This is a genomic window from Microbacterium sp. GXF7504 (assembly GCF_054798235.1).
Genome location: NZ_JBSJZI010000003.1, coordinates 625,183 through 670,894, shown reverse-complemented (window position 1 = coordinate 670,894; position 45,712 = coordinate 625,183). Strand labels below are relative to the sequence as shown.

The 45,712-nt window shown below is 73.7% G+C and carries 39 protein-coding genes and 1 tRNA gene (1 of these 40 cut by a window edge); 21 read left to right on the top strand and 19 right to left on the bottom strand.

The features are described 5' to 3' along the window. Positions 1–381: 381 nt before the first annotated feature. Positions 382–1,677 (bottom strand): CDP-glycerol glycerophosphotransferase family protein, encoded by a 1,296-nt coding sequence (locus ACWAUO_RS10555; protein WP_460775240.1) that lies wholly within the window; start codon positions 1,675–1,677, stop codon positions 382–384. Between the two features lie 40 nt (positions 1,678–1,717). On the opposite strand from ACWAUO_RS10555, the gene ACWAUO_RS10550 reads away from it, so the two are divergent. After that, positions 1,718–2,812 carry a glycosyltransferase family 2 protein gene (locus ACWAUO_RS10550; RefSeq protein WP_460775239.1) on the top strand — a complete coding sequence of 365 codons (1,095 nt, stop codon included), beginning with the start codon at positions 1,718–1,720 and terminating at the stop codon, positions 2,810–2,812. 3 nt (positions 2,813–2,815) lie between these two features. Here ACWAUO_RS10550 and ACWAUO_RS10545 read toward each other — a convergent pair whose 3' ends face one another. Genes ACWAUO_RS10545 through ACWAUO_RS10535 form a run of 3 tightly spaced genes read right to left on the bottom strand, consistent with a single transcriptional unit; the run spans position 2,816 to position 7,102 of the window. Then, entirely contained in the window at positions 2,816–4,264 is a 1,449-nt protein-coding gene (locus ACWAUO_RS10545) for a CDP-glycerol glycerophosphotransferase family protein (RefSeq protein ID WP_460775238.1), read from the bottom strand. Continuing rightward, positions 4,261–5,523: a CDP-glycerol glycerophosphotransferase family protein gene (locus ACWAUO_RS10540; protein ID WP_460775236.1), complete on the bottom strand. Its 1,263-nt coding sequence runs from the start codon at positions 5,521–5,523 to the stop codon at positions 4,261–4,263. The genes ACWAUO_RS10545 and ACWAUO_RS10540 overlap by 4 nt, the downstream gene beginning before the upstream one ends. Before the next feature lie 43 nt (positions 5,524–5,566). Continuing rightward, the gene (locus ACWAUO_RS10535; protein WP_460775235.1) at positions 5,567–7,102 is read right to left on the bottom strand and encodes a S1C family serine protease; all 1,536 of its coding nucleotides are present in this window, start codon (positions 7,100–7,102) and stop codon (positions 5,567–5,569) included. A 97-nt stretch (positions 7,103–7,199) separates the two neighbouring features. On the opposite strand from ACWAUO_RS10535, the gene ACWAUO_RS10530 reads away from it, so the two are divergent. After that, on the top strand, positions 7,200–8,405 hold the full coding sequence (locus tag ACWAUO_RS10530) for an aminotransferase class I/II-fold pyridoxal phosphate-dependent enzyme (protein WP_460775233.1): 1,206 nt from the start codon (positions 7,200–7,202) through the stop codon (positions 8,403–8,405). Position 8,406: 1 nt separating this feature from the next. On the opposite strand, the gene ACWAUO_RS10525 is transcribed toward ACWAUO_RS10530, so the two are convergent. Then, positions 8,407–9,210: a carbon-nitrogen hydrolase family protein gene (locus tag ACWAUO_RS10525; protein ID WP_460775232.1), complete on the bottom strand. Its 804-nt coding sequence runs from the start codon at positions 9,208–9,210 to the stop codon at positions 8,407–8,409. 88 nt (positions 9,211–9,298) lie between these two features. Here ACWAUO_RS10525 and ACWAUO_RS10520 point away from each other — a divergent pair. Then, positions 9,299–9,372 (top strand) — tRNA-Met (locus ACWAUO_RS10520). A 74-nt stretch (positions 9,373–9,446) separates the two neighbouring features. On the opposite strand, the gene ACWAUO_RS10515 is transcribed toward ACWAUO_RS10520, so the two are convergent. Continuing rightward, on the bottom strand, positions 9,447–9,911 hold the full coding sequence (locus ACWAUO_RS10515; RefSeq protein ID WP_460775230.1) for a MarR family winged helix-turn-helix transcriptional regulator: 465 nt from the start codon (positions 9,909–9,911) through the stop codon (positions 9,447–9,449). Positions 9,912–10,001: 90 nt separating this feature from the next. Between ACWAUO_RS10515 and idi the strand changes: the two genes are divergently transcribed. The 7 genes from idi to ACWAUO_RS10480 are packed head-to-tail and all read left to right on the top strand — an operon-like array spanning position 10,002 to position 15,503. After that, the gene (gene idi / locus ACWAUO_RS10510) at positions 10,002–10,550 is read left to right on the top strand and encodes an isopentenyl-diphosphate Delta-isomerase (RefSeq protein ID WP_460775229.1); all 549 of its coding nucleotides are present in this window, start codon (positions 10,002–10,004) and stop codon (positions 10,548–10,550) included. After that, positions 10,547–11,605 (top strand): polyprenyl synthetase family protein, encoded by a 1,059-nt coding sequence (locus ACWAUO_RS10505; RefSeq protein WP_460775227.1) that lies wholly within the window; start codon positions 10,547–10,549, stop codon positions 11,603–11,605. Before idi ends, ACWAUO_RS10505 begins: the two co-directional genes overlap by 4 nt. Continuing rightward, a complete protein-coding gene (locus ACWAUO_RS10500) occupies positions 11,602–12,468 on the top strand; it encodes a phytoene/squalene synthase family protein (protein ID WP_460775226.1) in 867 nt (288 codons plus the stop codon). Before ACWAUO_RS10505 ends, ACWAUO_RS10500 begins: the two co-directional genes overlap by 4 nt. After that, the gene (crtI, locus tag ACWAUO_RS10495; protein ID WP_460775224.1) at positions 12,465–14,015 is read left to right on the top strand and encodes a phytoene desaturase family protein; all 1,551 of its coding nucleotides are present in this window, start codon (positions 12,465–12,467) and stop codon (positions 14,013–14,015) included. Before ACWAUO_RS10500 ends, crtI begins: the two co-directional genes overlap by 4 nt. Further along, the gene (locus ACWAUO_RS10490) at positions 14,015–14,335 is read left to right on the top strand and encodes a lycopene cyclase domain-containing protein (protein ID WP_460775272.1); all 321 of its coding nucleotides are present in this window, start codon (positions 14,015–14,017) and stop codon (positions 14,333–14,335) included. The genes crtI and ACWAUO_RS10490 overlap by 1 nt, the downstream gene beginning before the upstream one ends. Continuing rightward, positions 14,332–14,637, top strand: a complete 306-nt coding sequence (locus tag ACWAUO_RS10485) for a lycopene cyclase domain-containing protein (protein WP_460775223.1) — start codon at positions 14,332–14,334, stop codon at positions 14,635–14,637. The genes ACWAUO_RS10490 and ACWAUO_RS10485 overlap by 4 nt, the downstream gene beginning before the upstream one ends. After that, the gene (locus ACWAUO_RS10480; protein WP_460775222.1) at positions 14,634–15,503 is read left to right on the top strand and encodes a prenyltransferase; all 870 of its coding nucleotides are present in this window, start codon (positions 14,634–14,636) and stop codon (positions 15,501–15,503) included. Before ACWAUO_RS10485 ends, ACWAUO_RS10480 begins: the two co-directional genes overlap by 4 nt. A 79-nt stretch (positions 15,504–15,582) precedes the next feature. Here ACWAUO_RS10480 and ACWAUO_RS10475 read toward each other — a convergent pair whose 3' ends face one another. After that, positions 15,583–18,501, bottom strand: a complete 2,919-nt coding sequence (locus ACWAUO_RS10475; protein ID WP_460775220.1) for a UPF0182 family membrane protein — start codon at positions 18,499–18,501, stop codon at positions 15,583–15,585. Positions 18,502–18,554: 53 nt separating this feature from the next. Continuing rightward, positions 18,555–19,670 carry a YlbL family protein gene (locus ACWAUO_RS10470; protein WP_460775219.1) on the bottom strand — a complete coding sequence of 372 codons (1,116 nt, stop codon included), beginning with the start codon at positions 19,668–19,670 and terminating at the stop codon, positions 18,555–18,557. 123 nt (positions 19,671–19,793) lie between these two features. Between ACWAUO_RS10470 and ACWAUO_RS10465 the strand changes: the two genes are divergently transcribed. Continuing rightward, on the top strand, positions 19,794–21,173 hold the full coding sequence (locus ACWAUO_RS10465) for a zinc-dependent metalloprotease (protein WP_460775218.1): 1,380 nt from the start codon (positions 19,794–19,796) through the stop codon (positions 21,171–21,173). Positions 21,174–21,915: 742 nt separating this feature from the next. Here the strand turns inward: ACWAUO_RS10465 and ACWAUO_RS10460 are convergent. Together ACWAUO_RS10460 and nudC are read right to left on the bottom strand one after the other, a co-directional pair. After that, positions 21,916–23,670, bottom strand: coding sequence for an ATP-dependent helicase (locus ACWAUO_RS10460; RefSeq protein WP_460775216.1), 1,755 nt, complete (start codon positions 23,668–23,670; stop codon positions 21,916–21,918). Beyond that, complete coding sequence (gene nudC / locus ACWAUO_RS10455) at positions 23,667–24,563, bottom strand: NAD(+) diphosphatase (protein ID WP_460775214.1); 897 nt, start codon at positions 24,561–24,563, stop codon at positions 23,667–23,669. The genes ACWAUO_RS10460 and nudC overlap by 4 nt, the downstream gene beginning before the upstream one ends. A 63-nt stretch (positions 24,564–24,626) precedes the next feature. On the opposite strand from nudC, the gene ACWAUO_RS10450 reads away from it, so the two are divergent. Next, positions 24,627–25,946 (top strand): phosphotransferase, encoded by a 1,320-nt coding sequence (locus ACWAUO_RS10450; protein ID WP_460775213.1) that lies wholly within the window; start codon positions 24,627–24,629, stop codon positions 25,944–25,946. Here ACWAUO_RS10450 and ACWAUO_RS10445 read toward each other — a convergent pair. After that, complete coding sequence (locus ACWAUO_RS10445) at positions 25,933–29,196, bottom strand: UvrD-helicase domain-containing protein (protein ID WP_460775212.1); 3,264 nt, start codon at positions 29,194–29,196, stop codon at positions 25,933–25,935. The genes ACWAUO_RS10450 and ACWAUO_RS10445 overlap by 14 nt on opposite strands. Continuing rightward, positions 29,193–32,249, bottom strand: a complete 3,057-nt coding sequence (locus tag ACWAUO_RS10440; RefSeq protein ID WP_460775210.1) for a PD-(D/E)XK nuclease family protein — start codon at positions 32,247–32,249, stop codon at positions 29,193–29,195. The genes ACWAUO_RS10445 and ACWAUO_RS10440 overlap by 4 nt, the downstream gene beginning before the upstream one ends. A gap of 139 nt (positions 32,250–32,388) precedes the next feature. Between ACWAUO_RS10440 and ACWAUO_RS10435 the strand changes: the two genes are divergently transcribed. Next, positions 32,389–32,613, top strand: coding sequence for a DUF3107 domain-containing protein (locus ACWAUO_RS10435; protein WP_460775209.1), 225 nt, complete (start codon positions 32,389–32,391; stop codon positions 32,611–32,613). A 7-nt stretch (positions 32,614–32,620) separates the two neighbouring features. Further along, positions 32,621–32,911: a GlsB/YeaQ/YmgE family stress response membrane protein gene (locus tag ACWAUO_RS10430; RefSeq protein ID WP_460775207.1), complete on the top strand. Its 291-nt coding sequence runs from the start codon at positions 32,621–32,623 to the stop codon at positions 32,909–32,911. Between the two features lie 52 nt (positions 32,912–32,963). On the opposite strand, the gene ACWAUO_RS10425 is transcribed toward ACWAUO_RS10430, so the two are convergent. Then, positions 32,964–33,683 carry a ferritin-like fold-containing protein gene (locus tag ACWAUO_RS10425; RefSeq protein ID WP_460775206.1) on the bottom strand — a complete coding sequence of 240 codons (720 nt, stop codon included), beginning with the start codon at positions 33,681–33,683 and terminating at the stop codon, positions 32,964–32,966. Between the two features lie 136 nt (positions 33,684–33,819). Between ACWAUO_RS10425 and ACWAUO_RS10420 the strand changes: the two genes are divergently transcribed. Then, positions 33,820–35,274: a DEAD/DEAH box helicase gene (locus tag ACWAUO_RS10420; RefSeq protein ID WP_460775205.1), complete on the top strand. Its 1,455-nt coding sequence runs from the start codon at positions 33,820–33,822 to the stop codon at positions 35,272–35,274. A 27-nt stretch (positions 35,275–35,301) separates the two neighbouring features. Here the strand turns inward: ACWAUO_RS10420 and ACWAUO_RS10415 are convergent, their stop codons facing one another. Beyond that, a complete protein-coding gene (locus ACWAUO_RS10415) occupies positions 35,302–36,165 on the bottom strand; it encodes a PHP domain-containing protein (RefSeq protein WP_460775203.1) in 864 nt (287 codons plus the stop codon). A 63-nt stretch (positions 36,166–36,228) separates the two neighbouring features. On the opposite strand from ACWAUO_RS10415, the gene ACWAUO_RS10410 reads away from it, so the two are divergent. Then, entirely contained in the window at positions 36,229–37,248 is a 1,020-nt protein-coding gene (locus tag ACWAUO_RS10410) for an endonuclease/exonuclease/phosphatase family protein (protein ID WP_460775202.1), read from the top strand. A gap of 47 nt (positions 37,249–37,295) precedes the next feature. Next, the gene (locus ACWAUO_RS10405; RefSeq protein ID WP_460775270.1) at positions 37,296–38,711 is read left to right on the top strand and encodes an aminopeptidase P family protein; all 1,416 of its coding nucleotides are present in this window, start codon (positions 37,296–37,298) and stop codon (positions 38,709–38,711) included. 30 nt (positions 38,712–38,741) lie between these two features. Here the strand turns inward: ACWAUO_RS10405 and ACWAUO_RS10400 are convergent, their stop codons facing one another. After that, positions 38,742–39,431 carry a YflT domain-containing protein gene (locus ACWAUO_RS10400; RefSeq protein WP_460775201.1) on the bottom strand — a complete coding sequence of 230 codons (690 nt, stop codon included), beginning with the start codon at positions 39,429–39,431 and terminating at the stop codon, positions 38,742–38,744. A gap of 65 nt (positions 39,432–39,496) precedes the next feature. On the opposite strand from ACWAUO_RS10400, the gene ACWAUO_RS10395 reads away from it, so the two are divergent. Genes ACWAUO_RS10395 through ACWAUO_RS10385 form a run of 3 tightly spaced genes read left to right on the top strand, consistent with a single transcriptional unit; the run spans position 39,497 to position 42,508 of the window. Continuing rightward, positions 39,497–40,765, top strand: a complete 1,269-nt coding sequence (locus ACWAUO_RS10395) for a magnesium transporter MgtE N-terminal domain-containing protein (RefSeq protein ID WP_460775199.1) — start codon at positions 39,497–39,499, stop codon at positions 40,763–40,765. Continuing rightward, positions 40,765–41,370, top strand: coding sequence for a DUF1003 domain-containing protein (locus ACWAUO_RS10390; RefSeq protein ID WP_460775198.1), 606 nt, complete (start codon positions 40,765–40,767; stop codon positions 41,368–41,370). Before ACWAUO_RS10395 ends, ACWAUO_RS10390 begins: the two co-directional genes overlap by 1 nt. Further along, positions 41,360–42,508 carry an Mrp/NBP35 family ATP-binding protein gene (locus ACWAUO_RS10385; RefSeq protein WP_460775196.1) on the top strand — a complete coding sequence of 383 codons (1,149 nt, stop codon included), beginning with the start codon at positions 41,360–41,362 and terminating at the stop codon, positions 42,506–42,508. Before ACWAUO_RS10390 ends, ACWAUO_RS10385 begins: the two co-directional genes overlap by 11 nt. Before the next feature lie 9 nt (positions 42,509–42,517). On the opposite strand, the gene ACWAUO_RS10380 is transcribed toward ACWAUO_RS10385, so the two are convergent. Continuing rightward, the gene (locus ACWAUO_RS10380) at positions 42,518–42,907 is read right to left on the bottom strand and encodes a Sec-independent protein translocase family protein (RefSeq protein ID WP_460775195.1); all 390 of its coding nucleotides are present in this window, start codon (positions 42,905–42,907) and stop codon (positions 42,518–42,520) included. A 72-nt stretch (positions 42,908–42,979) separates the two neighbouring features. Between ACWAUO_RS10380 and ACWAUO_RS10375 the strand changes: the two genes are divergently transcribed. Next, positions 42,980–43,621, top strand: a complete 642-nt coding sequence (locus ACWAUO_RS10375; RefSeq protein WP_460775194.1) for an O-methyltransferase — start codon at positions 42,980–42,982, stop codon at positions 43,619–43,621. Positions 43,622–43,684: 63 nt separating this feature from the next. Here the strand turns inward: ACWAUO_RS10375 and ACWAUO_RS10370 are convergent, their stop codons facing one another. The 3 genes from ACWAUO_RS10370 to dapE all read right to left on the bottom strand — a co-directional run. Further along, complete coding sequence (locus ACWAUO_RS10370; RefSeq protein ID WP_124293549.1) at positions 43,685–43,855, bottom strand: DUF3117 domain-containing protein; 171 nt, start codon at positions 43,853–43,855, stop codon at positions 43,685–43,687. 81 nt (positions 43,856–43,936) lie between these two features. Beyond that, on the bottom strand, positions 43,937–45,169 hold the full coding sequence (locus tag ACWAUO_RS10365; RefSeq protein ID WP_460775192.1) for a hypothetical protein: 1,233 nt from the start codon (positions 45,167–45,169) through the stop codon (positions 43,937–43,939). Beyond that, positions 45,154–45,712: the 3' portion of a succinyl-diaminopimelate desuccinylase gene (gene dapE / locus ACWAUO_RS10360; RefSeq protein WP_460775190.1), read on the bottom strand. The gene runs 515 nt beyond the window's last position; only the last 559 of its 1,074 coding nucleotides appear in the window; its start codon lies beyond the right edge, outside the window — the gene reads right to left on this strand; it ends in the stop codon at positions 45,154–45,156. The genes ACWAUO_RS10365 and dapE overlap by 16 nt, the downstream gene beginning before the upstream one ends.

The window sequence follows — 45,712 nt, the reverse complement described above, 5'->3', positions numbered from 1 at the left end:
TGGCATTTGACAAGTGCACGCTGTTGAGTTCTCAAGGATCGGACGCTCCCGCCTTCACGCCTCACGACGCTCCCTGCAGGGCAACTTCACAATCATACCCGTTCTGTTCAGTCTGTCAAGTCGGCGCTTCGCTCCGATCGAACCGGAGCAGTGGTCCCAGACATGACTGATTGAACAGTCGGGGTTCCCCATCCTACCCCGCCTCCGACCCGCTCGCAATGAGCGGATCAGCGGGATGATGAGGATCGTCCGCCGCGTGAGGTGGCTGCCTTCCGGCGCTCTTCCCTGTGGGGCGAACAAGAGAAGAATCTACGTGGGATCCGGGAGGTCGGCAAATCGGCGTCCACCGCCGGGCGTGTCGGGACTCCCCCGTCGCAGCTGTCAGTCGTCGCCGTCCACGCCGTCAACCGTGTCCACGTCGCGCTCCGCCTGCTCCTGTTCGAGTCCGCCGGCGCCGCTCCGCCGCTCCCACTCGTCCCACCGGCGCATGAGTTCCTCGACGGCGGCGTGGAAGCGCGCGGTCGGTGCGCCCGGTGCCGTGTCTCCGAAGTAGCGCTCCACCCAGTACTGCAGGCGGGCGACCGCATCCTCGTCGTCGCGCAGCCGGTCGACGAACGCCGCGATCCCGCGCGCGTCCTCCGCATCCAGCCACTCGCAGGCGGAGAGGTAGCCGCTCGTGTCCACCGCGGCACGCTCGTCCACCGGGCGGGTGATGAGCAGCGGCTTGTCCGCAGCGAGCCGGTCGTAGACCATCGCCGAGATGTCCACCACGGCGACATCCGCCGCGGCGAGCTGCCAGCCGAGCTCGGGGCCGTCGTCGTACACGTGCTGCGCGGCGGGGTCGGCGGCGTTCGCGGCCTCGATCGCGGCGATGATGCGCTTGTTCGCGTCGCCGTACGCGTCCTTGACCACGCCGCTGCGCGGATGCGGGCGGTAGATCACGCGGTGCCGGCCGGTCTGCAGCAGTGCGGACACGAGTGCCTCACCGTGCGTGATGACCGACCCGTAATGCGCGGAGGGGCGGTCGCCCTCCCAGGTGGGGGCGTACAGCACGACGGTCCGGTCGTCGGGTGTGTACGGAAGCGTGCCGGAGTAGTGGTCCGCCTGCGGCCGGCCGATCGCGAACGTGCGACGCTCGACGTCGTAGTCCCACAGCACCCGCCCGAGCCGCTCCTTCGCGGCGTCGCCGGCGATGAACGCGTAGTCGTAGGCCTTGAACTGGTTCGTGGTCATGTACATCTTGTCGGACTCGCCGTGGTTGATGAACACGTGCCACCGGCGCCCGTACCGGAACATCTGGAAGTTGCGGGTGTTCTGGTTCACGTACAGGACGATGCGGATGTCCTGCGCGGCGACGACCCGCTCAAGGTCCCGGACCGTCGGCACGAACGCCACACGGAGGTCGGTCTCCTCGAGGAGTGCGCGCGCACCGCTGCCGACACGGCTGAGGATGAGCACCGGCCAGATGCGGTCCAACTCCTCGAGCGGCTTGTACCACTGGCGCATCTGGTACATGTTCACGGCGCCGTCGGCGAAGTAGACCGCGATCCGGTACTTCCGCTCCGGCATCGGCGGCAGCGCCTTGAGCCGCTGACGCACCTCCGCCACCGCCGCCCGGTTGTCGAGCACCTTGGCGGCGAACGCCCGTGCCTTCCGCAGATCCTTCGCGACTCGCATCGTTCCAGCCTAACCGCGGGCCCCGTGGCATGATCGTCGGATGCAGGTGAACCGGGACGGCCGTCGGGACGCGCCGGTACCGGCGCCGGATGCCGGCGTCTCGTTCGTGATGCCGGTGCTCAACGAGGTGCGGTACCTCGAGCGCGCCGTGCGGACGGTCCTCGAACAGGATGTCCCGGGCCCGATGGAACTCGTGCTCGCGCTCGGCCCCTCGTCCGACGGCACGAACGACCTCGCACGGCGGCTCGCGGCCGAGGATCCGCGGATCGTGCTGGTCGACAACCCGGCGGCGGACATCCCCGCCGGACTCAATCTCGCCATCCGACGCAGCACCCTCCCGACGATCGTGCGCGTCGACGCGCACTCCGAACTCGCCCCCGGATACACCGTGCGGGCCCTTGAGACGCTGGCGCGGGTGCGCGCGGCGAACGTCGGCGGCGTCATGCACGCCGACGGCCGGTCGCCGTTCCAGCGCGCCGTGGCCCGGGCGTACAACTCCCCCATCGGTCTCGGCGGCGGCGCGTACCACGGTGGCACGAAGGAGGGTCCGGCGGAGTCGGCGTACCTCGGCGTCATCCGCCGGGCGGTGCTCGAGGAGGTCGGGTTCTTCGACGAGACGATCCGCCGCGGTGAGGACTGGGAGCTGAACCTGCGGATCCGCCAGGCCGGCTACCGGGTCTGGTTCGACCCGGCGTTGTCGGTGACGTACTGGCCGCGCGAGAGCTGGCCGCGACTCGCGCTCCAGTTCCGGGCGACCGGCGCCTGGCGCGGGGAGCTCGTGCGCCGGTACGGCCGGCGCAACTCGCTGCGCTTCTTCGCACCGCCCCTGCTCGTGCTGGCGGTGGTCGCCGCAGCGGTGGTCGCCCTGCTCCAGGCGCTGCGCGTCCTCAGCGGCCTCACCGCGCTCATCGCCTCCGTCGTCTACTTGCCCGTCGCCGCCTACGCGCTGCTGGTCGCGGCGGTCGCCGCCGGCCGCGGCGGCGGGATGGGTTGGCGCGACAAACTCTGGACCCTCGCGGTGCTGCCGACCATGCACCTGTCGTGGGGCACCGGGTTCTTCGTCGGGCTCGTCACCCGTGCGAAGCACACCGTCGACACCTCGCGGCTCGGCGATCGGAACACGCCGCTGCCCTGACGCTCAGCGGCTGACGAAGCCCTGATCGAGGATGCGGGCGACCACCCGCTCGGCGGCACGGCCGTCGTCGCGCGCGTTGAACGTCGCCCGCCACGTCGCATACCGCTCGGCGTACTCGGGCGCCGGCGCCTCGGCGAGCGCCTCGACGAGCTCGGCCTGCGTGCGGACGAGCGGCCCGGGCGCGCGCTCGGCGAGGTCGAAGTAGAAGCCGCGGAGCTCCCCGCGGAAGTGTTCGAGGTCGGGGACCAGGAAGACGATCGGCTTGCCCGTGACGGTGTAGTCGAACATCACGGACGAGTAGTCGGTCACGAGCGCGTCGGCCGCGAGCAGCAGCGTGGTGGTGTCGCCGAAGCCGGTGACGTCGACGACGCGCGCCCCCTCCGCATCCCGCCCGGGGAGCAGGGTCCGGGAGTGCCCGCGCACCAGCACCACCGAACCGGTCGCCTCGGCGAGCGCCTGCGGATCGATGAAGTCGACCATGTGGTCGCGGTCGTCGCGCCAGGTGGGCGCGTACAGGATCACCCGCTCGTCCGGACCCAGTCCGAGCGCCGCCCGCGCCTCGGCCGGGTCCCCTGTGACGAGGGCGTCGTTGCGCGGGTAGCCCTCCACCCACACCGGACGCGTGAGGAAGGCGTAGGCCTTCGACAGGATGCGGGCGGCGTACGGGTTCTGCGCGAGCAGGACGTTCCACCGTCGGGACTCGCGCAGCACCGCCAGCATCCGTCGCGGGTCGAACCCGGGCCGGTGCAGCGCCAGCCGTTTCAGCGGTGTGCCGTGCCAGGTCTGCAGCACGATCTGGCCGGGGTGGCGGACGAACCGGCGACGCAGCCAGTCGTTCACGACGAGCAGCCTCGCCCTGGCACGGGCGCGCCACCAGGCGGGCGTGCCCTCCACGACCGGGATCGCGCCCTCCGGCACCGCGACGGAGAGGTCGACGACGCTCCAGTAGCGGGTCACGGCAGGCGCGGTGCGGGCGAGTTCGCGGTCGATCGCGAGCGGGTTGCAGCCGACGGTGCGCCCGTAGAAGCTCTCGAAGAACACCGCGTTCTCGAGCTCGCCTGCGCGGCTGGCGTAGCGGCGCTCCAGCGCGTCCTGTCCCTCGGCGGAGTCGTAGACGGGGTCGACGGGCGGGTCCACCCGCACGACCGTGCCGTCGAGGGTCGCGCGCACGGTCTCGAGGAGCGTCGGCTCGACGCGCAGGTCGGCGAGTTGCTCGGCGGAGGGACCGCCGTCGACGGCGAGCGCGTAGTCGCCGGTCGGCAGCGGCAGCACGGGACCGTTCCACCGGGATGCGGCGAGCGGCACGGTGAGCGTCCAGGTGCCGTCGGCGAGCTCGACGACGCCGACGGTGCGTGCACGGGCACCGGTCAGCACGGCGCCGGCGGGCGGCTCGGTGTCCCCCGAGAGGACGAGCGCGGCCTCGGGCGCGCCGACGAAGCCGGCTGTGATCATGGACGTCCCCCTGGATCGGTGGTGCGCCGACGGAGCGCGGCCACGATGGCACCGTACACGCGTTCGGTGTTCCGGCCGTCGCGGAACGCGTGCATCCGCCGACTCAGCGCCTCCGCACGGCGCACGCGCCCCTCGCGCACGACCGGATCCGTGAGCGTGGCGCCGATCTGCGCGATCGCCTCGGACCAGTCGGTCGCCCACGCGGGACCGGCGACGTCCTCGTATCGGCCGTAGAACCCCCGGGTGCGGGCGTACGGCTCGGCGTCGGGGGCGAGGAACACGGTCGGGACCGGCACGAGCGCGGCGTCGAACGCGAGCGAGGAGTAGTCGGTGACGAGCACGTCGAGCGCGGGGAGCGCCGGGGTGATGTCGGGCACGAGCGAACCGGGGATGCCGCGGACCCGCGCGGTCCGCCGCGGCGGGCGGTACTCCCCCGCACCGAGCGGGTGCGACCGGACGAGCAGCACGGCGTCGGTCCGCTTGAGCGTGTCGACGATCGCCTCCCATTGCGCGGCGTCGGGGACCGCGGGGTCGGGCGCACCGTCTCGCCAGGTGGGGGCGTACAGCACGAGGCGGGCGTCGCCGAGCTCACCGACGGCGTCCTCGACGACCGCACGGGCGCGTCCGCGCCGTTCCTCGGCAGTGCCGCGGGAGAGCACGTCGGTGCGGGGTTCCCCGGTGACCGGCACCCGGTCGGCGCGGAGCGAGAAGGCGGACTCCAGCCGTCCGCGGACGAGGTGCGACGCCGCGGGGATCAGCGAGATCCGCCGGGTCGCGCCGCGGTACATGACCGTCAGCAACCGGCGTACCAGGCGCGAGGAGGGCAGGATGCCGCTGCGCACCGTCTCGGGCGAGTCGATGCCGATCCGCTTGAGCGGGATGCCGTGCCACAGCTGCACCACGAACGCGCCGCGGACGGCGTAGCGGTTGACGTCGCCGAACCCGTGCGTGACCACCACGACGCGCGCGCGGGCCGTCGCCCACAGCGCGCGGACGGACGACTTCGGGAGCGTCCGGATGCCGCGCGCCCTGGCGGCCGCATCCTGTGCGGGACCGTCGACGAGCCACACCGGGTCCTCACCGTGCGCCCGTGCGGTCTCCCACAGGGCGAGCGCGCCGTCCGCGATCCCGGCGGCGGACCCGATGACCCACCGGTCGCGCGTGCGCGGGACGACGAGCGTCAGCAGTGCCCCGGCGGCGTACAGCGGGATCGCGGCGAGCTTGCGCGCGTTGCCCGCGCCGAACGAGAAGGACGCCACCCCGCGAGCCTATCGCGGCGGTGGCGTCCTCCCCGGAGGCGGGTCAGAGCGTGCCGAGGGTGACCTCGACGGTCTGCGTCTTCCCGTTGCGCACGTAGGTGAGCTCGACCGTCTGGCCGCCGGCGGCGGCCCGCACCTGCGCGGTGAGGTCGATCGACCCGGTGACCGGGGCCCCGTTGAACTCGGTGACGATGTCACCGGCGCGCAGGCCCGCGGCCTCGGCCGCACCGCCCGAGGTCAGCTCCGAGATGTAGGCGCCGGTGATGGTGGCGTCCTCGACCGCGGTCGACGGCTGCACCGTCGCCCCGAGCAGGCCGTGCGTGGCGGCGCCGTCGGCGATGAGTTCCTCCGCGACGCGTTCGGCGACCGAGGACGGGATCGCGAAGCCGACGCCGATGTTGCCGCCGGTCGACGAGGTGGACCCCGCGTTGGCGATCGCGACATTGATACCGACGAGTTCGCCGGCGCCGTTCACCAGCGCACCACCCGAATTGCCGGGGTTGATGGCCGCATCCGTCTGGATGACCGCGATCTTGATCGTCTCCGACGCGGACTGCTGCGGCGTGCGGCCCTGACCGAAGTCGAAGAAGAACGGACCCTCCTCGCCCTGCCCGCCGTCCTCCGGTGCCTCCTCCTCGTCGCCGGAGTCGGGCGCGGCGGACGAGGCGATCTGGATGGACCGGTGCAGCGCACTCACGATGCCCTCGGTCACGGTGTTCGAGAGGCCGAGGGGCGCGCCGACCGCGATGGTCTGGTCGCCCACGTTGAGGGAGTTCGAGTCGCCCCACTCCGCCACGGGCAGGTCGGACGCCCCGACCAGCTTGATGACGGCGAGGTCGTACATCGGGTCGGTGCCGACGACGGTGGCGTCGAAGATGCGGCCGTCCGAGGTGGTGACCTGCAGGTCCGGGTCCGCGACCGTGCCGTCGAGGGTCACGACGTGGGTGTTGGTGAGCACATAGCCGTCCTCACTGAGGATGACACCCGACCCGGAGCCGCCGCTGCCGTTGCCGGAGGCGGCGATCGTGACGACCGTGGGCACCACCTTCGCGGCGACCGCGGTGGTCTGGGTGACCGAGTCCGTGTCGTTCACGGTGACCGCGGTGCCGCCGGTGGCGGTCGTGGTCTGCTCGTCGCCCCAGAGCACCTCGCCGGCGTAGGCACCCCCCAACCCGGCGGCACCGCCGACGACCGCCGCGGCGACGAGGAGGCCGACCAAGCGGCCGGCACCGGAGCGTCGCGCGGGCGTGGCGGGTGCCGGGGCGACCGGCGCGGGACCGATAGGCTGCGTGGGACCCGTGGCCGCGAAGTGCGGATGCTGGGCGGCCGGGCCGAACGCGTGCCCGGAGGGGGCGCCCGGGTACACCGGACGGGCCGCGGTCTGCGGCAGCGGGGGCCGCGGCGGGATGACACCCGCCTGGAAGGCGGGGCCCACGGGCTGCTGCGGTGCCTGCGGCTGCGGTGCGGCCGCGCCTGCAGTGGTCGGGGCGGACGCGGGCTCCTGGGACGCCGGCGTCACGGGGGTGTCGGACGAGGAGGATGCGGGCTGCTCGGGGACGGTGCCCTCGGTGTCGGTCATGGTTGCTCCTTCTGACAAGCACCCTCACTCTGACGGCCGGGTCTGTGCGTTGCCTATGGCGGGATTGGGACGTCCCTATGCGAGTAACCTGTGTCCGATGCGAGACATTCCCGGCGCCTGGCGGCGCACCGCGGCGGGCGCGGGACTGCTGGGGACGGACGGCGCGCCGGCCCCGACCATCTTCGCCGAGATGAGTGCGCTGGCCGCATCCACCGGCGCTGTGAACCTCGGGCAGGGGTTCCCGGACGAGGACGGTCCTGCGCAGGTGCTGGAGGTCGCGCGCCGCGCGATCGCGGACGGCGTGAACCAGTACCCGCCCGGCCGCGGGCAGGCGGACCTGCTGCAGGCGATCGCCGAGCACCAGGAGCGGCACTACGGGCTGCGGCCGGATCCGGGTCGCGACGTGCTCGTGACGGCCGGTGCCACCGAGGCGCTCGCCGCGGCGATCCTCGCCCTCACCGGCGACCCGGACGACGAGGTCGTCGTCTTCGAGCCCCACTACGACGCGTACGCGGCGCTCGTGGCGCTCGCGGGGGCGCGCCTGGTCGGCGTGCCGCTGCGGTGGCCCGACTTCCAGCCGGATCTCGACGAGCTGCGCGCCGCGGTGACCGATCGCACGCGGGTCATCCTGGTGAACGACCCGCACAACCCGACCGGCGCGGTGTTCTCGGCGGAGGTGCGTGCCGAGATCGTGCGGCTGGCGCACGAGCACGACGCGATCGTGGTGACCGACGAGGTCTACGAGCACCTGGTGTTCGACGGCGTCCGGCATGTGCCGATCGCCACGGAACCGGGCGCATGGGAGCGGACGCTGACGATCTCCTCCGCGGGGAAGACGTTCTCGCTCACCGGATGGAAGATCGGCTGGATCTCCGGCCCGGCCGCGCTCGTCGACGCCGTGATGACGGTGAAGCAGTTCCTCACCTACGTGAACGGCGCGCCGTTCCAGCCGGCGGTCGCGACGGCGCTGCGCCTCCCGGACGCCTTCTTCACCGGGATCGCCGACACCCTGGCCCGTAAGCGCGACCTCCTCGTCGCAGGACTCGAGGCGGCCGGGATGACCGTCTCGGTCCCCAAGGGCACCTATTTCACCGTGGCGGATGCGGCTCCGCTCGGGGCGACGGACGCGGACGCCTTCTGCCGCGAGCTGCCCCGACGCGCCGGGGTCGTCGGCATCCCCCTCACGGCGTTCGTCGGACCGGACCGTCGCGACCGGTACGCGAGCCTGGTGCGCTTCGCCGCCTGCAAGCGCGTCGAGGTGCTCGAGGACGCCGCGCGGCGCTTGTCCGCCCTCCGCGACTGAGTCAGGCGGGGGTGACCCGGTACCGGCGCAGGCGCAGCGCCGGGTTCAGCCGCCGCACGTGCGCGACCGCCCCGGGGTCCACCGGCGCGACCGCCACGTCGGTGCCGGTGCCGAGACCGGCCAGCACCACACCCTGCGGGTCGATGATCGACGACCGGCCGACGCCGAGGGGCGCCGGGTGGTCCGCGGCGGCGACGAAGACGGTGTTCTCGATCGCCCGTGCCCGCAGGAGGGTCGTCCACTGATCCTCCTTCAGCGGCCCCCGCACCCACTCCGCGGGCACGAGGAGGAGGTCGGCACCGGCGTCGACGAGCACGCGCGCGGACTCCGGGAACCGCAGGTCGTAGCAGGTCATGATCCCGCAGGTCACACCGCCCACCTCGAACACCTGTGCCGGGTCGAGGGGGCCGGGCGCCACCCAGTCCGACTCGCGGCTGCCGAACGCGTCGTACAGGTGCTGCTTGCGGTACACCGCCACGATCCCGTCGCCGTCCACCGCGACGACCGTGTTGTGCACCCGCTCGCCGTCGGCCGCACGCTCGAGCACACCGGCGACGAGGTGCACGCCCAGCCGTGCCGCGAGCGCCCGCAGCGCCCGGGTGAACGGACCGTCGAGTTCCTCGGCGCCGTCCCGGATGCGGTCGTCGAACGGGTCGATGAAGAAGCTGGCGTACTCCGGGAACACCACGAGCGTCGCACCGCGCGACACCGCGCGCTCGGCGAGCTCCACGACGGTCTCCCGGTTGGCGGCGTGATCCGCGGAGGGTGAGAACTGGGCGACGGCGACGACGGGACCGGTGGACATGTCCCCATCCTCGCGGCGGCGCGCCACGCCCGGCAACCCGGCCCCGATTCGCCCTCTCCCCCGGCGCGTGCTAACGTAGAAGACGTGCCGCGGGGTGGAGCAGTTCGGTAGCTCGCTGGGCTCATAACCCAGAGGTCGCAGGTTCAAATCCTGTCCCCGCAACGAAACGAAGAGGCGTCCCGAAAGGGACGCCTCTTCTGCATTCCCGGCCGTGCCCCGCCGGCCGACGCGGATGATCAGTCGGCCGGGTCGATCGCCGCGGCGAGCTTCAGCAGGAACCCGCTGATGACTTCGAGCTGCTCCGGCGGGTACTCCGCCGCGACCGTGCTCATCGCCTCGAGGCTCTCGCGGAAGTGCACGAAGAAGCTGCGCTTGGAATGGTCGGTGAGCGCGACCACCCGCGCCCGCCGGTCGGTGGGGTGCGGCAGGCGGACGACGTGCCCGGCGTCGGCGAGCCGGTCGATGAGCTTCGTGGTGGAGGCGGTCGAGATGCGCAGGTGCTTCGCGAGGTCGTGCGGGCTGACCGCCTCCCCGCGCTGCTCCCGCATGATCAGCATCCTCAGCGCCGCGAGGTCGGTCATGTTCATGGACATGTCGTCCTTCATGCCGCCGTACATGCGGTCCATCGCGTCGCTGACGGCACGGATCGCCGTGAGCACACCCGTGACCTGCGGGCTGCGCATGGGAGGCTGTGCACTCACCTCGTTCACCGACCCACCCCCTGGACGCGGTTCCGTTCTTCGACCATTATGTTGCTAGCTTAGCTAGTAATAAGCCCGAATGGAGAATGTGTGAACGAGATCGAAGAAGTGGTCCTCCTCGACGAGGAGGGTCGCGAGATCGGCACCGCCCCCAAGAGCAGCGTGCACGGGACCGACACGGCGTTGCACCTGGCGTTCTCCTGCCACGTGCTCGACCGGGAGGGACGCGTGCTCGTCACCCGCCGCGCGCTGGACAAGTCCACCTGGCCGGGCGTGTGGACGAACTCGTTCTGCGGCCACCCGCGCCCGGCCGAGCCCGTCGTGGCCGCCGTGCGCCGACGCGCCGAGTTCGAACTGGGCATCACGGTGAGCGAACTCACCCTCGCGCTGCCGCTCTTCCGCTACCGCGCGGTCGACGCGAGCGGCATCGTGGAGCACGAACTGTGCCCGGTGTACCTCGCCCGCACCGACGACGTGCCGCGCCCCAACCCCCTCGAGGTCTCCGAATTCGAGTGGGTCGAACCGGCGGCGCTGGCCGCGGCCCTCGAGGCCACCCCGTGGGCGTTCAGCCCGTGGCTCGTGCTGCAGGCCCGCCAGCTCGCCCTCTTCGGTGCACGCGAGGAACGGCTGGCGTCATGAACGAACTCGTCGACACCCCGGTGCACGACGCGATCGACGCGCGCATCGCCGCGGCGCTCGACCGCGTGACCGCCCGCGCGTCGGTCTCCGGCCCCACCGCCACCGCCCTGGCCGAGGCCGCCGGCCGTGCGGCCGTCGGCGGCAAGCGGTTCCGTCCGGCGCTCGTCGCCGCCGCCTACCGTGCCTGGGGTGGGACCCCGGGCGGGGAGGCCGCCATGTACGACGTCGCGGCCGCGTTCGAACTCCTCCACGCCTCGTTCGTCGTCCACGACGACGTGCTCGACCACGACCTCGTCCGCCGCGGCGTGCCGAACGTCGCCGGCGAGTTCACGGCGCGGGGCGCCGACGCGGGCCTCGGCCCGGACGCCGCCGAAGAGCTCGGCACGGCGGCCGCGATCCTCGCGGGCGACCTGCTCCTCCACGAGGCGGAGCGCACCGCCGCCCTCGCAGACGTCTCCCCCGACGTCCGCCGCAAGCTCCTCGAGGTCTTCGACGAGGCCGTCCTCGTCTCGGCGTTCGGCGAACTCGCCGACGTCGAGCACACCCTCGCCGCGGACATGCCGCATCCGGACCGGCTCATGCAGGCCGCCCACGACAAGACCGCCGAGTACTCGTTCGCCGCCCCGCTCGCCGCCGGGGCGCTCCTGGCCGGCGCCGACGAGGCACAGGTGGAGACCGTCCGCGGGTGCGGGCGCAGTCTCGGCCTCGCCTTCCAGCTCGTCGACGACCTCATCGGCGCGTTCGGCACGCGCGCCCAGGCCGGTCGCGACGCCGGCGTCGACCTCCGGGAGGCCAAGCGCACCCCGCTCATCGCCATCGCCCGCCAGACCCCGGACTGGGCGCGCATCGAGGGCACCCTCGCGATCGCGCACACCGGCCCCATCGCGGTGCGCGCCGCCCAGCGGGCCCTGGACCGCGCCGGTGCGCGGGCGCGGCTGGTGGGCGTCATCATGCAGACCCTCGCCGAGGCGCGCGCCTCCGCCGACGGGCTGCCCGATCCGGCCCGCGCCCTCGTGCACGCCGTGGCCGACCGCGTCGAGAGCAGGATCCCGTGAGCGCCCCGGCGACCGGTCTGCGCCTCTACGACGAGGCCGCCTGCCGCACCGCCTGCGCCATCATCGGCGCCTACTCGACGTCGTTCTCGCTCGCGACCAGGCTCCTCGGTCCGCGGGTGCGGAACCACGTGCGCCACGTCTACGCGCTCGTGCGCATCGCGGACGAGATCGTCGACGGCCCCGCCGATGAGGCGGGTGTCGACCTCGACGAGCGGCACCGGGTCCTCGACGCCCTGGAGCAGGAGACGGAGGATGCGGTCGCGCGCGGCTTCAGCGCGAACCTCGTCGTGCACGCGTACGCCCGGACGGCCCGCGAATGCGGCATCGGCGACGAGCTCACCGGCCCGTTCTTCGAGTCCATGCGCACCGACCTGACGACCGCGCGGCACGACGCCGCATCCCACGCGGCCTACGTGTACGGCTCGGCGGAGGTCGTGGGACTCATGTGCCTGGCCGTGTTCGTCAACGCCGGCACCGGAGCACCCGTCCGCCCCTCCGCCCACCTCGTGGAGGGCGCACGGAGCCTCGGCCGGGCCTTCCAGGACGTGAACTTCCTCCGCGACCTCGACGACGACAGCACCCGCCTCGGCCGCGACTACCTCGCGATCACCGGCGCCGCCGACCGCGCGAGCGTCCTCGACCGCATCGACGGCGACCTCGCCCGGGCGGCCGCCGTGGTCCCCGAGCTGCCCTCGGACTGCCGCCGCGCCGTCACCGCCGCGCACGACCTGTTCGCGACGCTCGCGAGGCGGCTGCGCGCGAGCGGGCCGGACACCGGCCGGGTCAGCGTGCCGGCGTCGCAGAAGGCGCGCCTCGCCGCCCGGGCCTGGCTCGGCGCCGCACCCCTCGGGACCGGCGCGTGAGCGCCGCGATCGTCATCGGGGGCGGGATCGCAGGGCTTGCCACGGCGGCGCTCCTCGCCCGCGACGGACACGAGGTCACCCTGCTCGAGGCGAAGGACACCCTGGGCGGCCGTGCCGGCAGCTGGGAACAGGACGGCTTCCGCTTCGACACCGGTCCCAGCTGGTACCTCATGCCCGAGGTGTTCGACCACTTCTTCCGGCTGCTGGGCACCAGCGCGCAGCGCGAGCTCGACCTCGTCGACCTCACCCCCGCATACCGGGTCTACGCCGAACCGGACGGCTCGGGCCGCGCTCCCCTCGACGTCGTGTCCGGCCGCGAACATGCGAAGGCCCTGTTCGAGGCGGTGGAGCCCGGCGCCGGCGCGCGGCTGGACGCCTACCTCGACTCCGCGGCGGACGCCTACGACCTCGCGGTGAGCCGGTTCCTGTACGACACGTACGAGACCGGCCGGAACCTCACCTCGCGGTCGCTGCTGCGACGGCTGCGGCACCTCACGCGCCTGCTCACCACCTCCCTCGACCGGTTCGTGGCGAAACGGTTCCGCGACCCGGTGCTCCGGCAGGTGCTCGGCTATCCCGCCGTGTTCCTCGGCGGGCGTCCCTCGGGGGTCCCGGCGCTCTACCACCTCATGAGCCACCTCGACCTCGACGACGGCGTGCGGTACCCGCAAGGCGGGTTCACCGCCCTCATCGCCGCGGTCGAGCGGGTCGCACGCGCGCAGGGGGTCCGCATCGAGACCGGGGCCGAGGTCGTCGGGATCGACCTCGAGCACCGCCGCGCCGCCGGCGTGCGCACGACGGACGGGCGCACCTTCCGGGCACCCGTCGTGGTCTCCACCGCCGACCTGCACCACACCGAGACGCGCCTCCTGCCGCCGGAGGCCCGCAGCTACCCGGAGAGGTGGTGGCGATCGCGCACGCCCAGCCCCGGGGCGCTGCTGCTCCTGCTCGGCGTCGAGGGCGAGCTGCCCCAGCTCGCCCACCACACGCTCGTGTTCACGAAGGACTGGAAGGCCAACTTCGACGCCGTCTTCGGCGACGACCCCCACATCCCCTCGCCCGCGTCCGCGTACGTCTGCCGGCCGAGCGCCACCGACCCCGCTGTGGCGCCCGCCGGGCATGAGAACCTGTTCGTGCTCGTCCCCGTGCCCGCGGACCCGCACTCCGGGCGGGGCGGGGTGGGCGGCGCCGGCGATGCGCGGATCGAGGCGGCCGCTGACCGGGTGATCGCGCAGCTCGCCGACTGGTGCGGCATCCCGGACCTCGCCGACCGGATCGTCGTGCGCCGCACGATCGCCCCGGAGGACTTCGCGGTCGACCTGCACTCCTGGATGGGCAACTCGCTCGGGCTCGCGCACACGCTCGGCCAGAGCGCGGTCTTCCGGCCCAAGAACGTGTCGCCGAAGGTCCCCGGCCTGTACTACGCCGGTACGACCGTGCTCCCCGGGATCGGGCTGCCGATGTGCCTCATCTCCGCCGAGCTCGTGGTGAAGCGGTTGCGCGGCGACACGAGCGCCGGCCCCCTGCCGGAGCCCGTGGTCCCGTGATCCCGGGCGTGTATCTCGCGGCGATCCTCGTCTCGGCGGCGGGGATCGCCGCGCTCGACGCCCGGTTCCGGCTGGTGTTCGCGCCGGCACCGTGGCGCTCGGCCGCCGCGATCGTCGTCGGTACCGTGTTCTTCGTGGTCTGGGACCTGGTGGGCATCGCGACCGGTGTCTTCGTGAAGGGCGACAGCCCGCTGCTGCTCGGCGTCGACCTCGCCCCGCACCTGCCGCTCGAGGAACCGTTCTTCCTCGCCTTCCTGTGCTACCTCGCGCTCGTGGTGCACGCGGCCGCGCTCCGCATCCGTCGACGGGGGCGCGCATGACCTACACGCTCATCGTGCTGCCGTTCCTCGTCGTGACCGCGGCGGTCACCGCGCTGTCCGCGATCCGTCCCGGATTCGCACGACGGATGCGGGCGAGCGTCGTCGCGGCGATCGCGCTCCTCGCGCTCACCGCCGTCTTCGACAACGTGATGATCGCCCTCGACCTGTTCGACTACCCCGCCGAGCATCTGAGCGGCCTGCGGATCGGGCTCGCCCCGATCGAGGACTTCTCGTACCCGCTGTGCGCGGCGTTCGGCGTGCCCGCCGTGGCGTCGCTGCTGACCAGGAGGACCCGACCGTGACCGGCACCGTCAGAACCCTGCTCCTGTCCTCCCGGCCGGTGAGCTGGGTGAACACCGCGTACCCCTTCGCGGCCGCGTACCTGCTCGCCGCGTGGCAGGTGGACGCGACGTTCATCGTGGGCACGCTGTTCTTCCTCGTGCCGTACAACCTCGCCATGTACGGCGTCAACGACGTGTTCGACTACGAGTCCGATCTCCGGAACCCCCGCAAGGGCGGGGCGCACGGCGCGGTGCTGGACCGGCGCCTGCACCGGGTGACGCTGTGGGCGGCGGCGCTGTCGTGCCTGCCGTTCGTCGTGTACCTCGTGATCGTCGGGGACCCGCTGTCGTGGCTCGTGCTCGCGCTCAGCCTGTTCTTCGTGGTCTTCTACTCGGCCCCGCCGCTACGGCTGAAGGAGGTGCCGTTCGCGGACTCGGTGACCAGCAGCATCCACTTCGTCTCCCCCGCCGTGTACGCCCTCGTGCTCGCGGGCGCCGAGTTCACCCCGGGTACCGTCGCGCTGCTCGTCGCGTTCGCCTGCTGGGGCGTCGCCTCGCACGCCTTCGGCGCGGTGCAGGACGTCCCCGCCGACCGGGACGCCGGGATCAGCTCGATCGCGACCGCGTGCGGCGCCCGGTTCACGGCGCGCTTCGCCCTCGCGGTCTACCTGCTGGCGGGGGTCGCCGTGCTCTTCACCGCGTGGCCCGGACCGCTCGCGGCCGTCCTCGCGGTGCCGTACCTCGCGATGGTGTGGCCGTACCGGTCGGTGACCGACGAGACCGCGCACACCGCCACCGCGGGCTGGCGCCGGTTCCTCTGGCTCAACCAGCTCACCGGCTTCGGCGTCACCCTGCTCCTCATCTGGTGGGCGCTGTCGGCACGCTGAGCCCGGCCCGGAACGCGGAACGGCGGCGGCCCCACAGGGGGTCCGCCGCCGTTCCGTTTCTGGCCTGGTCAGCGCCGGGTCACTCGGCGTCCTCCAGCTCGAGCAGGCGGTTGATCGCGTCCTCGAGGCGCTGGTCCGCCTCGCCGTACGCGGCCCAGTCGCCGCCCTGCAGGGCGCTCTGGCGGTCCAGCAGCGCCTGCCGGGCCTCCTCCAGCGCCGCCTCGTACTCGTCGGTCGGGACGACCGTGCCGCCACCGGTGCCGTCTGCGCCGTCCGTGCCGTCACCGGTCTCGGTGCCGGGCTCGACCGGCGTGACGTCCTCGTCGCCCGTGGTGGCACCCGAGTCGCCGCCGAACAGGGCGTCGAGCGCCTCGTTCAGCGTGTTCTCGAACGCGACCTTGTTGCCGAAGGCGACGAGCACCTTCTGCAGCTGCGGCAGCTGGGTGCCGCTCGAGGCCTGGACGAACACCGGCTGCACGTACAGGAAGCCGCCGCCGACCGGGAGGGTCAGCAGGTTGCCGTTCAGCACGTCCGACTGTCCCTGCTTCAGGATGTTGATCTGCGCCGAGATCTGCGGGTCGGAGTTGAACGTGTTCTGCACCTGGCCGGGACCGGGGATGGTTTCGTCCGACGCGATCTCCAGCAGGCGCAGCTTGCCGAAGTCGGCGCTGCGCTTGCCCGCCTCCCAGCCGGCGTCGGAGTCGACCGCGAGGTAGCCCATGAGCACGTTCCGCGAGGTGGCGCCGGTGGCCGAGCGCGGGATGAAGCTGGTGAACATGGAATAGGTCGGCGCATCCTGGCCGGGCATCTGCATGGTCAGGTAGTACGGCGGCTGGTTGACCGTCTGGTCGGTCGACTGCGGATCGGCCGGGGTCGCCCACACGTTGTCCTGCTGGAAGAACGACTGCGCGTCGTCCACGTGGTAGACGCCGAGCATGGCGCGCTGCACCTTGAACAGGTCGGTCGGGTACCGCACGTGACTCATCAGGTCGCCGGACATCTCCGACACCGGCTTCAGGGTCGTCGGGAACACCTTCTGCCATGCCTGCAGCAGCGGGTCCTCGTCGTCCCAGGCGTAGAGCGTCACGCTGCCGTCGTACGCGTCGACGGTCGCCTTCACCGAGTTGCGGATGTAGTTGATGTTGTCGAGTGCGATCTGCGGGTTCTCGTTGTTCGCGTCCTCGATCGCGCGCGACATGCTCGTCGCGGTGGAGTACGGGTACGCGTCGGAGGTGGTGTAGCCGTCGATGATCCAGACGATCCGGCCGTCGACGACGCTCGGGTACGGGTCGGAATCGAGCGTGAGGTACGGCGCGGCCTTCTGCACGCGCTGCGCCGGGTCGCGGTCGTACAGGATCTGCGAGTCCTCGTTCAGGTAGTCGGAGAAGAGGATCTGCTCGGACTGGAACTTCAGCGCGTAGATGAGGCGGTTGAAGAGGTTGCCGACGCTCGGGCCGCCGTCGCCGGAGAAGGTCGTCTTCGTCTCGCTCGCGCCCTCAGGTCCCGACGGGTAGTCGAGCTCGATCGGGTCCTCGTCCTCGGGTGCGCCGACGATCGAGTACACCGGCGAGTTCTCGCCGAAGTAGATGCGCGGCTCGAAGTCGCTCTCCGAGAGGAACCCGGATGCGGGGATGCCGCTCTCGATGAAGACCGGGTCGCCGTCGGCGGTGCGCTCGTTGCCCTTCGCGACGACGAGGCCGTACCCGTGCGTGTACACGAGGGTCGAGTTCTGCCAGGAGGCGTCGGCGCCGAGTGCCGTGGTGTCCAGGTCGCGGACCGACACGACGGTGTCCTGCGTCTGCCCGTCGATCTCGTAGCGGTCGACGTCCAGCGGGTCGGAGAACTGGTAGTAGGACCGGTACTGCTGCAGCTGGCGGATCGTCGGGGTGATGATCGCCGGGTCCATGATGCGGATCGACGCGGTGGTCTCGGCATCCGAACGCAGCTGCCCGGCCTCCGCGGCCGTGGTGGCGTCGTAGTCGGTGGTCTCCATGTCGGCGATGCCGAACGCGTCCTTGGTCGCGTCGAGGTTCCGCTGGTAGTACTCGGCCTCGTACGCGAGCTGGTTCGGCTTCACCTGCACGGTGTTGACGATCCACGGGTAGACGACGCCCACCACGATCGAGGTGACCACGAGCAGCGCGGTCGCGATGAGCGGGTAGCGCCAGCGCCCGATGACGGCGGTGACAAAGAACAGCACGGCCACCAGCGCCGCGACGATCGCGAGGATCATCAGGCCCGGGATGGTGGCGTTGACCCCCGTGTACGCGGGACCGGTGATGCGCTCCCCCGGCTCGGTGAGCGTGCGGTAGGTGTCCAGCCACAGGCTCGCGGCCTGCAGCAGCAGGTAGACGCCCGCGGTGATCGCGAGCTGGATGCGGGCGGGCTTGGAGATCCGGAGCTCGCGCTGCCCGATCTGCACCGACCCGTACAGGTACGACACGAGCGCGGTGACCAGCAGGCACACCAGCACGACGGCGGAGGCGAACCCGAGCACGCCGGAGTAGAACGGCAGGCCGAAGAGGTAGAACCCGGTGTCGAGGCCGAACTGCGGGTCGACGGTCTCGGTCTGCACGCCGTTCAGCCAGAGGGCGGTCGTCTCCCACTGCGCGGAGGCGGCGAAGCCGGCGAAGAAGCCGAAGAACACCGGGATGCCCCACATCGCCAGGCGCCGCAGCGGCTCGACGACCTCCTGGTAGCGGTCGAGCTGCGAGCTGAGCCGCACGTACACCGGTCGCAGCCGGTAGGCCAGCTGGATCACGGCCCACACCGGCACCGCCATGGCGACGAACCCGACGACGAACATCACCGCACGGGCGACCCACTGGGTCAGCAGCACCCCCGAGTAGCCGAGCTGGTCGTACCACAGCCATTCGGCGTACAGGTTGGCGAAGACGAAGAACGCCACGACCAGCGCGGCGATCACCGCGAGCGAGATCGCGATGACCCTTCGTGATCGTGGCGGGGCTGCGGGCGTCGGCGCTGCGGTCGAAGTCACCCGTCCATCCTATGAGCGGCGGCTGTGGGTCGGCCGCGAAGTCGCCCGATTGCTCAGCCGACGGTGCAGGTGGGCAGCGCGTCGAGGTCGCCGCCGGCGGCGACCGTCTCGACCGCCGTGAGCGCGTCGTCGAGGTCGGCGACCGCGAACACCCGCAGACCGTCCGGCACGTGCCCGACGACCTCGTCGCAGTTGTCCTGCGGCGCGAGGAACCAGTCGGCGCCCGCGTCCACCGCGCCCCACAGCTTCTGCCGGATGCCGCCGATCGCCCCGACCGTGCCGTCGACCGAGATCGTGCCGGTGCCGGCGAAGGTCTCCCCGCCGGTGAGCTCGCCCGGGGTGAGCAGGTCGATGATCCCGAGCGTGAACATCATGCCCGCCGAGGGACCGCCGACGTTGCGCAGCGCGAACTCGACCTCGTAGGGCAGTTCGAACTCGTCGCTCGCGGTGATGCCGAGGAGCCAGGCGCCGCCGTCGCCCGGCACGGGCTCGACCTCCACCTGGAGCTCCTCGTCGCCGCGGAGGACGCCGAGCGTGACCGGGTCGCCGTCCTTCGCCGTCACCGCGGCGCGGAGCGCGGTGACACCGCCGACCTGCTCACCGTCGACCGAGACGATCACGTCCTCCGGCTCCAGCACGCCGTCCGCGGGACCGTCGGCCACCACGTCGACGACCGCGACGGCCGGGTGCACGTCGTAGCCGAGATGGGCGAACGCGGCGGCCTGCGCCTCGATCTGCGAGTCGGTCATCTGGACGGCGTTCTGCTGCTCGCGCTGCTCGTTCGTCTGCCCGGCGGGGAACACCGTCTCCAGCGGCACCACCGCGCGGGTGCGGTCGAACCAGGCGCCGACGACCTCGAGCCAGGAGACGGCACGGGTGGGCGACCCGACGACCTGCACCGTCAGCAGGTCGAGCGATCCCGCGGTCGGGTAGGTCTCCGCATCCGGGATCGACAGCAGCGGCTCGGGCCCGTCCTCGCCGGTGTCGACCGCGCCGATCGTGTCGTACACCGGGCCGGGCTGCTGGATCACGAAGCCCGTCGGCAGGAACGAGATGCCCAGGAGCGCCACGAGCGCGACCACGAGCGCCCACATCCCCACCCGGGTGCCGCGTCGCATGGGGCGGCGCGGCGCGGGCGCGACGGGCGCGGTGTCGTCGAACAGGGTCAACTCGCTCCTCCAGGTGCGGTCGTTCGCGGCCGGCGTACGGCGAATCCCGTCCGTCCCGGTGGTGCGATGCTCCGGGGCATTAGCGTAGGACGGGACGCTATCCCCTCGCTGAAAGGCGCCGCCGTGACCGACGATGAGGACCGCTCCCCGGAAGAGGAGTTCCAGGAGATGCTGCGCCGCCTGCTGGGCGGGCAGATCGACCCGTCCCAGCTGGAGCAGCTGTCGGCCATGGGCATCGACCCGTCCCAGGTGGCCCAGGCCATGCAGCAGATGCAGGCCGCGTTCGCCTCTGGCGCCGAGGGCATCTCGTGGGATGCGACGAAGCGCCAGGCGCTGCACATCGCGAACCAGGCCGACCGCGGCGTGACCGACTCCCAGCGGGCCGACCTCGACCAGGCGTTCACCCTGGCGACCCTGTGGCTGAGCGAGGCGACCGCGATCTCGGACCTCGTCGCGCCGCCGCGCGCCATCACCCGCGGCGCCTGGGTCGAGGCGACCCTGCCGGTGTGGCAGGAGCTCGCCGAACCGGTCGCGACGAGCATCGCCGACGCGCTCACCGCGACGCTCGCCGAGCAGGTGCCGGAGGAGATGCAGTCGATGGTCGCGGGCGCCGGACGCATGCTGCGGGGCGTGGGCGGGTCGCTCTTCGCCGCCCAGCTCGGCCAGGTCGTCGGGCGGCTCTCACTCGAGGTGGTCTCCGGTGGCGACGTGGGCATCCCGCTCATGCCCGCCGGCGAGGCCGTCATCCTGCCGCAGAACTTCGCCGACTTCGGGCAGGGGCTGGAGATCCCCGAGGACCAGCTCGCCCTGTCGGTGGCGGCGCGCGAGCTCGCCCACGCCCGCCTGTTCCGGCATGCGCGGTGGCTGCGTCTGGACGTCATCGCCCAGGTGACCGAGTTCGCCCGCGGCATCCACGTCGACACCCGCGCACTGGAGGACCTGGCGGCGGACTTCGACCCGTCGCAGCCGGAGGAGCTCCGCCGGATGCTGGAGAGCGGGGCGCTGCTGCCGGAGCGCTCCGAGCAGCAGACCGCCGCCCTCACCCGCCTCGAGACGGTCCTCGCCCTCATCGAGGGCTGGGTCGACGTCGTCACGGCCGACGCCACCTCGCGGCTGCCCAGCGCGGGCCGCGTCGCCGAGGTCGTGCGTCGTCGCCGTGCCGTCGGGGGCCCCGCCGAGAAGGCGCTCGGCACCCTCGTCGGACTCGAGCTGCGTCCGCGACGGATGCGGGAGGCGGCCGCCATGTGGCGGGCGGTCACCGACACCGTCGGGATCGCCGCGCGCGACGCCCTGTGGGACTACCCCGACCTCATGCCCACCTCGGCCGACATCGACGACCCGTCCGGTCTCATCGCCCGGCTGGAGGCCCGCGCCCGCGGTGAGCAGCCGGTGCAGGACGAGATGGACGAGGCGCTCGCGCGGCTGCTCGCGGAGGAGACCGGCGAGCCCGGCGAGGCGGACGACGAGGACGGCACCGGACCGGCCGGCGACAGCGGGCGCTGACCCGGCGCACCACCGTTCCTCCCCAGGCCCACGCGCATCCGTCGCCCCTGTGGACGGCCGTGCCGGGGCGCTCGGCGGGCGCATGCTCGGGGCATGCACCGCCTCGATCCCGCCCATCCGCCCGTCTGGCGGTCGGCGACCGCGCTGCAGTTCGGCGCAACGCCCCGGGTCGTGGTCGACGACGTGCGGCCGTGGCAGGAGACCCTCGTCGCCCGCCTGCGCACCGGGCTCACCGATGGCGACCTCGACCGGTTCGCGGCGCACACCGGTGTCGACCCGCGACGGGTGCGCGCGTTCGTCGCCCGGATCGCCGGCGCCCTGGCAGAGGCGGATCCGCCGGCACCGCGGCTCGTGACGCTCGCGGCCGCGCCCGGGCTCCCCGCCGACGTGGTGGAGGTGGTCCGTCGGAGGTTGGCATCGGCCTGCGAGGTCGTGCCGGGCGAGGCGCCCGTGCGCGGACGGCTCACGGTCGTCCTCGCCCACTACGAGGTCGATCCGGCACTGGCCGCCCGCCTGGTGCGGGAGGACGCCCCGCACCTCCCGGTGCTGCTGAGCCCCGAGGGCGCGGAGATCGGCCCCGTGATCACCCCCGGGTCGGGCCCGTGTCTCGGGTGCCTCGCGGCCGCGCGCACCGATCGCGATCCGGCGTGGCCGCTCGTGGCGGCGCAGCTGCTGACAGCGCCCTGCCCACCGCTCGACGCGCTCCTCGTCGCCGAGGCGGCGGTCGTCGCGACGCAGCTGGTCAGCTGCGACGATGCGCCGACGGACCGCGTCGTGCGCCTGCGGCCTGGCTCCGCCCGACGGCTCTGGCACGTGCCGGACGTTCATCCAGGATGCGCGTGCCGATCTCCTGCAGGAAACGCGACGGCTGACGGGGCGTCCGGCCGAGACCGGGCGCCCACGACAGCGACAGCGTACGCGCGGCCCGCGTGATCCCCACGTACGCGAGCCGCCGCTCCTCGTCGATCTCGTCGAACGACCGTGCGTACGAGATCGGCAGCAGCCCCTCGGCGAGGCCCACGAGGTGCACGTGGTCCCACTCGAGCCCCTTGGCGGCGTGGAGCGTGGCGAACGTCACGGTCGCCCGTGCCGGTTCGTGGTTGTCCTTGGCCCGGGCCATGAGCTGGTCGGTGAACTCCCGCAGCGACGTCGTCGCCGGCAGCTCCTCGGCGAGCGCGAGGACCGCACGGCGCGCCTCCCAGGCGTCGCGGAGCGCGCCGCCCGCAGGAGGGGGGTCGTCCGTGAGCCCGAGCGAGCGCAGCACGTCGCGGACGCTGTCGTGGAACCCGCTCTCGAGCGGCGCCACCGACGCGGCGCGCAGCGCCATGACCGCCTGGCGCACCTCCGGCTGGTCGAAGAAGCGCGTGCCCCCGAGCACCGTGACCGCGATCCCGGCGTCCGCGAACGCCGACTGCAGTTCGGCCGACTGGTTGTGCGCGCGGTACAGCACCGCGATGTCGCGCGGGTCGGTGCCCGCATCCAGCTGCGCCCGGACGGCCGCCGCGACCCCGACCGCCTCGTGCGCGTCGTCGTCGTACCGCACGAGCGCCGGGATGGGCGCGTCGACGCCCCGCTCGCCGCGCAGCTCGAGGGCGCCGGGTCGTCCGCGCATGAGCGCGTTCGCGACCCGCAGCACGGGCTGCGCACTGCGGTAGTTGCGCTCGAGCCGGATCACCTGGGCGTCCGGGTAGCGCCGGTCGAACCCGAGCAGCAGCGACGCGTCCGCGCCGGCGAACGTGTACACGGTCTGGTTCGCGTCACCGACGACGCACACGTCGCGCCGCTCGCCCAGCCACAGCTCCAGCAGCCGGTGCTGGAGCGGCGAGACGTCCTGGAACTCGTCGACGGTGAAGTGCCGGTACTGCTCGCGCACCGCCTGCGCGACGCGGGGTTCGGCCTCGATCATCCCGGCGCAGGCGAGCAGCACGTCCTCGAAGTCGATCTGGTGCCGCTCGTCCTTGACGCGCTCGTAGGCGAGGTGGAGGTCGCGTACGGCGCCCGCGCCGAGGTCGCCCACCCCCTGCGGGCGTGCGGCGGCGTACTCGTCGACGCCCCGCATCGTGACCTTGCGCCACTCGATGCCGGCGGCGACGTCGCGGAGGGTCGTGGCGTCGACCGAGAGCTTCAGCTCGGATGCCGCCTGCCCGAGCAGCCGCACCTTGCTGTCGATGATCTTCGGCGCAGGCACCCCGGCCACGATCGGCCAGAAGTGGTTGAGCTGCGCGAGCGCGGCCGCGTGGAACGTGCGTGCCGACACGCCCTGGACACCGAGGGCGCGCAGGCGCCCGCGCATCTCCCCCGCCGCCTTCGCGGTGAAGGTCACCGCCATGACGCGCCCCGGGGAGTACGCCCCCGTGGCCACGCCGTGCGCGATGCGACGGGTGATGACGCGGGTCTTGCCCGTACCGGCGCCCGCGAGCACGCAGACGGGGCCGCGGAGGGTCGTGACCGCGTGCAGCTGCGACTCGTCCAGATCGGCCAGGACGGGGTCGCTCATGCGCGCTCCTCGAGCCAGTCGACGATGAGCCGGTGCGCGATGGAGGCGGGGCCGGGGAGGGTCACCTCGCCCTCGCCGGCGAGGGCGAGACGGATCTGCGCGCGGTCGAACCAGCGCACCTCGACGATCTCCTCGCCGTCCGCCTGCGCCTGGGCGACGTCGGCCGCGACGGCGCGGAAGCCGAGCATGAGCGAGCGCGGGTACGGCCAGGGCTGCGAGCCGCGATACGTGATGTCGCGCAGCCGCACGCCCGCCTCCTCGGCAACCTCGCGCTCGACCGCGCCCTCGAGCGACTCGCCGGCCTCGGCGAACCCGGCGAAGCACGAGAACCGCGCCTGGCCCCAGGCGGCGTTCGCGCCGAGGAGCAGCCGTTCCCCGTCGGGATCGGTGACAGCGACGATGACGGCGGGGTCCGTGCGGGGGAAGTGCTGCCGTCCGCAGGCGGGGCAGCGACGCGACCAGCCCGCCTGCTCGAGCGCGGTCTGGGCGCCGCAGGCCGGGCAGAAGGGCGCGTCGTGGAGCCAGCGGGCGAGGCTCACCGCTTCGACGGCACGGTCGGCGGCGTCCTCGCCGAGCGTCGCGCCGGCGATGCGCAGCGGCGCCCAGCGGAGGTCTGGCAGCGCGTCCTCGCCGACCGCGCCGAGGAGGACCGGCGCGCCGTCGGCGGCCCGGCCGAGGAAGGCCCAGCGGGTGTCGTCATCGAGGTCGGTGACCTCGAGCAGGCGCAGCGCCCCGTGCTCGTCGGTCGGGACGGCGTCGCCGCGGACCGCGACCACCACGGCGGCGGGGTCGGCGAGCAGGGCGTCCAGGAGCCCCGGCACGTCGCGTTCGGCGGCGCTGCGGTCGATCGTGGCGCGCTTCGTGATCGTGCGGGGCGCGGCGTGGGCGCTCACCGATACCTCCTCGACGGGCGTGGCGCGGGCGGTCGGACAGGCCCGCCGACCTACCCTAAGGGCATGTCACGATCCCCGTTGACCCTCGCCGCGGCGGTGACCGCGGCCGTGCCGGACTCCGAGGTCGTGCGCACGCGTGCGCTCGGCGGCACCGGGGACGGCCGATACGACGCGGCCCTGGTCGACCTCGCCGACGGTCGGACGCTCGTCGTCCGCGCCGCCGCCGACCCCGACGCCGACCGCGAGCTGCGCGACGAGCTGCGGGTGCTGGAGTCCCTCTCGGCCGGCCTGCGCTCACTGCTGCCCTTCCGCGCTCCGGCGGTGCACGGCCGCGCCGTGCTGTCCGACGCGACCGCGGCGGTCGTCGACTGGTTCGACGGCTACCGCGTCACCGCGGCGGACCTGCCGCCCGGCGGCGTGGCCGCGGCGATCGGGCGGGGCCTCGCCGCGATCCACGACCTGCCCGTCTCGGTCGTCCGCGCGGAGGGGTTGCCGGTGCGCAGCCCCGACCGGGAGCGGGTCGACCTGTCCCGGACGGTCGACCGGGCCGCCGCGACCGGGTTCCTCGACGCACCGCTGCGCGACCGCTGGCGCGCGGCGATCGACGACGACGCCCTCTGGCGGTTCGAGCCCACGGTCGTGCTCGGCGGCACCGACGCCGACCGGTTCGTGTTCGAGGACGACGCCGAGGGCCCGGTCCTCACCGCGGTGCTGGGCTGGCACGGCCTGTCGGTCGGCGACCCGGCGGTCGACCTCTCCTGGCTCGCGTCCGCCCCCGACGGCGCGGACGCCGTGCTGGACGCCTACCGCGAGGCGACGCACCGCGCCGGCGACGCGCTGCTGGCCGAGCGCGCCCGGCTGTACGCGGAACTCGAGTTCGCCCGCTGGCTCCTGCACGGCCTCGACACCGACGACCGTTCCGTGGTCGACGACGCGGCCAGGATGCTGCAGAACCTCGCCACCGGCACCCGCGGCACCGACCTGCTCCCCCGCGGCGGCGGCGACGTCGCGGCCGCGGTGGAGCTGCTCGACCGGGTCCCCGTCCCGGTCGGCACCGGCGTCGACACGTCGATGCAGACCGACGCGTACGACCCGACGCAGCTGGCCGCCTACCTCTCCGACGCCGAACGCGGCGACGGCCCGAACGGCCTCGACCGCCCCGACGCGGACAGCGGCGCGGTGCCGACCCTGCCGGTCGACCTCTCCGAGTGGACCGCGACCGCCGGCGGTGACCCCGACGACGCCGTCGCCGAGGACGGCCCCGAAGGAGACCCCACGACGGCGGCGACCGCCGAGCCCGAGGACTACGCCGAGGAGGCCACCCGGGCATCGGAGTCGGCGCTGCGTCGCTGGAGCGACACCGGCGACGTCATGCGCGGATGACGAGGTCCTCCGCCACGTAGTACAGCGCGACGTCGATCGAGTGCAGCGGCACCCCGTGCCGCTGGTGGTACGCCTGCCGGTAGAGGTCGAGCTGCACCATCCGCTCGGCACGCTCGGCGTCGTTCCGGGGGCTCCGGCCGGTCTTCCAGTCGACGATCTCGATGCGGTCGCCGCGGGCGTACACGGCGTCCAGCTTGCAGATCACGACGTGCTCGCGCCCGTCCGGCCCGACATGGCGGAAGTCGATCTCGGTCTCCACCTCGATGGGTGCGAGCCCACCCCATTCGGATGCGATGAACGTCCGCTGCAGCCGCGCCAAGGCCTCCAGCTCGTCGGCGCCGACAGCGTCCGCGCCGAGCGGGGCGTCCTCATCGTCCCACAGGGTGTCGTCGAGCCCGGCGTGCCCGGCGGCGACGCCGGAGCGCTCCTCCACCCAGGCGTGGAAGAGCGTCCCCAGTCGGGTCTGCCGGTACGGCTTCTCCGGCAGCGGACGAGCCCGGCGGGCGACCGCGTCGTCGAAGTCGGCGACGAAGTCCTTGAACTGCGACGCCGGGATGCGGGTGGGCGCCGTCCCTGCGACGCCGGCGCGCTGCGCGTCGCGTTCGGCGAGGAGCAGCGCGAGGTCGCGGTCGGGTTCCGCCGGGGGTGCCGCCTGGGCGGCGCGGACCGCCTCGGCGGCGGCCTCCACGCGTGCGCGCCGACCGCCGAGCGGGTCCATCGGCCACTCCAGCATCCGTCGGGCGCCGTCGAACGGGTTCTCGCCCGGGTCGTCGTCGGGGAGGGCGATGCCGAGCGCGTCGGTCATGTCGCGGAGGAACCGGCTGGGGGTGCGCGCGCTCCTCCCGCCCGCCCACGGCGAGGCGGTGAGCAGCAGCCGGTCGCGGGCGCGGGTCACCGCCACGTAGGCGAGCCGGCGGTCCTCCTCACGGGTGCGGGCGCGGTTCGCCTCGACGAAGTCCTCCATCGCCCGCTTGAGCTCCTGCTGCGTGGTCGCCTGCTCCCACGCGAACTCGGGCAGCCAGGCGGCGTCGCCGCGGAACGGTGAGGGCAGCACGCCGAACGCCAACCAGCCCTTGCTGTCGCGGGGCGCGGTGGGCAGTTCGTCCTCGACCATGCGCACGACCGCGACCGCATCCCACTCCAGGCCCTTGGAGCCGTGGATCGTCAGCAGCTGCACGACGTCGTCCTCGGGCGGCTCGGTGCGCGGGGCGAACTCGTCGAGCTTCTCGGCGTGGTCGAGCCAGGCGAGCAGGCTCGGCAGGGTGCCGCGCTCGTCCGCGGCGAGGAAGGCGTGCACCTCGTCCATGAACGCGCGCAGCTGGGCGGACGCGATCCGGGCCGGGCCGCGGGTCTCGTTCGCCGCGAGTTCGACGTCCAGACGCAGCTCGTTCTCGACGAGCCGGATGAGCTCCGGGATCGCGAGGCCCGCGGCCCGGCGCAGCCCGGCGAACACGGCGGCCGCCTCGCGAAGGCGCGTCAGCCCCTCGGACGAGAAGTCCGCGAGGGAGGCGCTGTCGTCGCTCCGACGCAGCACGAGTTCGAGCGCGTCGGAGAGCGAGGCGCCCTCGGCCTCCTGCCCGGTGCGACGGGCGAGCCGGGCGAGCGCGCCGAGATCGGCGAGGCCGATGGACCACCGCGGGCCGGCCAGGAGGCGGATGAGCGCGGACCCTGCGGTGGGGTCGGCGATCACCCGCAGCGCGCTGACGACGTCGACGACCTCCGGGGTGGCCAGGAGTCCGCCCAGGCCCAGGATGCGGTGCGGGATGCCGCGGCGGCCGAGCGCGTCGGCGAACCGCACCATGTGCCGCTTGCTCCGGAACAGCACGGCCCCGGTGGTCGGCTGCCCCGCCGCCGCCCGCTCGGCGCGCACCTGCGCGAACCAGTCGGCCACCCGGTCGGCCTCGGCGTCGACGTCCGACGCGACCGCCACCTCGACGAGCCCCTCGGGGGCGTCCGGGCGGGGACGCAGCTCGCCGACCCGGACCGGTGCGGTCGCGGCGAGCGGGCCGAGCACCGCGTTCGCGGCGACGAGCACGCGCGCGGCGTTCCGCCAGCTCGTCAGCAGCGAGTACGTGCCGCAGTCGCTGTTCGGCGCGAACGCGCGGGGGAAGTCGCCGAGGTTGCCGGCGCTCGCGCCGCGCCAGCCGTAGATCGACTGGTGCGGGTCGCCGACGGCCATGACGGCGGTGTCCGCGAACACCTCGGCGAGCAGGTCGGTCTGCACGACCGACGTGTCCTGGTACTCGTCCAGGAGCACCACCCGGTAGCGCTCGCGCAGGTCGGCGCGGACGGCGGGATCGGCGCGCACCGCGGCGAGGGCCCCCGCGACCTGGTCGGAGAAGTCGAGCACGGCGAGGCGGTCCTTGCGGGCGGCGTACTCGCGCGCGAGGTCGGTCAGCAGCGGCAGGGCGGCGAGCCGGTCGGCCGCCGTCGCGACGTCCTTGTAGACGACGGTCCGTTTGTTCTCGCTCGGCACGTCCCGCACCCGTTGGAACCGTTCGCCGAATGCGGCCAGCGCGTCGAGGTCGACGAGGTTGTCGACGCCGTCCCGGGCGATGCGCAGTGCCGCGTCGACGATCGAACGGACCGACTCGGTGCGCTCCTCGAGCCGCGGGTCGTCGGACTCCAGCACCACCCGCCGCATGAGGAGCCACGCGGCGGACTCGGACAGCACCGCGGCCTCCGGGTCGCGACCGAGCCGCACCGCGTGCTCGCGCACGATCGCGTCGGCGAACCCGTTGTAAGTCGCGATGTTCGGCCGGTCCAGCAGCGCGTCCGCCTCGACGGCGGCGGCGTCCGCGGGCGGCGCGGGGAACCGCCGGGCGAGCGCGTCGAGCGCCCGGCGCCGGGCCTCGTCTTCACCGGCGCGTTCGGCCTGCACGAACACCTGGAGCGCACCGCCCGCGTGCAGCTCGTCGAGCACCGGCAGCAGGCCCGCGCGTTCGAGTTCGCCGAGGCGGGCGAGGCGCCGGCGCACGCGCTCGGCGAGCTCCCCCGCGGCCTTCCGGGTGAAGGTGAGTCCGAGCACCTCGTCGCGGCGGACGAACCCGTTCGCGACGAGCCACACCACGCGGCCGGCCATGGTCTCGGTCTTGCCGCTGCCGGCGCCGGCGACCACCAGGGCGGGCGCGAACGGCGCCTCGATGACGGCGGCCTGCTCGGGTGTCGGCGGGAACTGGCCGAGCGCGGCGGCGAGGGCTGCGGCCGAGACCACCGGGATCGTGCGGGTCAGCACGGTGTCGAGGGTCACGAGGCGCTCACCGCGCCGATCGTGTGGATGCGGCAGAGCCCGAACGAGAACTCGTCCCGGCAGTGCGCCTCGTACGCGGCGAGGAAGCGCGTGCCGCTCATGACCGCGACGCTCTCGCGCACGCGGGCGAGGAACGCCTCCGTCCGCTCCGGGTCGAACGGGCCCTGGGCGGGCTCGGCCCACTCCGCCTTCGCGGAGGTGGGCGAGAGCACCACGAGCTTCGCGCCGCCGGCGGGCAGGCCCGCGGTTGCGGGCAGGGCGCCGCTGGCGTGGGCGAGCTGGTACGCGGCGAGCTGCGGATGGTCGGCGACCTTCGCGTCGGTCTGCGGCTCGCGCTTCCCGGTCTTCACGTCGACGATGACCACCTTCCCGTCCGCGGTGCGCTCCACCCGGTCGATGTAGCCGCTGAGGAGGGCCTGTCCGCCGCCGTCGCCGAGCGGCACCGGCACCTCGAAGTGCGGTTCCGCGCCGAGCAGCGCACCGCCGGAGGACTCGAACGCGCGCAGGTAGCGGTGGAGGCGGCGGACCAGGTCGCGGGCGCGGACCCGCTCGGCCCGCTCGCGCCACGGCGAATCGAACTCCAGTTCGCCCCAGCGTCGCTCCACGGCGGCCCAGAGTTCGTCCTCGGTGCCGCCGGAGGCGGTCTCGAGGGCGTGGTGCACGAGCGTGCCGATGCCGGCGGTGGTCGAGCCCGGGTCGCCGCCGAGGTCGCCGATCACCCAGTTCAGCTGGCACTCCTCGAGTTCGTGCAGCCGGGACGGCGAGACCCGCACGGGTTCGCGCACCGGGTCGTGCACCGGCGCGGTCGTGGTGGGGCCGCGGCCGCCGTACCACTGGGCCGGGTCGGCGCCGGCGACCCCGGCGGCGGCGAGCAGCGCGAGCTGACCGGCCGCGTGGGCGCGGGCGGATGCGGGGACGCGCCCCTCGGTGAGGGTGCGACGGTGCGCGGCGACCAGGCCGCGCAGCGACAGCGGGTGCTCGGCCGGCGGGCGGCCGGGCGGGGGCAGCAGTTCGAAGAACGGGCTCGGGCCGGTGTCGTCGTCGTCGACCGCGGTGACGAGCACCGTCCCGGTGGCGCGCGAGAGCGACCGGGCGAACAGCCGCAGTTCGTCGTGCAGCACCCCGCGGCGGCGGTCGGTGGCGCTCGGCGCCTCCGGGCCCTCGCCGAGCCGCCAGGTCTCCAGGAGCCCGCTGCGCAGTCGCGTGTTCGGCCAGACGCCGTCCTGCACGCCGGCGACGACGACCGTGTCGAACTCGACGCCCACCGCGCCCGCGGGCGTCATGACGCGCACCCGCGGCCGGGGCGCCTCCGCCTCCAGGCGGTCCTCCGCGACGTCGGTGTCGAGGACGCTGCGGAGGAACGCGAGCGGCTCGGCGTCGACCGACCGCTCCCCATGGCGCTTGGCCGCCTGGAAGAGCGCGACGACCGCGTCGAGGTCGCGGTCGGCCTGCGCCGCGAGCGGCCCGGTCCCGCGGGCGGCCTGCGCCCACGCGCGCTCGTGGCCGCTGCGCTCCCACGCGGTCCACAGCAGCTCGTGGGCGGTGGCGCCGTCCGCGTGCTGCTCGCGCAGCATCCGCAGGGTGCGGGCGAGGCGGGCGGCCGACCGGCCCTCCCTCCCGTCGAGCAGGTCCAGTTCCAGCGGGTCCGCGAGCGCCGCGGCGAGCAGTTCCGCACCGGACGCGGACACGTCGGGGTTCGCCCGGCGGAGCGCGCCGCGCAGTCGCCGCTGCTCGATCGGGTCGAGCCCGGCCGCGCTCAACAGGTCGGCGGGCGGTACCTCGCGCTGCGGGTCGAGGGCCGCGAGCACGATCGTGACGAGGTCGCGCACCGCCCGCAGCGTCCCGAGCGGCACCGCCGCCCCCTGCGCGCGCGCCGGGATCTCCCGGGCGGAGAGCTCCGCCTCGAGCATCGCCACCTGGCGGGTGTCGTGCGCGATGACCGCGCAGCGGTCCCACGGCACCCGGTCGTGGATGTGCCGCTCGCGCAGCACCCGGGCGATCGCGTCGAGCTCCTCGGCCGCGGAGCGCAGGACGAGCGTGCGCACCGACCCGTCGGGGTGGGCGCCTGCCTGCGGCCGCCGGTGCGCCACGACGCCGGCGGCGCCGATGCGGGAGACGACGGTGCGGACGACGTCCTGCACGAACGGGCCGCCGCGGTGCGACCGCTCCAGCACGAGCGGCAGCCCGAACCGGGTCACGAGCGCGGCGAAGTGCTCCGGCCGCGCCCCGCGGAAGGCCCCCGAGCCGATGTCGGGGTCGCCGGCCGCGACGACCGCGATCCCCCGGTCGTGGAGGGCCGTGAGCAGGTCGACGCCCCCGACCGTGAGCTCCTGCGCGTCGTCGACGAGCACGGCGGTCAGCCCCTGCGGCAGCACCCCCGCCGCATCCGGGGTGCGCAGGATCGCGGCAGCCTCGCGGACGAGCCCGGCGGCGTCGCGGAAGGCGCCGCGCATGCGGGCGCGGACGTCGGCGTAGTCCTCCGCGAAGGAGGCGAGCGCGGCCCACACCGGTCGTTCCTCCGCCTCGGCGCGGGCACGGAGGGTGCGGGGGGTGATCCCGAGCGTCGTGCACTCGGCCAGGAACGCCCGGAGCTCGGCACGGAAGGCGGGTGCGGCGCGCACCGCCGCGGGCAGCGCCTCCGGCCACCGGACGATCCCGGCCGCCTCGTCGTCGGCGTCGCCCTGGAGCAGGTCGTGCAGCAGCTGGTCCTCGTCGCCGCCGGTCAGCAGTTGCGGTGCGGGGGCGCCACGGCGCACGGCGTCGGCACGCACGATCCCGTAGGCGAACGACGCGACCGAGCGCGCGAGGGGCCCGGAGGTCGCCCGCCCCACGGTGAGCGCGAGCCGGTCGCGCAGGGCCGTCGCGGTCGGACGGGACGGGGTGAGCACGAGCGCGGTGTCGGCGGTGCCCGCCGTCTCGGCGAGCACCCGGAGACGCTCCGCGAGCGCGGTGGTCTTGCCGCTCCCGGGGCCGCCGACGACGACCGCGGAGGCCGCGGGCGGCAGCGCGACCACCGCCGCCTGCGCGGGGTCCAGCACGGGTCGGGTGTCCACGTCCGCCACGCTACCCGGCGCCGCCGACACCGCCCGGCCGCGCCGCGTTCGCCCACAGCGTGCGCGGGGCCGGGGCGGTCCGTCCGTACCGTAGAGTTCTGGTGGCCTCAAAGGAATGGTCCGGAAGGAAGGCAGCCCCGTGGAGATCCGCATCGGCATCGCGAACACCGGCCGTGAACTCGGCTTCGAGACGAACGACTCGGCCGAGTCCGTGAAGCAGTCGATCGCCGACGCGCTGTCCGCCGGCGCCCCGTTCCTCACCTTCACCGACGTGAAGGGCAGCTCGTACGTCGTGCCGACCGCCGGCCTCGCCTACGTGGAGCTCGGCTCCGACCAGGCGCGCCGCGTCGGCTTCGTCGCCTGAGCCGACCGTGGAGATCCTGCTCGCGCTCGTCTTCGGCGCGGTGGTGGGTTCGATCGCGCAGGCGGTCCTGCCCGGTCGCGACCGGCGCGGGATGCTGCTCCTGCCGATGCTCGGCACGGTCGTCGGCGGCGCCGTCTGGATGCTGCTGACCTGGGTCGGGCTCACCGGCGCGGACCCGTGGATCTGGCTCGCGTCGATCCTCGCCCCCGTCGTGGTCGTCGTCGTGGCCGGTGTCGTGCTGGCCCGCACGCGTGAGACGCACGACGCCCGTGAGCGCGAGCGTCTGAAGCTCGGCTGAGGCCGCCGCAGCCGCGGGACGCCGCACGCGCCCGTCGGGGAGCGCGGCCCGGTCAGGAGGCGAGGCCGAGCGCGGCCATCCGCTCGGTGTGCCCGGCGAGCAGCCGCGTGAACACCGGCTCCACCCGCTCGGCGGCGTCCGCATCCGATTCGCGGAGCGCGGCGCGGGCGACCAGCAGCGTGTCGCCGACGAGCCGCCGGCCCCACAGCGCCAGCAGCGACGCCCACTCCGCGTCGGCGGCGATCGTGTCGGCGAGGATCGCGACCACGGCCTGCCGGTCGTCGTCGGAGCGGAGGATCCGGGCGACCCGGCGCCCCGTCTCGCCGTACCCCTCCGACAGCGCCAGGTAGAAGTCGTCGAGCATGCCCGCCGTGATGTGCACCGACAGCAGCGTCTCCTGCGGGCGCACGCCGTGGGTCGCGACGCGGAACGCGTCCAGCGGCTCCCGGAACGGCAGCATCGTCAGCGTCGGGTCCTCGCCCCGCTCCCGGATGAGCTCGACGAGGCCGCGGTGCTTCAGCAGCGCAGCGCCCGCCGCACGGGAGATGGCCTCCTTGTGCGCGAGGTCGGGGGTCGTCGCGATCATGCCGCTCAGCGTCTCGAAGTAGCCGAGCTGCAGGTAGGCCGCCTGCCCGAGGAACGTGTCCACGTCCGGGGCGAGCTCCTCGAAGCGCACCCGCGGGGTCCGCTCGAGTTCGTCGCGGGAGCGCAGGCGCAACGCGCGCACCGCGGGTCGTCCCCGTCCGAGCAGTCGTCGCAGCCAGTCCCACACGCGGTACAGCCTACGGCTCGGGTATCGTGGAGCCCGCCCCGGCATTCGGATCGGGGCCGCCGCGCCTGGGATCTGAGAGAGGGCGTGGACAACCGCCGGCGGCACCGCGCCGCCCTCGACCAGACAGGTTCATATCGTGACGACCTTCGCCGAACTCGGCGTCGACCAGGACATCGTCGACGCCCTCGCCGCCCGCGGCATCGTCGACTCCTTCCCCATCCAGGAGCAGACCATCCCGCTGTCGCTCCCGGGCCAGGACATCATCGGCCAGGCCAAGACCGGCACCGGCAAGACCTTCGGCTTCGGCGTCCCCGTCGTGCAGCGGCTGGGCCTGGACCCGGCCCCCGGCGTGAAGGCGCTCATCGTGGTCCCCACGCGCGAGCTCGCCGTGCAGGTGTACGAGGACATGGACCTGCTCACCCAGAACCGCGCCACGAGCGTCGTCGCCATCTACGGCGGCAAGGCGTACGAGGGCCAGATCGAGCAGCTGCAGGCCGGCGCGCAGATCGTGGTGGGCACGCCCGGCCGGCTCATCGACCTCGCCGGGCAGCGGCTGCTCGACCTCTCCCACGCGACCGAGGTCGTGCTGGACGAGGCCGACAAGATGCTCGACCTCGGCTTCCTCGCCGACATCGAGAAGATCTTCCAGAAGGTCGCGCCGGTCCGCCACACGCAGCTGTTCTCGGCGACCATGCCGGGGCCCATCGTGGCGCTCGCCCGCCGGTTCATGTCGAACCCGATCCACATCCGCGCCACCGACCCCGACGAGGGCCTCACGCAGGCGAACATCCGCCACCTCGTGTACCGCGCCCACTCGCTCGACAAGGACGAGGTCATCGCCCGCATCCTGCAGGCCGAGGGCCGCGGCAAGACGGTCGTGTTCACCCGCACCAAGCGCGCCGCGCAGAAGCTCGTCGACGAGCTGAACGACCGCGGCTTCAACGCCGGCGCCGTGCACGGCGACATGAGCCAGGAGGCGCGCGAGCGCTCGATGGCCGCGTTCAAGGCCGGGAAGAAGGACGTGCTCATCGCGACCGACGTCGCCGCCCGCGGCATCGACGTCGACGACGTGACGCACGTGATCAACCACACGATCCCCGACGACGAGAAGACGTACCTGCACCGCGCCGGCCGCACCGGCCGCGCCGGCAAGACCGGCATCGCCGTCACCTTCGTCGACTGGGACGACCTGCACAAGTGGGCCCTCATCAACCGGGCGCTGGACTTCGGACAGCCCGAGCCGGTCGAGACCTACTCCTCCAGCCCCCACCTCTACACGGACCTCGGCATCCCGGAGGGCACGAAGGGCCGCATCACCACGGCCCCGAAGACCGCCGCGGTCAAGACGCAGGACGGCTCGGGCGACCGCGCCCCGCGCCGTCGCCGGTCGCGCTCCGGCGCGAAGACCGAGGGCGCCCCCGCCACCGAGACCGTCACCGAGCAGGGTTCGCCCGCGGGCGAGCGCGCCGAGGGCGGCGGCACGCACGACGGCGGCGGGTCGCAGCACCAGGACGGCAAGCCCGCAGCCGCCCGCCGCCGGCGCCGTCGGCGTCGGTCCGGCGCGGGCGGCGCACCGGCCGCCGGCGCCTGAGCCCCGGCAGCGGATCCCGCGCCCCCGTCACGGTGTGACGGGGGCGCTTCCCGTTCCGCGCTCGACGATGCGCGCGATCATCGCGGCGCTCGTGGTGTGCTCCCCCGGCACGTTCGGCTTGCCGCGACCGTGGTAGTCGCTCGACCCGGTCGTGATGAGGTCGTGCCGCACGGCGAGGTCGCGGAGGACCCGCTTGCCCGCCTCCGTGTTCTCCCGGTGCTCGATCTCGAACCCGGCGAGCCCGGCGTCGATGAGTCCCTCGAGCACCGGCATCGGCAGCATCCGGTCGCGCCCCGCCGGGTGCGCGATCACCGGCACCCCGCCGGCGGCGACCACGAGCCGCACCGCGGTCAGCGGGTCCGGCGCGTAGTGCGGCACGTAGTAGGGCTCGCGCGGATGCAGGATGCCCGCGAAGGCGTCGCCGCGGTCCTTCGCGAGCCCCCGCGCGACGAGGGCGTCCGCGATGTGGGGCCGCCCGACGGTCGCGCCGTCGGAGGTCTGGGCGATCACGTCGTCCCAGGTGAAGTCGTAGTCGCGGCCGATGTTCGCCACGATCCGCTCGGCGCGCCCCAGGCGCGCGTCGCGGATCCGGTCGGTCTCGGCGCGCAGCGCCGCGTCGTCCGGGTCGAACAGGTACGCGAGCAGATGGACGCTGCGCCACTCGTGGAGCGCAGAGAGCTCCATCCCGGGGATGAGCGTCATCCCGAGCGAGACGGCCGCGTCCGCCGCCTCCGCCCACCCGGCGGTCGTGTCGTGGTCGGTGAGCGCGACGGTGCGCAGGCCGTGCCGGTGCGCGGCGGCGATCACCTGTTCGGGCGGCTCGGTGCCGTCGGATCGCACCGAGTGCAGGTGCAGGTCGCCGCGTGCCTCAGTGCGCCCGGTGCCGTCCACGCACCGAGCGTACCGCGGGGCGCCGTCCGTCGGATTCACAGCCTGACTGCCTAGGCTCGCAGGGTGCTTCGCCTGTTCCGGATCCTCGTGACGGTCCTGTTCGCGATCGCGGCGGCGGTGCTCACCTGGCCCGGCTTCTTCCGGGTCGAGCGGACGTTCCCGGTCGCGCAGATCGTCGCGTTCCGCACCGTGCTGACGGCCGCCTTCGCGGTGCTCGTGCTCGTGCTGCTGCTCGCCGCCGTGGTGCGCCCGATCCGCCGGCTCGTCCTGTCGCTCGCGCTCGTGTCCGCGCTGGCCGCCGGCGTCGGCGTCGTGATCGTGGTCGACCGCGGGCTCGGCACCCCCACGCTGCCGCAGAAGACGGATGCGGCGGTGCGGGTGATGACCTGGAACACCGCGGGCGACGCGACCTCGCCGGAGACCATCGCCCAGACGGCGGTGGCGATGAGCGCCGACATCGTGAGCCTGCCGGAGACCACGATCGAGACCGGGGCGCAGGTCGCGGTGGCGATGAGGGAGCTCGGGCAGCCGATGTGGGCGTACCACACGCAGTACGGCACGGACGGCTGGGCGGCCGACTCGACCACCCTGCTCGTCAGCCCCCGGCTCGGCGACTACGCCGTCATCGACTCCGCCGAGGACGGCTCCAGCAACACCTCGACCGTCCCCTCCGTCGTCGCGATGCCGGTCTCCGGCGACGGACCGACGATCGTCGCCGCGCACGCGGTGGCGCCGCGCGAGGACGCCATGGCCGGCTGGCGGCACGACCTGCAGTGGCTCGCCGACCAGTGCGCCACGGACGATGTGATCATGGCGGGCGACTTCAACGCGACCCTGGACCACTTCGCGCGCCTCGGCGTCGACGGCGCGGACCTCGGACGATGCACGGATGCGGCGGCCGCGACCGGCAACGGTGCGGTCGGCACCTGGCCCACGAAGCTCCCGGCCCTCGCCGGGGCGCCGCTCGACCACGTGCTGGTGGGCTCCGCGTGGACGGCGACCGGGTCGGTCGTGCTCTCCTCGCTGGACGGGACGGGCGGCGACCACCGGCCGCTCGTGGTGCAGCTGGAGCGCGCCGGCTGAGGCGCACGGTGGAAGACTGGGCAGACGGCACACGAGACGGGATGACGATGAACGAACAGGCGATGCAGCAGGCCGAGCAGGAGCGCACCGAGAAGCCGGTGATCGCGAACCGCAAGCAGCCGTTCCCGCAGGGGTTCCTCGACACGATCTCCACGGGCTGGGCCTCCCGGCCCGCCGTCGCACCGACGCCGCGCGAGCAGGCCGCGTACACCGCCCGCCGCCGCGACGCGGTCTCCGCCGCGTTCCCGGGACAGCGTCTGGTGGTCCCGGCCGGGGAGGCGAAGGTCCGCAGCAACGACACGGACTACCCGTTCCGCGCGCACTCCGCGTTCGCGCACCTGACCGGCTGGGCCGCCGACGCCGAACCGGGCGCGGTGCTCGTGTTCGAGCCCCGCGAGCAGGTCGGGCACGACGTGACCCTGTACTTCCGCGAGCGGGCCGACCGCACCACGGCCGAGTTCTACGGCGACGCGTCGATCGGCGAGTTCTGGATCGGGCCGCGCCCCTCCCTCGCCGAGGTGGCGGCCGACCTCGGCATCGCGACGGCGCACATCGACGCGTTCCGTGCCGGCGAGGCCGACCGCACGGTCGGCGGTGACGAGGAGCTCGACCGGTTCGTCTCCGAGCTGCGTCTGGTCAAGGACGAGTACGAGATCGCGCAGCTCCGCCTCGCCGTCGAGGTGACCGGCGCGGGCTTCGACGACATCGTCGCGAACCTCGACCGGATCGTCGCCCACCCCCGCGGCGAGCGGGTCGTCGAGGGGGTCTTCCACCTGCGCGCCCGGAGCGAGGGCAACTGGGAGGGCTACGACACGATCGCGGCCGCGGGCCCCCACGCCTGCTATCTGCACTGGACCCGCAACGACGGGGCGGTGCGCCCGGGCGACCTCATGCTCGTGGACGCTGGCGTCGAGGTCGACAGCCTGTACACCGCCGACATCACCCGCACGATCCCGGTGGACGGCACCTTCTCCGAGGTGCAGCGCCGCGTGTACGAGACCGTGCGCGAGGCCGCGGACGCGGCCTTCGCCGCGGCCCGACCGGGGGTGCGGTTCCGCGAGGTGCACGAGGCCGCGATGCGCGTCATCGCCGCCCGCACGGCCGAGTGGGGCCTGCTGCCGGTCACCGCCGAGGAGGCGCTGGACGCCGATCGCGGTGGGCAGCACCGCCGCTACATGGTGCACGGCACGAGCCACCACCTCGGCATCGACGTGCACGACTGCGCGCAGGCCCGCCGTGAGATGTACTACGACGGCGTGCTGGAGCCGGGCATGGTGTTCACGATCGAGCCCGGCCTGTACTTCCAGATCGACGACCTCACGGTGCCGGCGGAGTACCGCGGCATCGGCGTGCGCATCGAGGACGACGTCCTCATGACCGCCGACGGCCCGGTGAACCTGTCGGCCGGGATCCCGCGCACGGCGGACGAGGTCGAGGCCTGGGTCGCACGCCTGCGCGGCTGATCCCCGGGGCGGGCGCCTCCCCGGCTGCGGTCAGTCGCGCGGCGGGGCCGCGCGGTCCTCAGGGTCCGCGTCCGCCGCGGTCGCGTCGGGCTGCGGGTCGCCCTCGTCCTGGCGCCCGGCGTCCTGGACGGGAGCCGGTGACGGCGTGATCCGCTCCCCGTAGCGGGGCGGCTCGGCGGGGATCCGCTCGCCGTAGCGCGGCGGTTCGGTCGCGGCGGCCGGCGGCACGGCGGGAGCCTGCTCGACGGGCCGGGTGCCGAGCGCGGCACGCGCCTTCGCCGCGTTGGCGGCGGTGACCTTGACCTCGTAGCGGTCGGCGGCGACCTGCATCACCGAGGCGTAGTCGCGCTTGCGCCGGACGATCGCGAACATGACGATGTTCAGCAGCATCCCGAGCGCCACGCCGAGCAGCAGCACCCCGACGAACACCTGCAGGGCGACCGTGGGACTGCCCAGGACGAAGATCGCCGCGAACAGCACGCCCAGCATGAGGCCGTTCACCGCGCCGGAGCGCGCGGCCGTCGCGTAGCCGAGCCGGCCGGTCACCCGCTCGACCGAGCGGAGCCCCTCGCCGACGATCGCGATCTCCCGCGCCGGCACCTCGGCGGCGATCAGCTGCGAGACCGCCTTCTGCGCGCCCTCGTACGCGGTGAAGGAGGCGACGGTCTCCCCCGCCTCCGCCGATCCGGCCGCGAACGGCGCACCGCCTGACATGCTCATCCGTCCATCCTGCCACGCGGGCGCAGCCACCCGGCCGGGCCGGATGCCGGGGCTACGCTGGTCGGGTGAGCACACAGCGGGTCTTCGTCGCGCGCCTGGCGGGGTGCGCCGTCTTCGACCCCTCCGGCGACCGCCTGGGGAAGGTCCGTGACGTCGTGGTGATCTACCGCACCGACGACTCCCCCCGCGTCGTGGGACTCGTGGTCGAGATCCCCGGCCGCCGGCACGTGTTCCTCTCCATCAACCGCGTCACCACGATCGAGTCCGGGCAGGTCATCACGACGGGCCTCATCAACGTCCGCCGGTTCCAGCAGCGCGGCGGCGAGGTGCGCGTGATCGCGGAGCTCGTCGGCCGCAAGGTGACGCTCGGCGACGGCGGCGGCCAGGCCGTCATCGAGGACGTCGCGATCGAGCGCGACCGCCTGGGCGAGTGGAGCGTCGGCCAGCTGTTCCTGCGCAAGCCCAAGACGAGCGCGTCCCCCTTCGCGAAGGGTCCGACGACCTTCGCGCACTGGAACGAGGTGCACCAGCGGCAGCGGCCGGGCGAGGCGCAGTCGGCCGAGCACCTCGCGGCCAGTTACGCCGACCTGAAGCCCGCCGACCTCGCCAACACCCTCCTCGACCTCCCGGACGAGCGGCTCATCGAGGTCGCCGAGGAGCTCACCGACGACCGGCTCGCCGACGCGCTCGAGGAGATGCCGGAGGAGGAGCAGGTGCACATCCTGGAGGCGCTCGGCGACGAGCGGGCGGCCGACATCCTCGACCACATGGAGCCCGACGACGCCGCCGACCTCCTCGGCCAGCTGCCGGAGGACCGGCTCGAGGAGCTCCTCGAGCTGATGGAGCCGGAGGAGGCGGAGGACGTCCGCACGCTCCTCCAGTACGGCCCCGAGACCGCCGGCGGACTCATGACGCCCGAGCCGATCGTGCTGTCGGCCGACGCGACCGTCGCGGAGGCGCTCGCGCTCATCCGCCGGCACGAGCTGCATCCCGCCCTCGCCGCCGCCGTGTTCATCACGCTGCCGCCGTACGAGACGCCCACCGGACGGCTCCTGGGGGTCGTGCACTTCCAGCGGATGCTGCGCTACCCGCCGCACGAACGGCTGGGCGCGATCATCGACGACTCGCTCGAGGCGGTCGCCCCCTCGGCGCCGGCGAGCGAGGTCGCGAGACTGCTCGCCTCGTACAACCTCGTCTCACTGCCCGTCGTCGACGCCGCAGGGCGCCTGCTCGGCGCGGTCTCCGTGGACGACGTGCTCGACTTCCTGCTGCCCGACGACTGGCGCGCCGGCGACGAGGACGAGCCGCATCCGACCGCGCAGAGGGGGCGCTGATGGCCCGCGCATCCCGGAAGCCCACGCTCGACGCGCCGCTCGACCGCGCCGGCCGCATCGGCCGCGCCCCGCAGCCCTCCCGCGACCGGTTCGGGCGGGCCACCGAGTGGATCGCCCGCGCCATGGGCACGCCGTGGTTCCTCGTCGCGCTCACCGTGTTCTGCCTCGCGTGGATCGCGTGGAACACGATGGCACCGCCCCACCTGCGCTTCGACGCCGCGGCGAACGGGTTCACCGCGTTGACGCTCATGCTGTCGCTGCAGGCCTCGTACGCGGCGCCGCTCATCCTGCTCGCGCAGAACCGGCAGGACGACCGCGACCGCGTGCAGATCGCGCAGGACCGCCAGCGCGCCGAACGCAACCTCGCCGACACCGAGTACCTGGCCCGGGAGATCGTGGCGCTGCGCATGGCGATGAACGACCTCTCCGGCGAGGTCGTGACCCGCGAGGGGCTGCGCGACGAGCTGCGCGCCCTGGTGGAGGACCTGGACGCCCGCGCGTCGGGCGAGACGCCGCACGAGGCCGCGGAGCGCGAGGAGCGCCGCCGCCGGGCCGAGCGGCGCGAACGCGCCGAGCGCGAGGAGCGGGACGCGCGTGAACGCTGACCCCGACCTGATCGCACGGGTGCGGGATGCGGCGGGCGCCGTCGTCGACCCGGAGCTGCGCCGTCCGCTGGCCGAGCTCGACATGATCGGCGACGTCACCGCCGAGGAGGGGGTCGCCCGCGTCGACGTGCGGCTCACGGTGGTCGGCTGCCCGGCCGCCGACCGCATCGAGCGCGAGGTGCGCCTCGCTGCCGAGGCCGTCACCGGGATCGGGCGGGCCGAGGTCGTCCTCGGCGTCATGACGCCGGCCGAGCGGGCCGTGCTCACCGAACGGCTCCGGGCCGGGCGCCCGCGCGGCATCCCGTTCACCGCGGACTCGCTCACCCGGGTCATCGCGGTCACGAGCGGCAAGGGCGGGGTGGGCAAGTCGTCGACGACCGCGAACCTCGCCGTCGCGCTCGCGGCCCGCGGGCTGAAGGTCGGCCTCGTCGACGCCGACGTGCACGGCTTCTCCATCCCGGGCCTGCTCGGCCTCGTCGACGCCGCCGGGCGCACCGTCCGACCCACCCGCATCGACGACCTCATCGTGCCGCCGGTCGCGTACGACGTGAAGGTCGTCTCGATCGGCATGTTCCTCCGCGAGGGCGACGAGCGCGCGGCGGTCGCCTGGCGCGGACCGATGCTCCACCGCACCGTGCAGCAGTTCCTCACCGACGTGCACTTCGGCGACCTCGACGTGCTGCTGCTGGACATGCCGCCCGGCACCGGCGACATCGCGATCTCGGTCGGTCAGTTGCTGCCGCACGCGGAGGTGCTCGTGGTCACCACGCCGCAGCCCGCCGCGGCCGACGTCGCGATCCGCAGCGGCGTCGTCGCGCGGCAGACGGGGCAGCGGGTGCTGGGCGTCGTGGAGAACATGGCGCCGATGACGATGCCCGACGGCACGGTGCTCGACCTGTTCGGGTCGGGCGGCGGCGCCGTGGTCGCTTCGGGGCTGTCGACGGATGCCGGGACGGTGCCGCTCCTGGCGTCCGTCCCCCTCTCCCCCGCGCTCCGCGCCGCGGGCGACGCCGGGACCCCGGTCGTGGTCGCGGACCCCGCGGATCCCGCCGCGCGCGCGATCGACGCGCTGGCCGCCGCGGTGGTCGCGGCCGGTCCCGGTCTCTCGGGCCGGTCGCTCGCCGTCCGCCCGGGCTGAGCGCTCCCGTCAGGTGGCCTCGGTGTCGTACGGGGGCAGCTCCCCGGATGCGGCGTCGTAGCGCTCCGGCTTCTTCGGCGCGGGCGCCAGCGCCGCCGTCGCCGCCGCGGCGGTGCCCGCGGCCCGGACCGTGGCGGTGGGCGGGTCGTCGAGCAGCGCCTCGCGGATGATGCGACGCGGGTCGTACTGGCGCGGGTCGAGCTTGCGCCAGTCGACGTCGTCGAAGTCCTCGCCCATCTCCTCCTTGACGCGCGTCTTCGCACCGCTGAGGAAGTCGCGTGCCCGCGTCGTGAACTTCGCGAGCGCCTCCGCGTACCGGGGCAGCCGTTCCGGCCCGATGAGGAAGGCGGCGATCACACCGATCACCAGCAGCTTCTCGATCGTGAGGCCGAAGAACATGCTCTCAGGTTACCCGCCGCGCCTGTCCGTCCCGTGCGCGGCGTACCCGTAGGCTGATCAGCGGAGGAACACATGAGTGCGAGCGACGCGAATGCACGGTTCGCCCTCGAGGCGACCGTCGAACCCGATCCGATCGCCCGGGCCCGCGCACACGCGCTGGAGCTCGGCGCGGAACCGATCAGCGCCCCGGTGGGTGCGCAGTGCGCGGTCATCGCCCGCGCGTCCGGCGCCCTGAACATCGTCGAGATCGGCACCGGCGCCGGCGTCTCCGGCCTCTGGCTGCTGCACGGCTCGCCCCGCGCGGTCCTCACCACGATCGACAAGGAGCCGGAGCACCTCGCGGCCGCCCGCCAGGCGTTCCAGGACGCCCGCATCCCGCCCGCCCGCGCCCGGTTCATCACCGGCCGCGCCGCCGACGTGCTCCCCCGCATGAACGAGGCGTCCTACGACGTCGTGCTCGTGGACGCCGACCCGGACGGCGTCATCGAATACGTCGAGCACGGTCTGCGCCTGGTGCGCCCCGGCGGCACCGTGCTCGTGCCACGCGTGCTCGCCGGCGGCGCGGTCTCCGACCCGGTGCGCCGCGACCCGGTGACGACCGCCTACCGCTCGCTCATCCAGGAGACCCAGGCCTCCCCCGCCGTCATCGGCGCGCTGTCCATCGTCGGCGAGGGGCTGCTGCAGCTCACCACGGTCGCCGACGCCGCCCGCTGAGCTCCGCCGACACGAAGACGGCCGGCCCCCGAGGGGACCGGCCGTCTCACGGATGCGTGGGGTTCAGGCGCCCACGACCTCGCCCAGGACGTCGTACAGCTCCTTGGCCTCGGCGTCGTTGACCGAGACCACCAGGCGGCCACCCCCCTCGAGCGGAACGCGCACGATGATGAGCCGGCCCTCCTTCACAGCCTCCATCGGCCCGTCCCCGGTTCTCGGCTTCATGGCTGCCATTGTGGCTCCTTCTCGTCGATGATCTGGCTCCCAGTTTATCCTCTGCCCACCCGCCGCCGCGCAAACGCGCGTCATCGGGCGTCAGGGGATCTGCCAGAACGTGCGCGCCTGGCCGTACATGTTGAAGATCCACCACCACTGGCCGACCAGGCACAGCGCGAGCACGCCCCACCGCCACCACCACGCCCGTGGGAGCGCGACCGCACCCCACAGCGGGCTGAGCGGCAGCAACAGCCGGAACGTGCTCGACTGGGGGAAGAACACCCCCAGCAGGTACAGCAGATAGCTCGCGCACCACAGCCGCACCGGCACCCCGAGCCGCCGCACGTGCGGCTCGAACAGCAGGAGGAGCGCCAGGGCCGCGACCAGCCCGATCAGGAGCGCGATCCCCCAGCCCGTACCGAGCCCCCAGATGCGCGCCCAGAACGTCGCCCCGGTCAGGAACCCCTCGAACGGGAGGAACACCCCCGACGCGTCGGCGATCCAGTTGCGCCGCCAGGCGAGTTCGGTCGACAGGTAGGCGTCCGGTTCGCCGGTGACGAGCGCGGCGATCCCCTGCCAGGCGAACCCGACCGCCGCGGCGAGGAGCCCCAGCGCCACGATGTGCGCGACCTCGCGCACCGGCAGCGGGTCGGTCCGGCGCCGGGTCCAGCGCCACACGCCGTACAGGGCGAGCAGGAGCGAGAACGCGAGCACCCCGGGCCGGGTGGCGCCCATGAGCGGGATGAGCAGGTACAGCCACCCGTACCGGCGGCGCTCCAGCGCCCACAGCGACAGCAGCAGCCAGAGGAGGAACAGCGACTCGGCGTAGCCGACCTGGAACAGGGCCGCGAGGGGCCCCGCGCTGAAGAACACGACCGCCCAGGTCGCCGCGCCGACGTCGAGCCGGGCCCGCAGCATCCGGTACAGCACGAGGGCGGAGAGGTACCCCGCCACGAGCGAGACGCACACCGCACCGGCGCCCCACCCGCCGAGGAGGACGCCGAGTCCCCGCGACAGCCAGGCGTACAGCGGCATGAACGCCCAGCCGTTCTCCGCGACGAGCCCGTCGTCGGTGCGGGGCAGCTCGGCCGGGTAGCCGTTCACGGCCACGAACCAGTACCAGGTGGCGTCCCACCCGACCACGAAGTCGCCGAGGGTCGCGTCGGGTCCGAACCGGGTGCCCGGGCCCGCCGTCGTCGTGGCGAGCAGGAACAGCATCGTCGTCACGAGCCGCGCGGCGGCGTAGATCACCGCCACGCGGGCGGGCGCGGGCCAGGCCCGCCAGTGCCCGGCGACGCGCTGGGGACGGGCGGCGGTCAGGCGGTCAGCCACCGCCGCAGGCCCTGCTCGACGTCGTCGATCTGCCGGAGGGGCACACGCTCCTCGTCGTGGTGCGCGAGGCTGGGGTCGCCGGGGCCGTAGTTGACGGCGGGGACCCCGAGCGCAGAAAAGCGCGCCACGTCGGTCCAGCCGTACTTGGGGCGGGGCTCCGCGCCGACCGCGGCGAGGAACTCCTCGGCGAGGGGCGCGTCCAGACCCGGACGGGCGCCGTTGGCCCGGTCGACGACCTCGATCTCGAAGCCGGCGAGCACGTCGCGCACGTGCGCCTCGGCCTGCTCGACCGACTTGTCGGGGGCGAAGCGGTAGTTCACCTCGACCTCGCAGCGGTCGGGGATGACGTTGCCGGCGATGCCGCCGCCGATCCGCACCGCGTTCAGCCCCTCGCGGTACGCCAGCCCCTCCACCGTGACGGTGCGGGGGCGGTACTCGGCGAGCCGGGCGAGGATCGGCGCGGCCGCGTGGATCGCGTTCTCGCCGACCCAGGCGCGGGCGCTGTGGGCGCGCACGCCGTGGGTGCGCGCGACGACGCGGAGG

Bases quoted from the DNA above. Each gene is read 5' to 3' on its own strand.
- ACWAUO_RS10555 (WP_460775240.1), bottom strand. From the start codon at position 1,677: ATGCGAGTCGCGAAGGATCTGCGGAAGGCACGGGCGTTCGCCGCCAAG.
- ACWAUO_RS10550 (WP_460775239.1), top strand. From the start codon at position 1,718: ATGCAGGTGAACCGGGACGGCCGTCGGGACGCGCCGGTACCGGCGCCG.
- ACWAUO_RS10545 (WP_460775238.1), bottom strand. From the start codon at position 4,264: ATGATCACAGCCGGCTTCGTCGGCGCGCCCGAGGCCGCGCTCGTCCTC.
- ACWAUO_RS10535 (WP_460775235.1), bottom strand. From the start codon at position 7,102: ATGACCGACACCGAGGGCACCGTCCCCGAGCAGCCCGCATCCTCCTCG.
- ACWAUO_RS10530 (WP_460775233.1), top strand. From the start codon at position 7,200: ATGCGAGACATTCCCGGCGCCTGGCGGCGCACCGCGGCGGGCGCGGGA.
- ACWAUO_RS10525 (WP_460775232.1), bottom strand. From the start codon at position 9,210: ATGTCCACCGGTCCCGTCGTCGCCGTCGCCCAGTTCTCACCCTCCGCG.
- ACWAUO_RS10505 (WP_460775227.1), top strand. From the start codon at position 10,547: ATGAACGAACTCGTCGACACCCCGGTGCACGACGCGATCGACGCGCGC.
- ACWAUO_RS10485 (WP_460775223.1), top strand. From the start codon at position 14,332: ATGACCTACACGCTCATCGTGCTGCCGTTCCTCGTCGTGACCGCGGCG.
- ACWAUO_RS10460 (WP_460775216.1), bottom strand. From the start codon at position 23,670: ATGAGCGACCCCGTCCTGGCCGATCTGGACGAGTCGCAGCTGCACGCG.
- ACWAUO_RS10450 (WP_460775213.1), top strand. From the start codon at position 24,627: ATGTCACGATCCCCGTTGACCCTCGCCGCGGCGGTGACCGCGGCCGTG.
- ACWAUO_RS10405 (WP_460775270.1), top strand. From the start codon at position 37,296: ATGAACGAACAGGCGATGCAGCAGGCCGAGCAGGAGCGCACCGAGAAG.
- ACWAUO_RS10400 (WP_460775201.1), bottom strand. From the start codon at position 39,431: ATGAGCATGTCAGGCGGTGCGCCGTTCGCGGCCGGATCGGCGGAGGCG.
- ACWAUO_RS10390 (WP_460775198.1), top strand. From the start codon at position 40,765: ATGGCCCGCGCATCCCGGAAGCCCACGCTCGACGCGCCGCTCGACCGC.
- ACWAUO_RS10380 (WP_460775195.1), bottom strand. From the start codon at position 42,907: ATGTTCTTCGGCCTCACGATCGAGAAGCTGCTGGTGATCGGTGTGATC.
- ACWAUO_RS10375 (WP_460775194.1), top strand. From the start codon at position 42,980: ATGAGTGCGAGCGACGCGAATGCACGGTTCGCCCTCGAGGCGACCGTC.
- ACWAUO_RS10370 (WP_124293549.1), bottom strand. From the start codon at position 43,855: ATGGCAGCCATGAAGCCGAGAACCGGGGACGGGCCGATGGAGGCTGTG.